This window comes from Micromonospora sp. M42, from assembly GCF_000568915.1.
GTDB classification, from domain to species: Bacteria; Actinomycetota; Actinomycetes; order Mycobacteriales; family Micromonosporaceae; genus Micromonospora; species Micromonospora chalcea.
In genome coordinates, this window is the sequence record NZ_KK037233.1 from 3,774,972 (window position 1) to 3,820,852 (window position 45,881).

Annotated in this window: 47 protein-coding genes, 1 pseudogene and 1 riboswitch; of the genes and pseudogenes, 18 read left to right on the forward strand and 30 right to left on the reverse strand. The window is 73.4% G+C overall.

What is annotated here, in order from left to right; translation table 11 throughout:
* The 4 genes from MCBG_RS17175 to MCBG_RS17190 form a co-directional block, all read right to left on the reverse strand.
* The coding region (locus MCBG_RS17175; RefSeq protein ID WP_223201252.1) for an ABC transporter ATP-binding protein at positions 1–892 on the reverse strand (892 nt) is incomplete at its 3' end.
* A complete protein-coding gene (locus tag MCBG_RS17180) occupies positions 889–1,755 on the reverse strand; it encodes an ABC transporter permease (protein ID WP_043327024.1) in 867 nt (288 codons plus the stop codon). The genes MCBG_RS17175 and MCBG_RS17180, both read right to left, overlap by 4 nt.
* Positions 1,748–2,740 carry an ABC transporter permease gene (locus MCBG_RS17185; RefSeq protein WP_043327026.1) on the reverse strand — a complete coding sequence of 331 codons (993 nt, stop codon included), beginning with the start codon at positions 2,738–2,740 and terminating at the stop codon, positions 1,748–1,750. Before MCBG_RS17185 ends, MCBG_RS17180 begins: the two co-directional genes overlap by 8 nt.
* The gene (locus MCBG_RS17190) at positions 2,737–4,335 is read right to left on the reverse strand and encodes an ABC transporter substrate-binding protein (RefSeq protein ID WP_043327028.1); all 1,599 of its coding nucleotides are present in this window, start codon (positions 4,333–4,335) and stop codon (positions 2,737–2,739) included. Before MCBG_RS17190 ends, MCBG_RS17185 begins: the two co-directional genes overlap by 4 nt.
* A gap of 205 nt (positions 4,336–4,540) precedes the next feature.
* On the opposite strand from MCBG_RS17190, the gene MCBG_RS17195 reads away from it, so the two are divergent.
* Positions 4,541–5,809, forward strand: a complete 1,269-nt coding sequence (locus MCBG_RS17195; protein WP_051611261.1) for a PP2C family protein-serine/threonine phosphatase — start codon at positions 4,541–4,543, stop codon at positions 5,807–5,809.
* Here MCBG_RS17195 and MCBG_RS17200 read toward each other — a convergent pair.
* Positions 5,789–6,130, reverse strand: coding sequence for an STAS domain-containing protein (locus MCBG_RS17200; protein WP_231915651.1), 342 nt, complete (start codon positions 6,128–6,130; stop codon positions 5,789–5,791). The two genes, MCBG_RS17195 and MCBG_RS17200, sit on opposite strands and share 21 nt — an antisense overlap.
* 104 nt (positions 6,131–6,234) lie before the next feature.
* The gene (locus tag MCBG_RS17205; protein ID WP_051611264.1) at positions 6,235–7,515 is read right to left on the reverse strand and encodes an MFS transporter; all 1,281 of its coding nucleotides are present in this window, start codon (positions 7,513–7,515) and stop codon (positions 6,235–6,237) included.
* 108 nt (positions 7,516–7,623) lie between these two features.
* Here MCBG_RS17205 and MCBG_RS17210 point away from each other — a divergent pair, with 108 nt between their 5' ends.
* The 4 genes from MCBG_RS17210 (at position 7,624) to MCBG_RS17225 (ending at position 12,104) form a co-directional block, all read left to right on the forward strand.
* Positions 7,624–9,042 carry a MocR-like pyridoxine biosynthesis transcription factor PdxR gene (locus tag MCBG_RS17210; protein WP_043327031.1) on the forward strand — a complete coding sequence of 473 codons (1,419 nt, stop codon included), beginning with the start codon at positions 7,624–7,626 and terminating at the stop codon, positions 9,040–9,042.
* 87 nt (positions 9,043–9,129) lie between these two features.
* Complete coding sequence (locus MCBG_RS17215) at positions 9,130–9,639, forward strand: SigE family RNA polymerase sigma factor (protein WP_043327033.1); 510 nt, start codon at positions 9,130–9,132, stop codon at positions 9,637–9,639.
* Complete coding sequence (locus tag MCBG_RS17220; protein ID WP_043327035.1) at positions 9,636–10,475, forward strand: hypothetical protein; 840 nt, start codon at positions 9,636–9,638, stop codon at positions 10,473–10,475. The genes MCBG_RS17215 and MCBG_RS17220 overlap by 4 nt, the downstream gene beginning before the upstream one ends.
* 36 nt (positions 10,476–10,511) lie before the next feature.
* Positions 10,512–12,104 carry a DUF4139 domain-containing protein gene (locus tag MCBG_RS17225; RefSeq protein WP_051611266.1) on the forward strand — a complete coding sequence of 531 codons (1,593 nt, stop codon included), beginning with the start codon at positions 10,512–10,514 and terminating at the stop codon, positions 12,102–12,104.
* A gap of 68 nt (positions 12,105–12,172) precedes the next feature.
* Here the strand turns inward: MCBG_RS17225 and MCBG_RS17230 are convergent, their stop codons facing one another.
* The 10 genes from MCBG_RS17230 to MCBG_RS34185 all read right to left on the reverse strand — a co-directional run bounded on the left by MCBG_RS17230 (position 12,173) and on the right by MCBG_RS34185 (position 23,505).
* Positions 12,173–12,442 carry a GlsB/YeaQ/YmgE family stress response membrane protein gene (locus MCBG_RS17230; protein WP_043327037.1) on the reverse strand — a complete coding sequence of 90 codons (270 nt, stop codon included), beginning with the start codon at positions 12,440–12,442 and terminating at the stop codon, positions 12,173–12,175.
* A 110-nt stretch (positions 12,443–12,552) separates the two neighbouring features.
* Positions 12,553–13,479: an ion transporter gene (locus MCBG_RS17235; RefSeq protein WP_043327039.1), complete on the reverse strand. Its 927-nt coding sequence runs from the start codon at positions 13,477–13,479 to the stop codon at positions 12,553–12,555.
* Positions 13,480–13,611: 132 nt separating this feature from the next.
* Positions 13,612–14,718: a magnesium and cobalt transport protein CorA gene (locus MCBG_RS17240; RefSeq protein WP_043327041.1), complete on the reverse strand. Its 1,107-nt coding sequence runs from the start codon at positions 14,716–14,718 to the stop codon at positions 13,612–13,614.
* A 58-nt stretch (positions 14,719–14,776) separates the two neighbouring features.
* Positions 14,777–15,457: a response regulator gene (locus tag MCBG_RS17245; RefSeq protein ID WP_043327043.1), complete on the reverse strand. Its 681-nt coding sequence runs from the start codon at positions 15,455–15,457 to the stop codon at positions 14,777–14,779.
* Entirely contained in the window at positions 15,454–18,000 is a 2,547-nt protein-coding gene (locus MCBG_RS17250) for a sensor histidine kinase (protein WP_043327045.1), read from the reverse strand. Before MCBG_RS17250 ends, MCBG_RS17245 begins: the two co-directional genes overlap by 4 nt.
* 80 nt (positions 18,001–18,080) lie before the next feature.
* Complete coding sequence (locus MCBG_RS17255) at positions 18,081–18,962, reverse strand: potassium-transporting ATPase subunit C (RefSeq protein WP_043327047.1); 882 nt, start codon at positions 18,960–18,962, stop codon at positions 18,081–18,083.
* A complete protein-coding gene (kdpB, locus tag MCBG_RS17260) occupies positions 18,962–21,136 on the reverse strand; it encodes a potassium-transporting ATPase subunit KdpB (RefSeq protein WP_043330699.1) in 2,175 nt (724 codons plus the stop codon). Before kdpB ends, MCBG_RS17255 begins: the two co-directional genes overlap by 1 nt.
* Before the next feature lie 20 nt (positions 21,137–21,156).
* Complete coding sequence (gene kdpA, locus MCBG_RS17265) at positions 21,157–22,812, reverse strand: potassium-transporting ATPase subunit KdpA (RefSeq protein WP_043327048.1); 1,656 nt, start codon at positions 22,810–22,812, stop codon at positions 21,157–21,159.
* Positions 22,812–22,901, reverse strand: a complete 90-nt coding sequence (gene kdpF, locus MCBG_RS17270) for a K(+)-transporting ATPase subunit F (RefSeq protein WP_036343797.1) — start codon at positions 22,899–22,901, stop codon at positions 22,812–22,814. Before kdpF ends, kdpA begins: the two co-directional genes overlap by 1 nt.
* A gap of 184 nt (positions 22,902–23,085) precedes the next feature.
* Positions 23,086–23,505 (reverse strand): hypothetical protein, encoded by a 420-nt coding sequence (locus tag MCBG_RS34185; protein WP_223201253.1) that lies wholly within the window; start codon positions 23,503–23,505, stop codon positions 23,086–23,088.
* Between the two features lie 172 nt (positions 23,506–23,677).
* Here MCBG_RS34185 and MCBG_RS17280 point away from each other — a divergent pair, with 172 nt between their 5' ends.
* Positions 23,678–23,929 carry a hypothetical protein gene (locus MCBG_RS17280; RefSeq protein WP_140946141.1) on the forward strand — a complete coding sequence of 84 codons (252 nt, stop codon included), beginning with the start codon at positions 23,678–23,680 and terminating at the stop codon, positions 23,927–23,929.
* A gap of 12 nt (positions 23,930–23,941) precedes the next feature.
* Here MCBG_RS17280 and MCBG_RS17285 read toward each other — a convergent pair whose 3' ends face one another.
* Positions 23,942–24,160, reverse strand: coding sequence for a hypothetical protein (locus tag MCBG_RS17285; RefSeq protein ID WP_030503492.1), 219 nt, complete (start codon positions 24,158–24,160; stop codon positions 23,942–23,944).
* An 84-nt stretch (positions 24,161–24,244) separates the two neighbouring features.
* Between MCBG_RS17285 and MCBG_RS17290 the strand changes: the two genes are divergently transcribed.
* Both MCBG_RS17290 and MCBG_RS17295 read left to right on the forward strand, forming a co-directional pair.
* Positions 24,245–25,000: an SAM-dependent methyltransferase gene (locus MCBG_RS17290; protein WP_043327053.1), complete on the forward strand. Its 756-nt coding sequence runs from the start codon at positions 24,245–24,247 to the stop codon at positions 24,998–25,000.
* Between the two features lie 38 nt (positions 25,001–25,038).
* On the forward strand, positions 25,039–25,464 hold the full coding sequence (locus MCBG_RS17295; RefSeq protein ID WP_043327055.1) for an ATP-binding protein: 426 nt from the start codon (positions 25,039–25,041) through the stop codon (positions 25,462–25,464).
* 15 nt (positions 25,465–25,479) lie between these two features.
* Here MCBG_RS17295 and MCBG_RS17300 read toward each other — a convergent pair whose 3' ends face one another.
* Positions 25,480–26,256, reverse strand: coding sequence for a DUF3152 domain-containing protein (locus MCBG_RS17300; RefSeq protein ID WP_223201254.1), 777 nt, complete (start codon positions 26,254–26,256; stop codon positions 25,480–25,482).
* Between the two features lie 39 nt (positions 26,257–26,295).
* On the opposite strand from MCBG_RS17300, the gene MCBG_RS17305 reads away from it, so the two are divergent.
* From MCBG_RS17305 to MCBG_RS17315, 3 genes are all read left to right on the forward strand, one after another.
* The gene (locus MCBG_RS17305; protein WP_043327057.1) at positions 26,296–26,709 is read left to right on the forward strand and encodes a hypothetical protein; all 414 of its coding nucleotides are present in this window, start codon (positions 26,296–26,298) and stop codon (positions 26,707–26,709) included.
* Between the two features lie 99 nt (positions 26,710–26,808).
* Entirely contained in the window at positions 26,809–27,171 is a 363-nt protein-coding gene (locus MCBG_RS17310; protein WP_205796229.1) for a YciI family protein, read from the forward strand.
* Positions 27,168–28,418, forward strand: a complete 1,251-nt coding sequence (locus MCBG_RS17315; RefSeq protein WP_043327061.1) for an RNA polymerase sigma factor — start codon at positions 27,168–27,170, stop codon at positions 28,416–28,418. The genes MCBG_RS17310 and MCBG_RS17315 overlap by 4 nt, the downstream gene beginning before the upstream one ends.
* A 64-nt stretch (positions 28,419–28,482) precedes the next feature.
* On the opposite strand, the gene MCBG_RS17320 is transcribed toward MCBG_RS17315, so the two are convergent.
* From MCBG_RS17320 to MCBG_RS17335, 4 genes and pseudogenes are all read right to left on the reverse strand, one after another.
* Positions 28,483–28,656: a CsbD family protein gene (locus MCBG_RS17320; protein WP_043330702.1), complete on the reverse strand. Its 174-nt coding sequence runs from the start codon at positions 28,654–28,656 to the stop codon at positions 28,483–28,485.
* Between the two features lie 67 nt (positions 28,657–28,723).
* Positions 28,724–30,975: pseudogene (locus MCBG_RS17325) on the reverse strand (heavy metal translocating P-type ATPase).
* A 17-nt stretch (positions 30,976–30,992) separates the two neighbouring features.
* A complete protein-coding gene (locus tag MCBG_RS17330; protein WP_043327063.1) occupies positions 30,993–31,949 on the reverse strand; it encodes a hypothetical protein in 957 nt (318 codons plus the stop codon).
* A 35-nt stretch (positions 31,950–31,984) separates the two neighbouring features.
* Positions 31,985–32,191 carry a heavy-metal-associated domain-containing protein gene (locus tag MCBG_RS17335; RefSeq protein WP_043330704.1) on the reverse strand — a complete coding sequence of 69 codons (207 nt, stop codon included), beginning with the start codon at positions 32,189–32,191 and terminating at the stop codon, positions 31,985–31,987.
* 80 nt (positions 32,192–32,271) lie between these two features.
* Here MCBG_RS17335 and MCBG_RS17340 point away from each other — a divergent pair, with 80 nt between their 5' ends.
* The 4 genes from MCBG_RS17340 to MCBG_RS17355 all read left to right on the forward strand — a co-directional run bounded on the left by MCBG_RS17340 (position 32,272) and on the right by MCBG_RS17355 (position 35,669).
* On the forward strand, positions 32,272–32,571 hold the full coding sequence (locus MCBG_RS17340; RefSeq protein WP_013283780.1) for a metal-sensitive transcriptional regulator: 300 nt from the start codon (positions 32,272–32,274) through the stop codon (positions 32,569–32,571).
* Positions 32,572–32,696: 125 nt separating this feature from the next.
* On the forward strand, positions 32,697–32,906 hold the full coding sequence (locus tag MCBG_RS17345) for an SHOCT domain-containing protein (RefSeq protein WP_043327065.1): 210 nt from the start codon (positions 32,697–32,699) through the stop codon (positions 32,904–32,906).
* Between the two features lie 164 nt (positions 32,907–33,070).
* On the forward strand, positions 33,071–34,354 hold the full coding sequence (locus MCBG_RS17350) for a YibE/F family protein (protein WP_043327067.1): 1,284 nt from the start codon (positions 33,071–33,073) through the stop codon (positions 34,352–34,354).
* A 154-nt stretch (positions 34,355–34,508) separates the two neighbouring features.
* A riboswitch (cyclic di-AMP (ydaO/yuaA leader) is annotated at positions 34,509–34,640 on the forward strand.
* A gap of 3 nt (positions 34,641–34,643) precedes the next feature.
* Positions 34,644–35,669 (forward strand): coiled-coil domain-containing protein, encoded by a 1,026-nt coding sequence (locus MCBG_RS17355; protein ID WP_043327069.1) that lies wholly within the window; start codon positions 34,644–34,646, stop codon positions 35,667–35,669.
* A 61-nt stretch (positions 35,670–35,730) separates the two neighbouring features.
* Here the strand turns inward: MCBG_RS17355 and MCBG_RS17360 are convergent, their stop codons facing one another.
* Positions 35,731–36,390 (reverse strand): carbonic anhydrase, encoded by a 660-nt coding sequence (locus MCBG_RS17360; RefSeq protein ID WP_043327072.1) that lies wholly within the window; start codon positions 36,388–36,390, stop codon positions 35,731–35,733.
* Between the two features lie 159 nt (positions 36,391–36,549).
* Here MCBG_RS17360 and MCBG_RS17365 point away from each other — a divergent pair, with 159 nt between their 5' ends.
* A complete protein-coding gene (locus MCBG_RS17365; RefSeq protein WP_043327074.1) occupies positions 36,550–36,891 on the forward strand; it encodes a helix-turn-helix transcriptional regulator in 342 nt (113 codons plus the stop codon).
* A 56-nt stretch (positions 36,892–36,947) separates the two neighbouring features.
* Positions 36,948–38,186, forward strand: coding sequence for a type VII secretion-associated serine protease mycosin (gene mycP / locus MCBG_RS17370; RefSeq protein ID WP_223201255.1), 1,239 nt, complete (start codon positions 36,948–36,950; stop codon positions 38,184–38,186).
* A gap of 112 nt (positions 38,187–38,298) precedes the next feature.
* Here the strand turns inward: mycP and MCBG_RS17375 are convergent, their stop codons facing one another.
* From MCBG_RS17375 to MCBG_RS17405, 7 genes are all read right to left on the reverse strand, one after another.
* A complete protein-coding gene (locus MCBG_RS17375; RefSeq protein WP_043327076.1) occupies positions 38,299–38,580 on the reverse strand; it encodes a WXG100 family type VII secretion target in 282 nt (93 codons plus the stop codon).
* A gap of 28 nt (positions 38,581–38,608) precedes the next feature.
* Positions 38,609–38,917, reverse strand: a complete 309-nt coding sequence (locus MCBG_RS17380) for a WXG100 family type VII secretion target (RefSeq protein ID WP_043327078.1) — start codon at positions 38,915–38,917, stop codon at positions 38,609–38,611.
* A gap of 212 nt (positions 38,918–39,129) precedes the next feature.
* The gene (locus MCBG_RS17385) at positions 39,130–39,399 is read right to left on the reverse strand and encodes a hypothetical protein (RefSeq protein WP_043327079.1); all 270 of its coding nucleotides are present in this window, start codon (positions 39,397–39,399) and stop codon (positions 39,130–39,132) included.
* A 12-nt stretch (positions 39,400–39,411) separates the two neighbouring features.
* Positions 39,412–40,140: a hypothetical protein gene (locus MCBG_RS17390; RefSeq protein WP_043327081.1), complete on the reverse strand. Its 729-nt coding sequence runs from the start codon at positions 40,138–40,140 to the stop codon at positions 39,412–39,414.
* Between the two features lie 31 nt (positions 40,141–40,171).
* The gene (locus tag MCBG_RS17395) at positions 40,172–40,465 is read right to left on the reverse strand and encodes a hypothetical protein (RefSeq protein WP_043327083.1); all 294 of its coding nucleotides are present in this window, start codon (positions 40,463–40,465) and stop codon (positions 40,172–40,174) included.
* Between the two features lie 16 nt (positions 40,466–40,481).
* Positions 40,482–40,892, reverse strand: a complete 411-nt coding sequence (locus MCBG_RS17400; RefSeq protein WP_043327085.1) for a YbaB/EbfC family nucleoid-associated protein — start codon at positions 40,890–40,892, stop codon at positions 40,482–40,484.
* 73 nt (positions 40,893–40,965) lie between these two features.
* Positions 40,966–44,931 carry a type VII secretion protein EccC gene (locus tag MCBG_RS17405; RefSeq protein ID WP_043327087.1) on the reverse strand — a complete coding sequence of 1,322 codons (3,966 nt, stop codon included), beginning with the start codon at positions 44,929–44,931 and terminating at the stop codon, positions 40,966–40,968.
* Between the two features lie 233 nt (positions 44,932–45,164).
* On the opposite strand from MCBG_RS17405, the gene MCBG_RS35250 reads away from it, so the two are divergent.
* On the forward strand, positions 45,165–45,701 hold the full coding sequence (locus MCBG_RS35250) for an EsaB/YukD family protein (protein ID WP_369799365.1): 537 nt from the start codon (positions 45,165–45,167) through the stop codon (positions 45,699–45,701).
* Positions 45,702–45,881 lie beyond the last annotated feature (180 nt).

Genomic DNA, 45,881 nt, shown 5'->3' on the forward strand with positions numbered 1-45,881 from the left:
CGCGCAGGTGTCGGTGGCGCGGGCGCAGCGCGGGGCGAAAGGCGCAGCCGCCGGGCAGGTCGGTGAGCGCCGGCGGGTGGCCGGGTACCGGCACGAACGCGCGATCGGGCAGCGCGTCGAGCAGCCCGGCGGTGTACGGGTGGGCCGGGGCGTCGAACAGCGCCTCGGTGGGGCGGTGCTCGACGATCCGGCTGGCGTACATCACGGCCACGGTGTCCGCGACGCGGCGCGCGTCGGCCAGGTCGTGCGTGATGAGCAGGACGGCCGCGCCGGTGTCGCAGCGGCGGCGCAGCAGGTCCAGCGTGTGGTCGACGAGCGGCCGGTCCAGGCCGGTGGTGGGTTCGTCCGCGAGCAGCACCGGCGGGTCGGGTGCGAGCGCCAGCGCGGTGGCGAGCCGCTGGGCCATGCCGCCGGACAGCTGGTGCGGGTACCGGTCCAGGTCGGCCGGGTCGAGGCCGACGTCGGCGGCGATCCGGTCGGCGGCGGCCGGCGCGTCGCGGCGGGTGTGCCCGTGCGCGCGCAGCGTCTCCTCCAGCAGCTTCCGCCCGGTACGCACCGGGGTGAGCGCGGTGGCGGGGCTCTGCGGGACCAGCCCGACGCCCCGGCCGCGTACGTGCCGGGCGAGGTGCCGCTCCCCCGCGCCGATCAGGTCGACCTCGTCGCGTCCCGGCGCGCGCAGGCGGGCGTGCCCGGTGACTGCGGCGTTGCGTGGCAGCAGGCCGAGCAGGGCGTGCGCGAGGACGGACTTGCCGCACCCGGACTCACCGACCACCGCCAGCAGCTCGCCGGGCCGCAGCGTGAGGCTGAGGTCGGTGACGGCGTGCACGAGCGCGTCACGCAGCCGGAAGCGGACGGTCAGCCCGTCGACGGTCAGCAGCGCCGGGGCGGTCACAGCTGCAGCTCCGCCCGTACGCGCGGGTCGAGGCGGTCGCGCCACCGGCCGGTGAGCACGGCGAGCGCCAGCGTGGCCGCCACGAGCAGGAGGCCGGGGACGATGCTGGCCCACCAGGCGCCGGTGAGCAGCGACCGCTGCCCGTCGTTGATCATGTTGCCGATCGAGGCGAGGTGCGGCGGCAGGCCGAGGCCGAGGAAGGACAGCGCGGTCTCGTGCCAGACGGCGTGCGGCACCATCAGCGTTGTCGCCAGCGCCAGGCGCGGCAGCACGTGCGGCAGCAGGTGCCGGGTGAGCACCCGGGCCCGGCTCGCGCCGCCGGAGATGGCGGCGTCCACGAACGGCCGGTTGCGCAGGCTGAGCAGCTCGGAGCGGACGATCCGGGCGGTGGACAGCCAGTGCGTCAGCGCGATGGACGCGATCACCGCGCCCAGGCTGGGGCGCAGCATCGCCACGATGAAGATGCCCAGCAGCAGGTGCGGCAGCGCGGCGACGGTGTCCACGACGCGCATGAGCGCCCGGTCGACCCAGCCGCCGACGCTGCCGGCGAGCGCGCCGACCAGCCCGCCGATGACTGCGGCGACGAGCGCCGCGACCGCGCCGACAAGCAGCGAGACGCGCAGGCCGTAGAGGCTGCGCAACGCCACGTCGCGGCCGAGGTCGTCGGTGCCGGCCAGGTTGTCGGCCGACGGCGCGAGCCGGGTACGGGAGAGGTCGACGGCGCTCTGGTCCAGCGGCCACAGGACCGGGGCGAGCAGCGCGGCGGCTACCACACCGGCGAGCACCACGACGGCGACAGTCGTGCCCGCGCTGCCGGGGCGGCGCAGGCGCCGGACGCGCGCGGGGAGGGCGAGGTCAGTCATCGAGGCGTACCCGGGGGTCGGCGGCGGCGTAGGCGAGGTCGGTGAGCAGGTTCGCGGTCAGCACCACGACGGCGGTGGCCAGGGTGGTGGCCGCGAGCAGCGGGAAGTCGGCGCCCAGCGCCGCCTCGACGGTGACCGCGCCGAGGCCGGGCAGCGAGAACACGGTCTCCACCAGGACCGCGCCGCCGACGAGTTCGGGCAGGTGCGTGCCGACCAGGGTGAGGAACGGCAGCAACGCGGTACGCAGCGCGTGTCCGAACAGGACGACCCGGCCGGGCAGTCCCCGGGCGCGGGCGGCCAGGACGTGGTCGTCGCGCAGGCTCTCGGCGACCGCGTCACGGACGAACAGGACGAACCACGGGGCCTGGGAGATCGCCAGCACCGTCACCGGCAGCACCAGGTGCCGGGCCACGTCGGCCGGGTCGGTGCTCGTGGCGGTGATGTCGGTGAGCCCGCCGGCGGGCAGCCAGCCGAGGCTGAGGGCGAACACGGCGATCGCCGCGAGGCCGATCCAGAACACCGGCATGGACTGCACGGCGTACGCGACGGCGCGCAGCGCCCGGTCGAACCAGCCGCCACGCCGGTACGCGGCCAGCGTGCCCAGCAGCACGCTCGCCACCAGCACCAGGGCCAGCGCGGTGCCGACGAGCAGCAGCGTCCATCCGGCCCGGGAGGCCAGCACCGAGGTGACCGGCTCGTGCCGGCTCGTCGACCAGCCCAGGTCGCCGCGCAGCAGGTTGCCGACCCAGCGGGCGTACTGCACCGGCAGCGGGTCGTCGACACCCCAGTTGGCGCGGATCTGCGCCAGGTTCTCCTCGCTGGTGGTGAACGCCGCCGCGCCCGCGTACTGCTGGGCCGGGTCGATCGGGGAGGCGGCGCCCAGGGCGAACATGCCCATGCTGGTGGCGGCCAGCACCGGCACGGCGACCAGCAGCCGCCGCCGGACCACAGTGCCCGCCCCGGCCAGCCGCCGCCGTCCGGTCACGATTCTCTCGTCCAGGTGTGCACGTTCCACCAGATGCTGTTGGCGACGTCGTGCTCGTGCGGCTCGACCCGCGGCGTCACCCCGGTCACGGCGTCCTTCAGCACGTAGGTGTGCTGGAGGTAGGTGAGGAACACCCACGGCACGTCGGCGGCGAGCTGCTTCTGGAACGTGGCGTACGCGGCCTTGCGGGCGGCCGGGTCGGCGTTGTCCCGGCCGGCCTGCAACGCGGCGTCGGTGACCGCCGAGCGGTACGAGCCGGGGTTGAAGAAGCCCTGCCCGGCGAAGGCCGAGCTGAACAGCTTGTAGGAGACGAAGTCCGGATCGTACGGCGTGCCGTAGCCCATGATCAGCGCGTCGCGCTTCATGCGCGGGGTGATCGCGTCCCAGGTCAGGCCCTCCGGGGTGACAGTGATCCCGACCTTCTTCGCGTCGGCGGTGACGGCCAGTGCGAGTTCCTTGCGCAGGCTGTCGGTGGCCGGGTACAGGATCGTGAACGCGGCCTGCCGCCCGTCCTTGACCCGGATGCCGTCCGGGCCGGGCTTCCACCCGGCGGCGTCCAGCTCCGCCGTGGCGGCGGCGACGTCGGCGGCGGGCGTGCCGGCGATCGTCGGCTCGGCGTACTCCGACGTGGGCGGCACCGGCCCGAACGCGGGCTCCCCCGCGCCGCCGAGCACGCCGGTCACCATGGCCTGCCGGTCCACCGCGACGTTCAGCGCCTTCCGGATCGCGGGGTCGCCGGTGACCGGGTTGCCCATCGGCAGCATGACGCCCCGGTAGTCGGCGGTCGGCACCTTGTGCACCTGGTAGCCGTCGCGGCTCTCGAAGCCGGAGGCGAGCTTCGGCGCCAGCTCCGCCGCGTCGAACTCGCCGGCCCGCATCCGCTGGGCGCGGACGTTGTCGTCGGCGACGAACGCCACCACCACGCCCGAGTTCGCCGGTTTGCCGTCCCAGTACGTCTCGTTCGCCGCGAGCACGAGCCGGTCACCCGGGGTCCAGGAGGTGAACCGGTACGGGCCGGTGCCGACCGGCTTGCGGTTGAAGGTCGCCTTGTTGATGTCCTGCCCGGCGAACGCCTTCGCCGGGACGATCCCCAGCGCCAGCCGCTGCAGGAACGGCGCGTACGCGTACTTCAGCGTGAACACGACCGTCGCCGGGTCGGGCGCGGTGACGGAGGCGAGCATGTCCAGATCGGACCGCAGCGTGGAGTCGACTGCCGGGTCGAGCACCGCCTGGTAGGTGAACACCACGTCCTGTGCGGTCAGCGGGCTGCCGTCGTGGAACAGCACGCCTTCGCGCAGCTTCGCGGTGACTGTCTTCCCGTCCGCCGAGACGGTGGGCAGCTCGCGGGCCAGGGCGGGCACCAGGTCGTTGCGGGCGTCCCGGGCGACCAGCCCGTCGAAGATCAGCGACGCGCCGTCGACGCCGTAGTTGAGCACCGGGTTGAGCGTGTCCGGCTCGCCCGCGGTGGCGACCACGAGCGTGCCGGAGTTGCCCGGGCCGCCGGTCGACGCCGTGGGTGACGAGCAGCCGACGACGACGAGCAGGGCGGCGGCGAGCACCGCTGCCACGCGTACGGGCTTGGGTCTGATCGCCACCGGCAACCCCTCGAACACTCGTCTACGGATGGCAGCCGGGCGGGCGCTCCGGCGAGGATCGATCATCGCGTGCCCGAGCGCCCGCTACCGCCACTCTTCTGTAGTTGCCAACTATATGCAATACCGGCCGGTCGATGGCGGTGACCCGCCGGCCCCCGGTCTCGCTCACAAGGCGGCCGTGCTGCCCGCTGAATATGCTCGAGGGGTGGAGGACAGCGAGCAGGCGGTGCTGACCGGGATGTTGCAGTCGGCGGAGGACGCCGCCCCGGTGCAGGCGGTCGAGGCCGTCACCGGCGTCATCGCCACGGCGCTGAACGCGCGCGGCGTCTCGCTGCTGATCGCCGACCTCAGCGGTCGCGCGCTGGTGCGGCTGACCCACCAGCCGGACGGCGGCGGCGCCGGGCGACGCCACGGCGAGGAGGAGGCCGAGGTCCTCCCGTTCGACGGCGGGCCCTACGAACGCGCCCTCCGTCAGCAGGCCCCCGAGGTCGTCCCCGGCGACGGCACGTGGACCGTGCTGGCGCCGGTCACCGACCGCGGTGAGGCGATCGGCCTGCTGGAGATCGACCTGCCCGACGAGCCGGACGGCGACGTGGTGAACTGGGTCGCCCGTACCGCGCACGCGCTGGCGTTCGTGGTCATCGCCAACCGCAGGCACACCGACCTGTTCGAGTGGGGACAGCGCACCACCCCCTTCACCCTCTCCGCCGAGATCCAGCGCCGCCTGCTGCCCGCCTCGTTCACCTGCGAGGCCGGCGCCTTCGCTCTCTCCGGCTGGCTGGAACCCGCCGCGAGCGTCGGCGGCGACACCTTCGACTACAGCCTGGCCCGGGACCTGCTGCACCTCAGCGTCACCGACGCGATGGGCCACGGCGTGGCGAGCGCGCTCACCGCCACCCTCGGCGTGGGCAGCCTGCGCAACACCCGCCGGCGCGGCCTCGGTCTCGTCGCGCAGGCCGAGGAGGCCAACCGGGCGGTCGCGGAGCACGCCAACGTACGCGGCGCGTACGTCACCGCCGTGCTGGGCCGTATCGACCTGACCACCGGACGCTGCGAGCTGCTGAATGCGGGGCACGTCCCGCCGCTGCTGGTCCGGGACGGCCGGGTCGTACCCGTGGAACTGCCGGGCAACTTTCCGTTCGGGATGTTCCCCGGCGAGAGCTACCGCAGCGCGGAGCTACCGCTGCTGCCCGGCGACCGGCTGGTGGTGGTCACCGACGGCATGCGCGAACGCAACGCCGCGGACCTCGACCTGGCCGCCGCCCTGCTCCGCCTCGCCCACCTGCATCCCCGCGAGGCGGTCCGGGCACTGTCCGACGCGGTGCTGGAGATCGCCGGGCCGGCTCTGGCCGACGACACCACGCTGCTCGTCGTCGACTGGTACGGCGGCCACGGGCCACGCCGCAGCACCGCCGGCGCGGACAGCGCCCGTGTCAGCCCGGACGAGGAGCGTTCAGCGCACCGCCGTCGGTGAGCCGTCCTCGGCCTCGCGGACCGTGCCGAAGAGCGGGATGACGCGGTCCACCGAGGTGATCGAGAAGACGTTGCGGATCGACTGGCGTACGACGGCCAGACCGAGCCAGCCGTCGCGCTCCCGCAGGTTCTTGTAGACGAGCACCAGCGCGCCCAAGCCGCTGGAGTCCACGAATCCGACCTGGGTCAGGTCGACGACCACCGTCCGCGCACCGGTCTCCACCACCTCGAGCAGCCGGTCACGCAGCTGAGGCGCACTGGCCATGTCCAGATCGCCGACGACCTCGATCACCGGGCCGACGCGCCCCTGCCGGGTCGTCACCGAGAACTCCACCACGCCCCCTCAACCGCGCCACCGACGGCACCACACTTCTACCCACCGTGCCAGATATCCGCCCTGATCGCCTCCCGTAGGTGCGCGACGGCTCAGCGGCCTCGCCGCAACGTGGTGGAGGACACCTCAGTGCCGGTCGAGCCCGGTACCGGAGCGGGGATCCACACCTCGGCGGCGGCCCGGCGCCGCTCGGCGAGGCGTACCGCCGGCCGCATCGCCAGGCCGGCGAGCACGAACAGCCCGCCGAGCACCAGCCAGCCCGGGGTGCCCCAGCCGAGCAGCAGCGAGGTCAGCAGCACCGGGCCGAGCATCCGGGCGAGCTGCGGCGCCATGCCGAAGAAGCCCTGGTACTGCCCCTGCCGGTCGGGTCGGGCCAGGGTGAAGCCGACCTCCCAGCCGCTGGCCGCCTGCACCATCTCGCCGAACACCTGCACCAGTGCCGCGCCCAGCAGCACCGCCGAGGCCACCCACGCGCCGCCGACCATCCCGGAGACCGCGTACGCGCCGCAAGCGACAAGCAGCACCCAACCGGCGTGCCCGCTGGCCCGCGCCGCCGTGCCCGGATCGGTCACCCGGCGGGCCACCCGGACCTGCCACAGCACCACGCACAGCATGTTCACGGTGAGCACGATCGCGCCCATCGGCGCCGGGGCGTCGGTCCGTTCCGCGATCCACAGTGGCAACGCCAGGCTGAGCAGCGGCATGTTCAGGCACATCACCGCGTTCAGCAGGGTGATCAGCGCGTACGGGCGGTCGCGCAGCACGGCCAGCCGGCCCGGCTCGGGTCCGGCCGGGACCGGCGCCGCCGCCTCGGGCAGCCGGCGCACCAGCAGGGCCGCGGCCAGGAAGCTCGCCGCGTCGAGCGCGAAGGCGGACAGGTACGCCGGGCGGCTGTCCGCCCAGAGCACGAGCGCGCCCAGCCCGGCCCCGGCGGCCAGGCCGGCGTTCGAGACCGACTGCAACCGGGCCCGTACCGCGGTGCGCCGCGCGGGCTCGATCAGCCCGACCAGCAGCGCCTGCCGGCTGGCGGTGAGCCCGGCCTGACAGGCGGCGTAGCAACATGCGAGCAGCACGAACAGCGGGAAGGAACGGATCACGAGGAAGCCGCTGAGTGCGGCGGCGGTGGCGACGGCGAAGACGACTGTCATCCGCCGCGCGCCGTAGCGGTCTGCCAGCTGGCCGGCGGGCACCCCGGCGAGGATGCCCGTCGACCAGCCCACGGTGAGGGCGATCCCGACCTGCGCCGGGGACAACCCGACCACCCGGATGAAGAACAGCGCCGAGCAGGCGTAGAACGCGCCGTCACCCACCGAGTTGGCGAGCTGGGCCAGGGCCAGCACCCGGACCCGGCGGCCGGTGTCGACATCGGTCATTGCTCGTCCCCCGTTCGCCGTGCTCCTTCCTCCATCCAAGACCTGCGGATTGGCTCACAGAAGCGCCGATTCCAGGCGATTCGATTGGGCCAATGTAGGGTCGTCGCGGTGGACGTACACGTGAGCCTGGCCGGCCCCGGCGACCGCGCCACCCGGATCCACAGGCAGTTGCTGGAGGCGATCCTGGACGGCCGGCTGCGGCCCGGCGAACGGCTGCCACCGACCCGCGAGCTGGCCCGGCGGCTCGACGTCTCCCGCAACACGGTCGCCGTCGCCTACGAGCGGCTGACCGCCGAGGGCCTGCTCACCGCCCGGGTCGGCGCGGGCACCTTCGTCGCAGGCGAGCCGGTCGCCCGCGCCCGGCCCCGTCCGGCACCGGCCGGTGGCGTACGCCCCCGCGCGTTCTGGGCGTCCGCCGCGCCGGCCCCCACCGCCGCGCCCCGACCGGGCCACGACTTCCGGGCCGGCACCCCTGACACCGGGCTGTTCCCGCTGGCCACCTGGCGGCGGCTGGTCGCCGGGGAACTGCGCACCGCGACGATCCGGGGCGGATACGCCGACCCGGCCGGGCACCAGGGCCTGCGTACCGCCGTCGCCCGTTACGTGGGACTCGCCCGCGCGGTACGGGCCGCGCCCGAGGACGTCGTCGTCACCCACGGCGCCCAGCAGGCGTTGGACCTGATCGCCCGGGTGGTGCTCGAACCGGGCGACCGGGTGGCGGTGGAGGAGCCCGGCTATCCCCCCGCCCGGCGGCTGTTCGCCGGCCACGGCGCGCGGGTCGTGCCGGTGCCCGTCGACGACCAGGGCCTCGACGTTCGCGCGCTACCAGGCGACGCGCGGCTGGTCTACGTCACCCCGTCCCACCAGTTCCCGCTGGGCGTCCGGATGTCCCCGGCCCGCCGGGCGGCGCTGCTGAACTGGGCGGCGGCCCGGGACGCGGTGGTCGTGGAGGACGACTACGACACCGAGTTCCGCTTCTCGGCCCGCCCGCTGGACCCGTTGCAGACGCTGGACCGGGCCGGGAAGGTCGTCTACGTCGGCACGTTCTCCAAGACCCTGCTGCCCATGCTGCGCCTCGGTTTCCTGGTCGCCCCGGCGTCGCTTCGCCCGGCGCTGCTGGCCGCCCGGCAGCTCACCGACTGGCACGGCGACCACACCACTCAGGCCGCGCTGGCCCGGTTCATCGACTCCGGCGAACTGGCCCGGCACATCCGCAAGGCGACCCGGGTGTACGCCGAGCGGCGCGACCTGATCGACGCCGCGTTGCGATCCGACCTCGCCGACTGGCTCGACCCGGTGCCGTCGACGGCGGGCCTGCACCTGTGCGCGCGGCTGCGCCCGGAGACCGGCGTCGACCTGCCGGAAGTCGTCGCCCGGGCGGCGGAGGCCGGCGTCACGGTACGCGAGATCGCCGGTTACCGGGCGGGCCCGCCCGGCCCGACCGGTCTGGTGCTCGGCTACGGCGCCGTCGGCACCGCCGACGTGCCCGACGGGCTCCGGTTGCTCGCGCGCAGCTTCCGCGGCTGACCGTCGGCGACGCGGATTCCTCCGGGCTTCGAGCAACCCCGGGAGCCTCACCTGGCGTGACTATCCCGAATCTGATCGGAGGTCCGGATGAGTGATCGCGACACGGCGTTCGCGGAGTACTTCTCGGCGAGGCACCGCGCCATGCGCGCCACCGCGTATCTGCTCTGCGGTGACTGGCACCGCGCGGAGGACCTGGTCCAGACCGGGTTCACCAAGCTGTACCTGGTCTGGAACCGGGTCGACCGGCACGACGCGCTCGACTCCTACGTGCGCCAGATCATCGTCCGGTCCTTCCTCGACGAACGGCGGCGGGGCTGGTGGCGGCGGGAACGGGTGGGCACGCCCGACGCCGATCCACCGGCGCCCGCGAGTCCGTCCGAGGACCGGCTCGTGGTGCTCCAGGCGCTCGCCGCCGTACCGCCCCGGCAGCGCGCCGTCCTGGTCCTCCGCTACTGGGAGGACCTGCCGGTCGACGAGGTGGCGGCGCTGCTGAACTGCTCGCCGGGAACGGTGAAGAGCCAGTCCGCCCGGGGCCTGGACACGTTGCGCGGCCTCCTGTCACCCATGCACTCATCGAGCGAGAAGGGGCAACGATGAACGGAGACCAGCTGCGCGAGGCGCTTCGCGACGAGATGCTCGGCGTCGCCGCGCCGCCGCGACCGAGCACGGACGGCATGCTGCGCTCCGCCCGCCGGGCACGCAACCGGCGCCGGGTCATCCGGGCGTGTGCCGGATCGGCGACGGCGGTAATCGCCGTCGCGGGTGTCGTGGCCCTCGCCACCCCGGACGGCGGCGACCGACGCCCGCCCGCCGCGCTGCCGCAGACCGCCCCGTCGCCGGACGACAGCGCCGAGCCGATGCCGACCGGGCCCGACGGCCTGCCCCAGGAGGACCGCACCGCGCGGGCGGGCACCCGGTACCACAAGGCCGTCCTGCTGCTCGACCAGCTCGTCACAGTGGTGCCCGCCGGCTACACCGCTGAGAAGACCGTCTCCAGCAAGACCGGGAAGGAGACGCTGGGCACGCACGAGGCCAACTTCATCGGACGGGCCGACGGCGCCGAGCTGTGGAGCTACACGGCCTCGGTCGACGTGGCGAAGGGGACGTGGAGGGGACGCCTGCTCACCGAGGTGCACACACCGGGGAACCCGCTGCCGACCGAACCGTGTGGCCTGGCGCGCGCGTTCTGGGGCATGGGGGGCATGGGGGGCGAGTGCCAGCCGATGACCGTCGGCGACGCGACTGTGGGTGTGGTGGTTCGTCCCGGCGCGGACGACCGGTTCGACCAGTGGGCGGCCTACCGGCACCCCGACGGCATGGTGGTCTTCGTGGCGCAGGGCGCGTACGACAGGCAGACATCCGCGTCCCCGCTGCCGTTCACCGCGCGCGAACTGGCGACGCTCGCCGTCGACCAGCGGCTGCACCTTGGGTAGCCCCGAGGTGGGCGCGGCTGAACTACCCTCGCGCCGGTGAACACTGTGGAGATCGATGCGCCAGTCGTCGGTGTGACCGTCTACCCGGACCGCGCGCGGGTCACCCGCCGGGGTGGCCTCCGGCTCGCCGCGGGGGAACATCGGGTACGCGTCGCGCCGCTCCCGCTGGGCCTGCGGCGGGACTCGATCCGGGTGGGCGGTCACGGCCCGGCCACCGTGCTCGGTGTCGACGTGACCGCCCACCGGCAGGCCCGCAGCACCGACGCGCAGGTCGTCGAGCTGGAACGGCGGCGGCGGGAACTCGCCGACGAGGTGGCCGAGGTCGAGGACACGGACGCGATCGAGGCCCAGCGCGGCGAGTTCCTCACCCGGCTGGCCGAGCGCGCCGGTGGCACGTACGCCCGGGCCCTGGCCGCCGGCGACGCGGCCCCCGCCGACGTCGCGGCCTTCACCGAGTCGGTGTCCGGTCAGCTCGCCGAGTCCCGGGCCCGGCGGCGCGGGCTGGCCCGGCGGCGCACCGACCTGGCGGAGGAGCTGGCCGCCGTCGACCGCGAGCTGGCGGCGGCGCGCGGCAAGCGGGCGCCGGACCGGCTGGCCGCCGAGGTGTCGGTCTCGGTGGACGCCGACGACGCCGAGGTGGAGCTGGAGCTGACCTACCTGGTGGACGGCGCCCGCTGGACCCCCTCCTACGACCTGCGGCTGGTCGGCGACACCATGACCGTCACCTGGTTCGGGCTGGTCAGCCAGGACACCGGGGAGGACTGGCCGGAGTGCGAACTCCTGCTCTCCACCGCCCGCCCGGCGGCGGCGAGCGGCGTACCCGAACTGTCCCCCTGGTATCTCGACCGGCTCCGCCCGCAGCCGCCGATGGCCGTGTCAGCCGCGTCGTTCGACGGCATGGTGCCGCCCCCGGCGCCCGGCGCGGCGCCGCCGCCGGGCCGGGCCGGCGCGGCCCGGTCGGCGGCGGTCCGGCCGGCCGTGCGGGAGAACGTGGCCGAGGTCGAGCAGGGCGTCACGGCGGCGACCTACCGGCCCGCCCGGCCGGTGGTGGTGCCGGCCGACGGCAGCGCGCACCGGGTGACGGTCGCGGCGCTGGAGCTGCCGGCCCGGCTGGACCACGTCAGCGTGCCGGTACGTGCCGCCGAGGCGCACCTGCGGGCTACGGTACGCAACACGTCCGACCACACGCTGCTGCCCGGCCCGGCGTCGGTGTTCCACGGCGCGGACTTCGTCGCGGCGACGCGGTTGACCATGTGGGCGCCGGGCGAGGAGACCGAGCTGGCGCTGGGGGTCGACGACCGGGTACGGGTGGAGCGGAAGCTGCACCGGCGTACCGAGAGCAGGGCGACGCTCGGGTCGACGCGGCGGCGGGAGGTGGAGTACCGGATCACTGTCGCGAACCACACGCCCCGCCCGGCCACCGTCGAGGTGCGCGACCAGTTGCCGGTGTCCCGGGACGAGTCGGTGGTGGTACGCGAGACGACGCTGACGCCGCCGCCCGCCGAGCGTACGGAGCTGGGCGAGCTGACCTGGCGGCTGTCGCTCGCGCCGGGCGAGAGCGGCGAGATCGCGCTGGGCTTCCGGGTGGAGCTGGCCAAGGGCGTCGAGCTGACCGGCTGGCGGGAGTAGCCGCACGCGTTAGGAAGGGCCCCTTCTTATGCAGAATGCGTTAAGAAGGGGCCCTTCCTTCGGTCCGGTCAGACGCGGCGACGACCGTACAGGCCGGCGAAGATCGCGACGCCGATGGCCGCGAAGCCGACCTGGAGCGCCAGCTCGATCCAGTCGATGCCGGGAGTGTCGGCGACGCCGAACGCGCCGGCCACCAGGGTGCCGACGAGCGCGGCGACCACACCGATGAGCAGGGTCAGCCAGATCGGGATGTTCTGCTTGCCCGGCACCACCAGGCGCCCGAGCGCACCGATGACCAGGCCGATGATGAGCGCGGTGAAGAAGCCCGTGATCTCCACGAGAGGCGTCCCTTCCCTCGGATGTGTTGGCGCCTCGCTGGTTGCCCCGATCAACCGTCCGGCCAAACGTACGGTCCGATTTCGTCACAGAACTGTCATGACCGGGCCGGTCAGTGCTCCGAGTGCTGGCGGCGGCGCGGCGCGCCGGGCGGCTCGTCCCGGTCGATGCGCAGTTCCCGCTCCAACTCGGCGATGACCATGCGCAGGTCGTCCAGGCGCTGACTGATCGCGATCCGGTCCACCTCGTCCGGTATCCCGTCGCCGTCTTCGTCGTAGTCCGGCGCCAGCCCTTCGGTCATCTCCAGCCGGCGCGCCTCCTCCATCGAGTTGACGATGACCGCGATGAGGATGTTCAGCAGCAGGTTGACCGCGATCATCACGAAGCTGACGTAGTAGAGAAGCGTCCACGGTGACACCTCAAGGCCCTGTTCCAGCAGGTCCGGCAACGTCTCCAGGGACAGCAGCACGAACAGCGTGACGAGGGAACGGCCGATGTCGCCGTACTGCTCGGGGTAACGGTCGCCGAAGATCAGCCAGCCGGCCATGCCGTACACGTAGAGCGTGACGGCGGCGAGCGCGAGGAACCCGGCGACGCCGGGCAGGCTGCGCCACAGCGCCGTGACGATGGTCCGCAGGCCGGGCGAGAAGCGGACCAGCCGCAGCACCCGGGCGACCCGGATGAACCGCAGCACGCCCGAGTCGCCGTGCAGTCCCGGGATGAAGATGGCCGCGGTGACCAGCAGGTCGAAGACGTTCCAGCCGTGCCGGAAGAAGTCCTGCGGACGGCGGCCGTACGCGAGGATCCGGATGGTGATCTCCACGACGAAGGCCGCCCGGAACATCAGCTCCGTCCACCGCAGCACCGGCCCGGCGGCGCCCAGGTTCGGGTACGTCTCGATACCCAGCACCACTCCGTTGGCCATGATGAGCACCACGATGGCCACCTCGAACGGCCGGGACGCGACGAGCCGGGCACAGTGGCCCGCCAGCCCTCGCCTCCCCGTGCTCGTCCGGCGACCGCCGCGCGGGGTCGGCACCGTGTCCCCGATCAGCGCCTACCTCCACGACACGAGGTCCGGGCAACGTACGGACGACGGGGGGTAGTCACCCGGACACTTTAGTGGATCACCGACGGCGCGCGGTCACGGCCGAGGCCCGGCCGGCCCGGCTCACAGCCAGCCGCGGCGCTTGAACAGCAGATAGAGCGCGCCGCAGACGGCGAGCATCAGGGCGAGCGCGAACAGATAGCCGTACCGCCAGCCCAGCTCCGGCATGTGCCCGAAGTTCATCCCGTACACGGTGCCGATCAGGGTCGGCGCGAACAGGATGGCGGCCCAGGCGGAGACCCGCTTGATCTCCTCGTTCTGCTCGAAGCTGGCGGCGGTCAGGCTGCGCATCTCCTCGTTCTGCGCCTGTGAGACCAGTGTGGCGTTGACGGTGAGGATGTTCTGGAGCAGGTGCCGGAACCCGTCCACCCGCTCCACCACCTGGGTGAGGTGGTCGGCCACGTCGCGCAGCCGACGGCGCAGCTCCTCGTCCGTGCCGTACTTGTCGAACCCGTGTGCCAGCTCGTCCACCACCTTCAGCAGCGGGCGGGCGGCCCGCTGGAACTGGATCACCTCGCGGCTCAGCTCGTAGATGCGGCGGCTGGCGTTCGGGTCGCCGCCGAACACCTCGGTCTCGACCTCGTCGATGTCGTTCTCCAGCCCGGCCACCACCGGCGCGTAGCCGTCCACCACCCGGTCGAGCACGGCGTAGAGCACCGCTTCCGGGCCGAGCGCGAGCACGTTCGGCTCGGCCTCCAGCCGCCGTCGTACGCCGGCCAGGTCGGGCGTGCCGCCGTGCCGCACGGTGATCACGAATCCGGGCCCGAGGAACAGGTGCAGCTCGGCGAACTCGACCGCGTCCCGCTCGTCCAGGTAGCGGGCGGCGCGCAGCACCACGAACAGGGTGTCGCCGTAGCGTTCCAGCTTGGGGCGCTGATGGGCGTTGATCGCGTCCTCGACGGCCAGGTCGGGGAGCTGGAACTCGGCGGCGAGCGAGGCGATCTGCTCGCGGCCCGGCCGGAGCAGCCCGATCCAGGCCATCGCGTCGTCGAGCTGCTGCAGGCAGCGGTACGTGTCGGCGAGGCTGACCGGCGACGCCCGCCGTACCCCGCCGACGTAGACGCCGCTGTCGACCAGCCCGTCGGGGCGCTCCGGCTCCGCCGCGCCGGCGTCGATGGCGTGTTCGTCCAGTTGCCGGCCGAACCCCTCCGAGGACCGGTTGCCCGCCATGCCCCTCCCCCGCAGCCCGACCGGCTCGCCGAGTCCCCCGCCGAGGCGGTCGCAAACGTCAGGGGCGGTAGCGGTAGCCCATCCCCGGCTCGGTGATCAGGTGCCGGGGCCGGGCCGGATCGTCCTCCAGCTTGCGCCGCAACTGGGCCATGTACTGCCGCAGGTAGTTCGTCTCCTGGTGGTACTCCGGCCCCCACACGTCGTGCAGCAGCTGACGCTGGCTGACCAGCTTGCCCGGGTTGCGCAGCAGCTTCTCCAGCATCGCCCACTGGGTGGGGGTCAGCTTGACCTCGACGCCGTCGTCCCGGGTGACGGTCCGGTCGGCCAGGTCGACGGTGTTGCGGCCGATCCGCAGCGCGGGCACGGCGGGCGTGGCCGGGGCGAGCCGCCGGGTCACCGCCCGGATGCGGGCCAGCAGCTCGTCCACCCCGAACGGCTTGGTGACGTAGTCGTCGGCGCCCGCGTCGAGCGCGGCCACCTTGTCCTCGCTGCCGGCCCGGCCGGAGAGCACGATGATCGGCACGGCGGTCCAGCCGCGCAGGCCCCGGATCACCTCGGTGCCGTCCAGATCCGGCAGGCCCAGGTCGAGCACCACCAGGTCCGGCGGGTGCCCGGCGGCGGCCTTGAGCGCGGCGGCGCCGCTGCCTGCGACCTCCACGTCGTAGCCCCGGGCGCGCAGGTTGATCCGCAGGGCGCGCAGGATCTGCGGCTCGTCGTCGACGACCAGGATCCGGGTCATTCCTGCGGCCCTTCCGCGTGCGGGGCGGCCGGCAGCCGCAACACCATGGTGAGTCCGCCGCCGGGCGTGGTCTCCGGGGTGATGCTGCCACCCATCGCCTCGGCGAGGCCCCGGGACAGCGCCAGCCCGAGGCCGACGCCGGTCTGGTTGTCCCGGTCGCCGAGGCGCTGGAACGGCAGGAAGACGTGCTCCCACTGGTCCTCCGGGATGCCCGGCCCGGTGTCGATCACCCGCAGCTCGACCTGCCCGGCGTGCGCGCTGCCGGTGATCGTCGGCGGGCGGCCGGGCGGGCTGTGCCGCAGCGCGTTCGACACCACGTTTACCAGCACGCGCTCCAGCAGGCCCGGGTCGGCCAGCGCCGCCGGCAGATCGGCCGGGATGTCCGTGGTCACCTCGGCCGCCGCCGGGCCCAGTTCGTCGAGGGCCCGGGGTACGGCGTCCTCCAGCCCGATCGCGGTGGTGGTGACGCCCAGCGCGCCGGCCTGCAGGCGGCTCATGTCGAGCAGGTTCGCCACCAGCCGGCCCAGCCGGTCCAGCGACTCGTCGGCGGTGGCCAGCAGTTCCTCCCGGTCGTCCGGGTCGAACTCGACGTCGTGGCTGCGCAGGCTGCTCACCGCGGCCTTGGCCGACGCCAGCGGCGTACGCAGGTCGTGGCTGACCGCCGCGAGCAGCGCGGTGCGCATCCGGTCGGCGGCGGCCAGCGGGCGGGCGGTGGCGGCCTCCTCGGCCAGCCGTTCCTGGCGCAGCGCGACGGCGGCCTGCGCGGCGAACGCCTCCACCACCCGGCGGTCGGCCGCCTCCAGCCGCCGGCCGGCGAGCACCACGCTGAGCCGGTCGTCGACCGGCACCACCGTCTCGCCCGCGCCCGGGCTACCGGGCGGCCGCTCGCCGACGCTCGCCACCACCCGCCAGGCGTCCGCGTCCCGGGCGCGCGCCGGGCGTCCGCCGGCCTCGTCGGTCAGCTCCAGCACGCTCACCGCGCGCAACCCGAACGTCTCCCGCAGCCGGTCCAGCAGGGCGGGCAGCGGCCGCTCGCCGCGCAGCACGCTGCCCGCGACGGTGGCCAGGGTCTGCGCGTCGGCGGAGGCCCGGGCCGCCTCCCGGGTACGCCGGGCCGCCACGTCGACCACCCAGCTCACCGCGATGGCCACACCGACGAACACGCCGAGGGCGAGCAGGTTGTCCGCCTCGGCGATGGTCAGCGTCCGGTACGGCGGGGTGAAGAACCAGTTGAGCAGCAGCGAGCCGCCGAGCGCGGCGACCAGCGCCGGCCAGAGCCCGCCGACCAGCGCCACGCCCACCACACCGGCGAGGAACAGCAGGATGTCGTTTGTGAGCGTGAGGTCGGGCAGCGTCCGCAGCAGCAGCGTGAGCAGGGGCATGCCGAGCACCGCGAGCGCGTACCCGATCAGTCGCCGGCGTCGCGACAGCGCGGCGGGCACCGACGTGCCCCGGCGCCCGCGGCCCGCCTCGGGGTGGGTGACCAGGTGCACGTCGATCGGGCCGGACAGCGCGGTGGTGGTCACCCCGACGCCCCGGGCGAACACCTGCGCGAACCGGCCCCGGCGGCTCGCGCCGAGCACGAGCTGGGTGGCGTTGACGCCCCGGGCGAAGTCCAGCAGTGACGCCGGGATGTCGGTGCCGAGCACCTGGTGGTACGTGCCGCCGAGGCTCTCCACCAGCACCCGCTGCCGGGCCAGCTGGGCCGGGTCGGCGCCGGCCAGCCCGTCGCTGCGGGCGACGTGCACGGCGAGCAGGTCGGCGCCCTTGCTGCGGGCGGCGATCCGGGCCGCCCGGCGGATCAGCGTCTCACCCTCCGGGCCGCCGGTCAGCGCGACGACCACCCGTTCCCGCGCCTCCCAGGTGTCGGAGATGCCCTGCTGGGCCCGGTACGCGTCGAGCTGCTCGTCGACCTTGCCGGCCAGCCAGAGCAGCGCCAGTTCGCGCAGCGCGGTGAGGTTGCCGACCCGGAAGTAGTTGCCGAGCGCGGCGTCGATCTTGTCGGGTCGGTAGATGTTGCCGTGCGCCATCCGGCGGCGCAGCGCCTCCGGCGTCATGTCCACCAGCTCGACCTGCTCGGCGGCGCGGACCACCTGGTCCGGCACGGTCTCGCGCTGGGTGGTGCCGGTGATCTGCGCGACCACGTCGTTGAGCGACTCCAGGTGCTGCACGTTGACCGTGGACAGCACGCTGATGCCGGCGTCGAGCAGCTCCTGCACGTCCTGCCAGCGCTTCTCGTGCCGGGAGCCGGGCACGTTGGTGTGGGCCAGCTCGTCCACCACGACGACCTCGGGCCGCCGGGCCAGCACGGCGTCCAGGTCCATCTCGGTGAACTCGACGCCCCGGTACGTCATCGGGCGGCGCGGCACCACCTCCAGGTCGCCGATCATCTCGGCGGTGTGCCGGCGCCCGTGCGTCTCGACCAGGCCGATCACCACGTCGGTGCCGCGCTCGGCCCGGCGCTGGGCCTCCTCCAGCATCGCGTACGTCTTGCCGACGCCCGGGGCGGCCCCGAGATAGATCCGCAGTTCACCCCTGCCCACGCCCCCATCCTCCCTGAGTGCAAGGAAGGGCCCCCTGTTAACGCCTCGCGAGGTGAAGGGGGCCCTTCTTAACACTTCCGTCAGCGCGCCGGGAACGCCTCGTCCAGCGCGAGGTTGAGTTCCAGCACGTTCACCCCCGGCTCGCCCATGAAGCCCAGCGCCCGGCCGGTGGTGTGCTCGGCGACCAGCCGCCGTACCGCCGCCGGGTCCGCGCCGCGCTCCCGCGCCACCCGGGCCACCTGGATCCGGGCGTACGCCGGGGAGATGTGCGGGTCGAGGCCGCTGCCGCTGGCGGTGACCGCGTCGGCCGGTACGGCGGGCCGGGCCGGGGCGTCCCCGCGGACCGGGGTGACGATGCCGCCCTCGGCCACGTAGTCGTGACCGGGCCGCGCCGCCTCCACCGGTACGCCCTGCCAGGTGGTGACGAACGGCGTCGCGGGCGCGGCCTGGTTGACGCTCACCACGCGGGTGATCCGGCCGGTGAGTCCGTCGGCGCGGAACACGGCGAGCACCGCGCCCACCCCGTCCGGCGTGCAGTACGGGCGCCGCCCGTCCACGCCGTCCAGTTCGCCGATCGCCTTGCTGCGGGCGCAGACCTGGGTGAGCAGGCTCGACGTGGAGTCGGCGGGGTCGGCGGAGAGCGTGTCCACCACGCTCTCCGGGCCGAGGTTGCTCGCCGCGGTGGCGGTCGGGTCGTAGCCGTCCCCGGCGGCCGACGGGCGGGACTGGAAGTAGCGCGGGACCGGGTTGCCGTCCGCGTCGGTGAACGACTGGCCGATCAGCGAGCTGCCGACGGTACGGCCGTCGACGGTGAGCAGTGACCCGTCGGCCCTGCCGTCGAGGCCTGGGAGCCGGCCGGCGGCGACCAGGGCGAGCGGGTAGAGCAGGCCGAGCAGCACGGTGAAGACGAGCACCGCGCGCAGGGCGGCCAGGTGCTGGGAGAGCCAACTGGGAAGGCGCATCACGAGATCCCCGGGACGAACTGGACGAGCAGGTCGATGAGCTTGATGCCGACGAACGGCACCACGATGCCGCCGAGGCCGTAGAGCCACAGGTTGCGGCGCAGCAGCGCGGAAGCGCTGGCCGGGCGGTACCGCACGCCGCGCAGGGCCAGCGGGATCAGCGCCACGATGACTATCGCGTTGAAGATGACGGCGGAGAGGATCGCCGACTCGGGGCTGGCCAGGCGCATGATGTTCAGCCGGTCCAGCGACGGGTAGATGCCGGCGAACATGGCCGGGATGATCGCGAAGTACTTCGCGATGTCGTTGGCGATGCTGAACGTCGTCAGCGCGCCCCGGGTGATCAGCAACTGCTTGCCGATCTCCACGATCTCGATCAGCTTGGTCGGGTCGGAGTCGAGGTCGACCATGTTGCCGGCCTCCTTCGCGGCCGACGTGCCGGTGTTCATGGCCACGCCGACGTCCGCCTGGGCCAGCGCGGGCGCGTCGTTCGTGCCGTCGCCGGTCATGGCGACGAGCCGGCCGCCCTCCTGCTCCTTCTTGATCAGGGCGAGCTTGTCCTCCGGCGTGGCCTCGGCGAGGAAGTCGTCCACGCCCGCCTCGTCGGCGATCGCCTTCGCGGTACGCGGGTTGTCGCCGGTGATCATCACGGTGCGGATGCCCATCCGGCGCATCTCGTCGAAGCGTTCCCGCATGCCGGCCTTCACCACGTCCTTGAGGTGGATGACGCCGAGCGCCCGGGCCGGTTCGCCCGCCACGTGCTCGGCCACCACCAGCGGCGTACCGCCGGTGCCGCTGATCGCGTCGACCAGTTCACCCACCTGTTCGGTCGGGTGACCGCCGTTGTCGCGTACCCACTTCATCACCGCGGCGGCGGCGCCCTTGCGGACGTGCCGGACGCCGCCGCCGGCGTCGAGGTCGACGCCGCTCATCCGGGTCTGCGCGGTGAACGGCACGAACGTGGCGTGCGGGATGAGGCCGGGCTCGCGCTCGCGCAGCCCGTACCCGTTCTTCGCGAGCACCACCACCGAGCGGCCCTCGGGGGTCTCGTCGGCCAGGCTGGACAGCTGCGCCGCGTCGGCGAGCGTGGCCGCGTCGACCCCGGTCACCGGCAGGAACTCGGCGGCCTGCCGGTTGCCGAGCGTGATCGTGCCGGTCTTGTCCAGCAGCAGCGTGTTGACGTCGCCCGCCGCCTCGACCGCCCGGCCGCTCATCGCCAGCACGTTGCGCTGCACGAGCCGGTCCATGCCGGCGATGCCGATAGCGGACAGCAGCGCGCCGATGGTGGTCGGGATGAGACAGACCAGCAGCGATACGAGGACGACGCCGGTGACGCCGGAGTCGGTGATCGCCGCGGTGTCCGGCGCGGCGGCCTGGTAACCCTTCGCGAAGATCGCCATGGGCTGGAGCGTGACGACGGCGAGCAGGAAGACGATCGTCAGCGCGGCCAGCAGGATGTTCAGCGCGATCTCGTTCGGCGTCTTCTGCCGGTTGGCGCCCTCGACCAGCGCGATCATCCGGTCGATGAAGCTCTCGCCGGGCTTCTGGGTGATCCGCACGACGATCCGGTCGGAGAGCACCCGGGTGCCGCCGGTGACCGCGCTGCGGTCGCCGCCGGACTCCCGGATCACCGGGGCGGACTCGCCGGTGATCGCCGACTCGTCGACGCTGGCGATGCCCTCGACCACGTCGCCGTCACCGGGAATGACCTGCCCGGCCTCGACCAGGACGACGTCACCCTGGCGCAGTTGCGGCGCGGGCACCGCCTCGTCCCGGAACGCGTTCGCGGCGGCGCCGGGAGTCCAGCCGACCAGGCGGGTGGCGACGGTGTCCTGCTTGGCCCGGCGCAGCGTGTCGGCCTGCGCCTTGCCACGCCCCTCGGCGACCGCCTCGGCCAGGTTCGCGAAGATCACCGTGAGCCAGAGCCAGACCGTGATCGCCACGGCGAACACCGACGGGTCGGTCACCGCGAGCACAGTGGTGAACAGCGCGCCGATCTCCACGATCAGCATCACCGGGTTGCGCCACAGCGTGCGCGGGTCGAGCTTGCGCAGCGCGTCCGGCAGCGACGCGATCAGCTGGCGAGGGTCGAGCAGCCCGCCGCCGACCCGGTCGTCGCGGCGCCCCGGCGTACCTGCCACCGGCGCTTCGACGGTCTGCACAGGTGCTGTCATGTCCTTGTCTCTCATGGTGGTCACAGCCCTTCGGCCAGCGGGCCGAGCGCGAGCGCGGGAAGGAAGGTGAGCGCGACGAGGACCACCGTGACGCCGACGACCATGCCGACGAACAGCGGCCGGTGGGTCGGCAGGGTGCCCTCGGAGGCGGGTGTGGGTTGCTGGCGGGCCAGCGAGCCGGCCAGCGCGAGCACGAAGATGATCGGCAGGAACCGGCCGAGCAGCATGCAGAGCCCGAGCGCGGTGTTCCACCACGGCGTGTTAACGGTGATGCCGGCGAACGCGGAGCCGTTGTTGTTGCTGGCCGAGGTGAACGCGTAGAGCACTTCGGACAGCCCGTGCGGCCCGACGTTCAGCGCTGTCGAGGCGTTGCCGGTGGCGAACGCTGCGGCGGTGCCGGTGAGCACCAGCGCCGGGGTGATCAGGAAGTACATCGAGGCGAACTTGATCTCGCGCGAGCCGATCTTCTTGCCCAGGTACTCCGGGGTGCGCCCGACCATCAGCCCGGCCACGAACACCGTGATCACCGCGAGGATCAGCAGCCCGTACAGGCCCGCGCCGACGCCGCCGGGCGCGACCTCGCCGAGCATCATGTTGCCCAGCGTCATCATGCCGCCCAGCGCGGTGTACGAGTCGTGGAACGAGTTGACGGCGCCGGTCGAGGTGAGCGTGGTGGCCGCCGCGAACGTGGCCGAATTCGACACGTCGAAGCGCACCTCCTTGCCCTCCATCGCCGCGCCGACCGCCTGCGGCACCGTGCCGTCGCCGGTCAGCTCGAAGACGTTGGTCAACGTGATGCTGGCGAGCGCCAGGATCGCCATCACGGCGACGATCGCGTAGCCCTGCCGCTTCTGCCCCACCATCCGGCCGAAGACCCGGGGCAGGCTGAACGGGATCACCAGGATCAGGAAGATCTCCAGCCAGTTCGTCCACGCGGTCGGGTTCTCGAACGGGTGGGCGCTGTTGACGTTGTAGAAGCCGCCGCCGTTGGTGCCCAGCTCCTTGATGACCTCCTGGCTCGCCACCGGTCCGCCGGTGACGGTCTGGGCGCCGCCGGTCAGCGTGGTCACGTCGGTGCCGCCGGAGAGGTTCTGCACCACGCCGCCGAGCATCAGCGCGAGCGCGCCGAGCACCGCGATCGGCAGCAGGATCCGCAGCGTGACCCGGGTCAGGTCGACCCAGAAGTTGCCCAGCTCGCCGGTGCGGCTACGGGCGAAGCCCCGGACCAGCGCCACCGCCACGGCGATGCCGACGGCGGCCGAGACGAAGTTCTGCACCGCCAGCCCGGCCATCTGGACCAGGTGGCCCATCGTCGACTCACCCGAGTACCACTGCCAGTTCGTGTTGGTCACGAACGACACAGCGGTGTTCCAGGCGCCGTGCGGCACCACCGGGTCGAAGCCCAGCGAGAGCCACAGGTGGTTCTGCAGCCGCTGGAACGCGTACAGGAACAGCAGGGAGACGGCCGAGAAGGCCAGCACCGAGCGGGCGTACACGCCCCAGGTCTGCTCGGCGGCCGGGTCGACCCCGACCAAGCGGTAGATCCCCCGCTCGACCCGGGACGACCGGGTTCCGGCCACCACGCGGTACATGTGGTCGCCGAACGGCCGGTGCACGGCGACCAGCGCCACCACCAGCGACAGGACGAAGAGCACGCCGGCTGTGGTCATGCTCATCAGAAGCGCTCCGGGAACAGCAGGGCGACGACCAGGAACACGCCCAACCCGATCGCCAGCACCAGCCCGACGGCGTTGACGGCGCTCACAGCTTCTCCACGCCCCTCACCACGAGGGCGAGAGCCGCGAACAGCCCCACCGTCAGCAACACGAACAGCACGTCAGACACGGCTGATCTCTCCTAGCGGAAGATGTCCTCGCGACCGCCTCCCGGCCGCGCCGGGCAATCACAACGCCGTATCCGCCGGACCGACAGGGGTCTTGACGCGACCATCACGCGCGACGGCGGTTTCTTGACGCGCTTTTCACGCCGCCTCCGTGGGCGGTGATCCGGGTCACCGGACGGGCCTCGGCCCCGATCGACCGGAGGTGCCGGTAGCCGGTGCCGAGCACCGCGGCGAACCCGATCGGCACGGCCTGGGACCAGGCGTCACCCGGGCCGGTCAGCTCGCCGTAGCGGTGGGCGAGGAACCCGACGAAGACCGCCGCACCCAGCGCGGCCACCGCCGCGACCGCGCGCAGATCGGCCACCACAGCGGCGTACGCCCCGACGACGCCCGCCATCACCAGGACCCGCCCGGGCCGCTCGTCGGGTGTGAACACCCCGGCCGCCACCAGCGCCGCGCCGACCACCACGACGGCGCCGGCGGCCACCCGGAATCCGGTGCACCCGTCCGCCCGTTCTCGTCCCATGTCCGCCTCCCGCGTCGGTACGTCCCTCGCGGGCCATACCAGCCGGGCCGGGTGGGCACGGTCGACGGCTTTGACGGATCCGGTACGGGCGGGCCGGGACTTTTCACGCCGCCTTCACGGACCGCCCGGCGCGGGGACCGTGACGGGCCGGTCCGCCGCCTACGCTGGCCCGGTGACCACCGAACTGACAGTGCTGTCGGACGAGCTGGGCGCCGACCTGATCGTCCGGACCGCCACCGGTTACCGGCTGGCGCTCACCGACGCGCAGGTGGACGTGAAGGCGGTGCTGCGGGTGCTCGACGGCTGCGAGCAGGGTGGTGCGAGGCGTCGCGGAGCCCGTGACGGCCGACGGGATCAGCGCGGTTTCACGACGGTTTCACGCCGCCGGGCCACCCGTCGATCGCGCGGTGCACGGGCCTCGTGACTGAGCGCGCGGTCAGCGGGGCATCGCCCGCCAGCCGGAGCCGCTCGCCCGCCACGCCCCGGCGAGGATGCTCGCCGAGCCGCGGCTCGGGCACTGCTGGATGCGGGACCGGCCGCTGGCCCCACCGATCTGCGCCTGGACCTGCCACTGGCTTCCGTCGGTGCGGATGTAGACGTCGCGCCGTCCGCGAGGGTTGCTGACGCCGTTCCACCAGTGTTCCTCGACCACCATGCCGTGACCGTACCGCAGGAGACCCGGAGCAGCACAGACGCAAATTGGTTGCCACCGCCGGCCGTACGGCGGGACGCTCCCCGGATGACAGCACCGGACCTGCCGCGCCAGTTCACCATCCGCGAGGGCGACCTGCGGATCCTCAACCCGTTCGACGACGTCAAGCTGGCCACGCTGGGCCGCGCGATCCGGCTGCGCCCCGGTGACGAGCTGCTCGATCTGTGCAGCGGGAAGGGCGAGCTGCTCTGCACCTGGGCCCGCGACCACGGGATCACCGGCACCGGCGTCGACATCAGCAGCGCCTTCACCGCCGCCGCCCGGGAACGCGCCGCCGGACTCGGCGTCACCGACCGGGTACGTTTCGTGCACGGCGACGCGGCTGCGTACTCGCCGGAGCGGCCGGTCGACGTGGCCGCCTGCGTCGGCGCCACCTGGATCGGCGACGGGGTGCCGGGCACGCTGGAGCTGCTGGGCCGGGCGCTGCGGCCGGGCGGCATGGCGCTCGTCGGGGAGCCCTACTGGCGGCGTGACCCGCCGGACGAGGAGGCCGTCACCGGGTCGCACGCCCGGTCCCGGGACGAGTTCCGCGACCTGCCCGGTCTGGTCCGGCTCTTCGGCGAGTGCGGCTGGGACCTGGTCGAGATGGTCCTCGCCGACCAGGACAGCTGGGACCGGTACGCCGCGGCGCACTGGCTGAACCTGCGTCGCTGGCTGGACGCCAATCCGGACGACGAGCTGGCCCCGGAGCTGCGCCGGGAGCTGACCGAGGACCCGCTGCGATACGTCCGTTTCCAGCGCGAGTACCTGGGGTGGGGAGTGTTCGCGCTGCTGCGCCGGTGAGCTGCTTAACGAACGGCTACGCAGGGTAAAGACAGATCATGGGACAGTTGCGCACCTCGCCTCCGCCGCCGGAGGCCACTGAGCTGGAGCAATGGGTGCTGGACAGTCCCGAGGATCTACGCGGTCTGCGCGCCTCGCTGCGGGACGCGCTGAACCGGCACGGGCTGGTGCAGGGCGAGGACCTGGACGAGGTCCCGCACCTGGTCGTGCTGGTCGCCACCGAGCTGGCCAGCAACGCGCTGCGGCACGGACGGCCGCCGACCATCGTCACGCTGCTCGCCACCGACGACCGGTTCCTGCTGGACGTCGCCGACCACGACGTCAGCTCGGTGCCGGAGCTGACCGACATCAGCCCGACCGACTCGGGCGGGCGCGGACTGTTCCTGGCCCAGTCGGTCTCGCTCGACGTCGGCTGGTACGCCACCGACGCCACCAAGAACATCTGGGCCGCGTTCTCCCGCTGACGGCCCGCCGCCGGTTCAGCGGTCGCCGGCCGGGACGGGGTCGTCGTACTGGCCGGGCGGTCCGGTGAGCGGTTCGGCGCCCACGATCGGCCACGGGTTCGGCGTGCACCCGTGCAGCCCGAGCGTCTGCTGCACCATCACCGGCGCCGGACCGCCAGCCCGGGGGCACAGCTCGTGTCCCCGGCCCAGCCGGTGGCCGACCTCGTGGTTGAGCAGGTACTCCCGGTAGCGGGAGAGGTCGGCCACGTGCGGCACCCCGTACACCCAGCGGGCCACGTTGATCACCACCCGGTCGCCGTTGCGGCAGGACGTGTAGGTGTCGCTCGGGTCGCCGCAGAGCCGCCCCCGGGTCACCGGCGTGGTGAGCAGCACCGTGAAGTCGGCGCGGTCGTCGCGGCCCACCCGTTGCAGCCGCCACCGGCCGTCGCCGGTCCAGCCCCGCCGGTCGGCGAGCGTCGCCGCCACCTCACTGGCGAAGCGTTCCACGTCCACGTTGCGGATGCCGTCCTCGACGGCGACCCGGTAGCGCAGCAGTTCGCCGGAGCGCCCGGCCACCGCGCCGACGGTGTCGGCGGTGCGGAAGGTGCCGCCGCCCCGGGTCGGGTAGACGATGCCGGGTACCACCCGCCCGGCCGCCGGGACCGGCGTCGGCACCGTCGTCGGCGCGGGACGCGCGTCCGGCGGGGTCGGTGCCGCCGCCTGCACGGTCCGCCGCACGTCCACGCGGTCCAGCAGGTCCGGGTGCCGGGCGGCGTATCCGCCGGCGGCGAGCGCGGCCCCGACCAGTACCACCGCCAGGATGCGCAGTGATCGCGGCCTCCGCCGTCGCCGGTGCAGCCCTCGGTCGTACCCGCCCACGTCGATCTCCGTCCGTCGCCCCCACGCGCTCGGGCAGGAGTACGGACGGCAGGCCCGGGCCGGCGCGAGCGCGGACAGGCAGGCGGGCGGCGCACCAAGGGCTACGACGAGTCGTTCCTCAACGCGTTCGCGCTGCGGATCGGCGACCGGCTGCGGGAGGCCAGCGCGGCGGCGGCCGGACAGAGCGACGACGACCGCCTGCTGCCGGTGCTCGCGGCCCGCTCGGACGCCGTCCGGGAGCGGGTCGACCAGCTCTTTCCCGGCACCACGCGGCACCGGCTCCAGGTGCGCGACGAACAGGGCTGGGTCTCCGGCACCAGCGCGGCCGACCGCGCCTCGCTCGATCCGGGCCGCCCGGCGCGCCGCCCGGTGCGCGGTTCTCGCTGACTTCCTGGCCGATGATGTCGGTTCGGGCGGACCGGCTCCGACCCGTCTGCGAGGCGCCACCGACGGTGGCCCGAACCCGAGGAGTGCACGGTGAAGTACATGCTGCTGATCTGGAACCGGCCCGGCTTCGTGGAGGAGCTGTCCGAGGCGGAACGCAACGCGATCTTCGGCGAGGTCGACGAGATCATGAAGGAGCTGTCCGAGTCCGGTGAGCTGGTCGGCGGTGAGGCGCTGGCGCACCCGTCGCAGGCCCGTACGGCCCGTCCGGCCGCCGGTGGCGGCACCGAGATCACCGACGGGCCGTTCGTGGAGAGCAAGGAGCAGTTCGCGGGCTACCTGACCGTCGACTGCGAGACACCGGAGCGGGCTGCCGAGATCGCCGCGCGCTGGCCGGACGTGCGGCACGGTTTCGGCGTGCTGGAGGTGCGCGCGGTGATGGAGCAGGCCGGGACGGAGATGTGACCTCACCTGCGGTCGAGGACCTGCTGCGCACGCTCGCGCCGCAGGTCCTCGGCGTGCTCGTGCGCCGGCACGGCCAGTTCTACGCCTGCGAGGACGCGGTCCAGGAGGCGCTGCTGGCTGCCGCCGTGCAGTGGCCGGAGCAGGGCCTGCCGGACCATCCCCGAGCGTGGCTGGTCACCGTCGCCACCCGCCGGCTCACCGACGAGTGGCGCGGTGAGCACGCCCGCCGGGCACGCGAGGTCGCGGTGGCGGTCCGGCAGCCCGCGTACGCGACTGTCGCGCCGCCCGCCGACGAGGAGCCGCCCGGCGGGGACGACACGCTGAGGCTGCTGTTCCTCTGCTGTCATCCGGCGCTGCCGGTCAGCGCGCAGGTGGCGCTCACGCTGCGTGCGGTGGGCGGGTTGAGCACCGCCGAGATCGCCCGCGCGTACCTGGTGCCGGAGGCGGCCATGAGCCAGCGGATCCGGCGCGCGAAGCAGCGGATCGAGGCGGCCGGCGCGCGTTTCACGCTGCCCTCGCCGGCCGACCGGGACGAGCGGCTGGGCGCGGTGCTGCGCGTGCTCTACCTGGTCTTCAACGAGGGGTACGCGGCGTCGAGCGGCGAGGCGCTGCACCGGGCGGAGCTGACCGCCGAGGCGATCCGGCTGGCCCGCGAGCTGCGCCGGCTGCTCCCGGACGACGGCGAGGTGGCCGGGCTGCTGGCGCTGATGCTGCTCACCGACGCGCACCGGGCGGCGCGTACCGGGCCGGACGGCGAGCTGGTGCCGCTGGCCGAGCAGGACCGCAGCCGATGGGACCGGGCTGCGATCGAGGAGGGGGTGGCGCTGGTGACCGAGGCGCTGACCTGGTCGTCGCCGGGCCCGTACCAGGTGCAGGCGGCCATCGCGGCGGTGCACGCGGAGGCGCCCACCGCCGGGACCACCGACTGGCCGCAGATCGTCTCGCTCTACCGGGTGCTGGCCCACCTCGCGCCGAACCCGATGGTCACGCTGAACCAGGCGGTCGCGGTGGCCATGGTGGACGGCCCGCGCGCCGGGCTCGCGCTGCTGGAGCCGCTCGACGCCGACGGCCGGACCGCCGGCCACCACCGGCTCACCGCTGTCCGCGCGCATCTGCTCGACCTGGCCGGGGACCGGGCGGACGCGCGGGCCGCGTACCTGGCCGCCGCCCGGGCCACCACGAGCCTGCCGGAACGGCGGTACCTGCAGGCCCGCGCCGCCCGCCTGGCCGGTGACGGGCCGCGCTGATCCGCGCCCGGACAGCACGCCGGGCCGGCCCGTGGGCCGACCCGGTGGGTGTGCGTCGCGTACGTCAGCTCTTGAAGGCGTCCTTGATCTTCTCGGCGGCCTGCTTGAGCTTGGCGCCGGCCTGGTCGTTGCGGCCCTCGGCCTCCAGGCGCTCGTTGTCCGTGGCGCGGCCGACGCCCTCCTTGACCTTGCCGGAGACGTCCTGCGACGTGTTGTCGATCTTGTCGTCGAGACCCATGATGACCTCCACTGATGCGATTGCCTGACGACAACTGGTTACCCCGTCGACCGCCCGCCCAATCCCCTCACCCGATCGGGCGGAAGCGCCGCAGCCGCAGGCTGTTGCCCACCACGAAGACCGACGAGAAGGCCATCGCCGCCCCGGCGAGCATCGGGTTGAGCAGCCCGGCGGCCGCCAGCGGCAGCGCCGCGACGTTGTAGGCGAACGCCCAGAACAGGTTTCCCTTGATGATCGCCAGCGTGCGCCGGGAGAGCCGGATGGCGTCCGCGGCGGCGGTCAGGTCACCCCGGACCAGCGTCAGGTCGGCGGCCTCGATGGCCGCGTCGGTGCCGGTGCCCATGGCCAGCCCGAGGTCGGCCCGGGCCAGCGCGGCGGCGTCGTTGACCCCGTCGCCGACCATCGCGACCACCCGGCCCTCGCCCTGCAGCCGCTCGACCACCGCGACCTTCTCGGCGGGCAGCACCTCCGCGATCACCTCGTCGATGCCGACCTCGGCGGCCACCGCCTTCGCCACCGTGGCGTTGTCGCCGGTGAGCAGCACCGGGGTGAGCCCCAGTTCGCGCAGCCGCGCGACGGCCGTCCGGCTGGTCGGCTTCACCGCGTCGGCCACCGCGAGCACGCCCCGGGCCCGCCCGTCCCAGCCGGCCAGGATCGCCGTCCGGCCGGCGGCCTCCGCGCCGGTCGCGGCCCGCGCGATCTCCTCGGGTACGTCGAGACCCCGCTCGCGCAGCAGCCGTGCCCGGCCGACCACCACGGTCCGGCCGTCCACGGTGCCGGTCACGCCCAGCCCTTCGGCGTTGGCGAACCCGCCGACCGGCGGCAACGGTCCGGCTTCGGCCGCGGCCTCGGCGACGGCCCGCGCGATCGGGTGCTCGGAGGCGGCCTCCAGCGCGCCGGCCACCCGGAGCAGTTCGTCGGCGTCCTCGCCGTCGGCGGGCAGCACCTCGGCCAGCGCCATCCGGCCGGTGGTGACGGTGCCGGTCTTGTCCAGCACCACGGTGTCGACCCGGCGGGTGGACTCCAGCATCTCCGGCCCCTTGATCAGCACCCCGAGCTGCGCGCCGCGTCCGGTGCCGACGAGCAGCGCGGTCGGCGTGGCCAGGCCGAGCGCGCACGGGCAGGCGATGATCAGCACGGCCACCGCGGCGGTGAACGCGGCGGTCGCACCGGAGCCGGTGCCGAGCCACCAGCCGAGCGTGCCGGCGGCCAGCGCGATCACGATCGGCACGAAGACGCCGGAGATCCGGTCGGCGAGCCGCTGCACCGCCGCCTTGCCGGTCTGCGCCTGCTCCACGAGCCGTGCCATCTGGGCGAGCTGGGGTCGCCGCCGACCCGGGTGGCCCGGACGACCAGCCGGCCACCGGCGTTCACGGTCGCGCCGGTCACGGTGTCGCCCGTCCCCACCTCGACCGGCACCGACTCGCCGGTGAGCATGCTGGCGTCGACGGCCGAGGTGCCCTCCTCGACCACGCCGTCGGTGGCGATCTTCTCGCCGGGCCGGACCACGAACCGGTCGCCGACCGCGAGCCGGTCGACCGGGACCCGGACCTCCTGGCCGCCGCGCAGCACCGCGACGTCCTTGGCCCCGAGTTCGAGCAGGGCGCGCAGCGCCGCCCCGGCGGTGCGCTTGGAGCGGGCCTCGAAGTACCGCCCGGCCAGGATGAACACCGTCACCCCGGCGGCGGCCTCCAGGTAGATGTTGCCGGCGCCGTCGCCCCGGGTGATGTCGAGGCTGAACGGGTGCTTCATCCCGGGCATGCCGGCGTCGCCGAGGAACAGCGCCCAGAGCGACCAGCCGAACGCGGCGAGCGTGCCCAGCGAGACGAGCGTGTCCATGGTCGCCGCGCCGTGCCGCAGGTTGACCAGCGCGGCGCGGTGGAACGGCAGCCCGCCCCAGACCACCACGGGGGCGGCCAGCGTGAGCGAGGCCCACTGCCAGTAGTCGAACTGCCAGGCCGGGACCATGGCGAGCACGATCACCGGCAGCGTGAGCACGGCGGAGACCCAGAGCCGGGTACGCGCGACGCGCAGCTCGTCCGCCGGCTCCCCGGCCGCTGCGGCCGCCTGCTCGGGCGGGGGCGGCACCACGGCGGTGTAACCGGTCTTCTCGACGGTGGCGATCAGGTCGGCCGGCGCGATGTCGTCGGCGTACCGGACGGTGGCCTTCTCGGTGGCGTAGTTCACTGTCGCCTCGACGCCGTCCATCCGGTTGAGCTTCTTCTCGATCCGGGCGGCACAGGACGCGCAGGTCATCCCGCCGATCGCCAGTTCGATCAGGTTCGGCGCGGTGGGCAGCGTCTTTCCCGTGGCAGTCATCGCGGCACCTCCGGCGCTCAACTGTGCCCGTGCCCCGGCGTGCCGTGTCCGGCGTCCGGGGTCGGTGCGGTGGTGGATACCGGCGCGGTCGGGTCGCCGGCCAGGACGGTGAATTCGGCGGTGTGCACCGCGTCGCCGTGCCGGAAGTCCAGGTAGAGACGGTACGCCCCGGCCGAGGGCACCTCGGCGGCGAACGTGATCGCCGGACCGGCGGGGGTGCGCCCGTCGCCGGGTGTGCCCTCCGGGTGCACGTGCAGGTACGCCAGGTCGCCCTGCCGCAGCGCCACCAGGTGCCCGTACGCGCCGAGGTAGGGCTGAAGGTCGGTGACCGGTCTCCCGTCGCGGCTGACGGAGAGCGTGAGCCGGCTGGTCCGGCCCGGCTCCGGCGTGCCGGTCAGCGTGACTGTGTAGCCGTCGACGGTGGTGCTGGTCACCGGCGCCGGCAGCGGCCGGGCGGCCAGCTCGCCGGGGACCGTGACGTCCAGGCCGAGGGTCAACGGCTCGCCGCCTTCGGGCGTGAAGTCGGCGAACGCCCGCCACACCCCGGGGCCGTCGAGCGGGGAGGCGACCCGCCAGGTGCCGTCGCCGGCCATCTCCGGGTGGACGTGCCGGAAGCCGGACAGGTCCCGGCGCGCGACGATCAGGTGCATGCGCTTGTCGTGGGCCACCTCGAAGCGGGTGACCGGCGTGCCGTCCGGGCCGGTGATCCGGAAGGCGAACTGCCCGGCCGGCGCGGTGGCGGGCTGGAGCGTGTAGCCGCCTTCGGAGACGAGCAGCCCGCCGGGCAGGTGCGCGTCGGCGCCGTTCTCGTCACCGTGACCGGTGTCGCCGGTCCCGTGGTCGCTGCCGCTGTCGTCGTGGCGGGTCTCGGCGGCCGGGGCGACGGGATCGGCCAGGTTGCCGATCCCGTACGCCGCGCCGAAGACCGCCACGAGGCCGAGCGCGAAGCCGCTGAGCTTCGTCGCCGTGTTCATGGTTTCTCCTCGGTTCTGCGGGTCCCGTGGACCCGTCACGCACCGACGAGGTCGTAGCCGGCCTCGTCGACCGCCGCGCGGACGGTGTCCGTGTCCAGCGGGTTCTGACTGGTGACGGTGACCCGGCCGGTGGCCAGGTCGACCTGGACGCCGGTGACGCCCGGAAGCGCGCTCAGCTCGGTGCTCACCGAGTTGACGCAGTGGCCGCAGGTCATACCGCTCACCTGGTAGGTGCTCTCCATGTCGCCCTCCGATCTCATACCCCCTGGGGGTACAGCCGGAACGTTAGCATACCCCCGAGGGGTACGCTATCCTCGTTCTCATGACCGCTCCGTCCAGCCCGACCCGGGGCTACACCGCCAGCAAGGACCAGCTCCTCGCCCGGCTCCGCCGGATCGAGGGTCAGGTCCGTGGCATCGAGAAGATGGTCGAGGACGACCGTTACTGCATCGACGTGCTGACCCAGATCTCGGCCATCCAGGCGGCGCTGGACAAGGTCGGCCTCGGCCTGCTCGACGGGCACGCGCGGCACTGCATGCACGAGGGCGCCGCCGAGGGCCGGGCCGACGAGATGGCGACCGAGATGATGGCCGCCGTCGGCCGCCTGATGAAGCGCGGCTGAACGGGACCTCCGCCCCTCCGAGCAGGGCACATCGACCCGCGCCGACGCGCCCGTGCGGCCGTACCGTCGAAGTGGCGGGCAGGCCGGCCCCGGCGGACCCGCGGTGACGGACGGAGGGCGGCCCGATGATGTGGCAGAGCCCGATGATGGGCTGGATGTGGATCTGGTCCCTGGCGGTGCTGGCGGTGCTGGCAGGGCTCCTCTGGCTGGCCGTGCGGTGGACCGGCCCGCAGCGGTCCGGGCCGACGGCGGCCCGGCGCATCCTCGACGAGCGGTACGCCCGCGGCGAGATCGACGAGGACGAGTACCGGCGACGCCGGGCCGGACTGGCCTGACCCGCGCGGGGCGCGCGTCACCGGTCACGGTGTCCGGGAGCACCCAGCCGGGCTGCCTACCATGTCGGGGCGACGACCCGGACGTGGTCGACACGTCCGCGCCGGCCCGGTGACCAGACCGGTCCGGCGGACCAGGCGTCGCCGCGACCGTTGGGAGAGACGCCTTGGGTGCCGACCACACCCGCCCCGCACCGCCCACGCCACCGGGCGTACGGCGGCTGCTCGTCGCCGTGGTGGTGCCGCTGTTCGCGCTCACCGTGATCGCCGCGCTGGTGCTCTGGCCCCGGCAGGACCGGGAGCCGGTCGGCGGCGCGGACGTCCCCCGCTACCACGGCACCGTGACCCGGGTGGTCACCGAACCCTGCCCGCCGACGCCGGAGGCCCCGGAGGGCGCGGGCGGCCCCTGCGGCACCGCGACCGTCGCCGCCGAGCAGGGCCCGGACGCGGGACGGCAGGTCGAGACGCCGCTCCCGGCCGGACCGGGCGCGCCCCGGGTCGAGGTCGGCGACAAGATCGTCCTGGTCGAGCTGATCGACCCGGCCGACCCTTCGATGAAGTCCTACAACATCGCCGAGCACCAGCGCGGCACACCGCTGATCTGGCTGCTTGTGCTCTTCGCCGCCGCGATCGTGGCGTTCGGCCGCTGGCGCGGGCTCGCCGCGCTCGGCGGCTTGGCGGCCAGCTTCGCCATCCTGCTCGGCTTCGTGCTGCCCGGCATCGGTGGCGGCCAGCCGCCGCTGCTGGTGGCGATCGTGGGCGCCGCGTTGATCATGTTCGTGGTGCTCTATCTGACGCACGGGATCACCGCGCAGACGTCGGTGGCGGTGCTCGGCACGCTCGGCAGCCTGGTGATCACCGGCGTGCTCGGCCTGCTCGCCACGTCCGCCACCCATCTGACCGGCTTCGGCAGCGAGGACGCCACCACGCTGTCCATGTTCCAGGGCGACGTGGACCTGCACGGGCTGCTGCTGGCGGGCATCATCATCGGCTCGCTGGGCGTGCTGGACGACGTCACCGTCACCCAGGCGGCCACCGTCACCGAACTCGCGCACGCCAACCCGGGGCTGTCCCGGCGGCAGCTCTACCGGGCGGCGACCCGCGTCGGCCGGGCCCACATCGCGTCCACCGTCAACACCATCGTGCTGGCGTACGCGGGCGCGTCGCTGCCACTGCTGCTCCTGCTGGTCGCCGACTCCCGCCCGGTGAGCCAGATCCTCACCAGCGAGTTCCTCGCCCAGGAGATCGTCCGCAGCGCGGTGGCCACGCTCGGCCTGATCGCCGCCGTACCGCTGACGACCGCACTGGCCGCGATCGTGACCACCGCCGGACGGCGCGCGCCCGGTCCGGAGCCGGCGTCGCCCGTGCCCCCGCCGCCCCGTCCGCCGACCGGACGCGACGACGCGCTGGAGGCGCTCGGCGGCGGAAAAAGTACGGAGGCGACATGGTGACACTCCGCACGGTGACCATCGATTTCAAACGCGACGCTGGTCACGGTGCGCCACGGCGAAATCTCGCTATTGGTCGGCTTCCGGACGTAGATCCGCAGGAGTGCTGTCGGGTAACCTCGCTGCCGGTCACCGCCGAAGGCGCGCACCGGCGCCAGCGGTGCCGCCGCCCAATCGCCTGCGGGCGAGCCGGGGAACCAGGTACATGGGGTGAATCCGCGCGAGCGGTAGGGGCCACTTCCGTCCCGAACCCGTCAGCTAACCCGGTCGGCGGCCGACGGAAGGGAACACTGTGACGCCACCCCTGCGCCGCTGGCTGACACCCCTGGTGGCCGTGCTGGCCTCGCTGGCAGTGCTGGCCGGGCCGAACTCGGCGACGGCGGCCCCCGCCGCGGCGGCCCCGAAGCCGTCCGGGCACGAGGAGGACGGCGAACCACCGCTCATCACCGAGGCGATCGACAGCGCCAACCGGAACTTCCTCCAGGCGAAGGCGAAGCTGGCCAAGTCGCAGGACCGCCAGCGGCGGCTGGCCGCCGAGGTACAGGCGGCACAGGCCGAACTCGAGGCGCTCAGCCCGCAGGTCAACCAGCTCGCCGCCCAGTCCTACCGGACCGGCCGGATGGGCGCGATGGCGATGCTGCTGGAGAGCAACTCGCCCGACTCGTTCGTCCGCCGCGTCAACGCCCTGGACGAGCTGAACCTCCTCAACGCGCAGCGCCTGGCCGCCATCAACGCGGTCAAGAACCGCGCCGAGACGGCCAAGATCGCGCTCGACGCCGAGGTGCGCGAGCAGGAGAAGCAGAAGAACGCGATGGAGCGCGAGAAGGTGCAGGCCGAACGCGCCCTCAAGCTCGTCGGCGGCCTCGGCTTCACCGGCGGCCTGGTCGACGCCACCTCACCGGTCGCCAAGATCGGCCCCGGCCGCACCGCCGACGGCGGCTGGAAGGCCGAGTCGTGCAGCGAGAACGACCCGACCACCTCGGGCTGCATCACGCCGCGGACGCTGCACGCCTACAAGGAGGTCCGGCGCGCCGGCTACACGCGCTTCGTGGGCTGTTACCGGCCGGGCGGGCCGTGGGAGCACCCCAAGGGCAAGGCGTGCGACTGGTCGCTGCAGAACAGCGGCTTCTCACCCTGGCACAACAACGACACCCGCAAGTACGGCAACGACGTGGCCGCCTTCCTCATCCGCAACGCCGACCGGCTGGGCATCTACTACGTGATCTGGAACCGGCAGATCTGGTTCCCGGCCACCGGCTGGAGGTCGTACAGCGGGCCGTCGAACCACACCGACCACGTCCACATGTCGATGCTCTGACCTGGACGCAGCAAGAAGGGGCCGCCCCCGTGGGCGGCCCCTTCGTCGTCCGGCGCTCCGGTCAGCCGGCCAGCGCCGCGTCCGCGTCCGCCGGCGACGAGGGAGCGGGCAGTGACGCCGGGACCTGCGCCACTGTCCGCACCTCGCCGCCGGAGAGCCGGTACGACATCCCCGCCACCGTGCACCGGCCCGCCGCGACCCGCTCGGCCAGCACGGAGGACCGGGCCAGCAGCGTCTCCACGGTCTGCGCGATGTGGACGTCGATGATGCCGTCGAGGTCGTCGATGCCCTGCCGGGCGGCGCGCAGCAGGCTGGGCGAGACCGCGTCCACCACCGCTCCCAGGTGCCCGGCCGGAGCGGCGCCGGTCCGGACCCCCTCCCGGGCGGCCTGGACCGCGCCGCAGGAGTCGTGCCCGAGCACCACCACGAGCGGCGTGCCCAGCACGGTGACCGCGTACTCGACGCTGCCGAGCACCTCGGGCCCGGCGGTGTGCCCGGCGGTACGCACCACGAAGAGGTCACCGAGACCCCGATCGAAGATGATCTCCGCGGCGAGCCGCGAGTCGGAGCAGCCGACGATCACCGCGAAGGGGTGCTGGCCGTCGGCCACCGCCGCCCGGTGCCCGGCGTCCTGATTCGGATGCTGCGGCACACCGGTGACGAACCGGTGGTTGCCGGCACGCAGCTCGGCGAGCGCCTGCTCCGGGCTTCTCGGCGTCATCTGCCTCACCTCGTCTACCTGCGGAACGACCAGGCCGGACGGCCTCGCGACTTCACGGTCACACGGCGTCAGGGGCACGTCAAGATTCGTGATACGCATTTCATACTTTCCCGTGCCGGCCCGCGTCCGATTCGGGTCGGCAGCGTCGATGGCCATAGCATGGCCACCATGGCGACGACACCAGGTGAGGACGGGAGCCGCCGCAACTGGACCTTCCTCACCAATCACGGACATGTGCTGCTGGCGATCGCGCGCAACCCCACGGCGCGGCTGCGGGACGTGGCCGACGAGGTGGGCGTCACCGAGCGGGCGGCCCAGGCCATCGTCGCCGACCTGGAAGCCGGGGGATACCTGCGGCGCACCCGCGTGGGGCGGCGCAACGAGTACACGATCAACCCGAAGGGACGCTTCCGGCACCCGGCGGAGGCCGACCAGCAGGTCGGCGCCCTGCTGGCCCTCTTCGCCGCCGAGCCGGCCGGGGACGTCACCGCCGACCGGTGACCGGTTCCCGCGACCGCGTGCGCCCGCGCGGGCCGGCGCGACGGTAATCTCACCGCGTGCGCGACAGCTTGCGGCCGGGCGCGACAAAGAGGCGCGCCCGGGCCGGACACCCGATCCGGACCGTCCTCTCGGCAGCGGCGGCAGCCGCTCTGCTCGGCGGCGCGCTGGCGGTGCCCGCGCCCGCCGTGGCCGCCCCGAAGTGCGGGCCGACCGGCGGCCCTGCGCCCACCGAAACGCCGTGGGCGCTGAGCCGCCTCGACCCGGCCTCCGCCTGGCGGGTCGGCAAGGGCGCGGGGATCACCGTCGCCGTGATCGACTCCGGGGTCTCACCGTCGCATCCCCTGCTGCGCGGGCGGGTGCTCCCCGGCGAGGACTTCAACCAGCTCGTCCGGCTTCAGGGCCAGTGTGACCTGGTCGGGCACGGCACCATGGTGGCCGGCATCATCGCCGGGCGGGAGGGCACCGGCTCGCCGTACACCGGCATCGCGCCGGAGGCCCGCATCCTGCCGCTGCGCGTACTGGCCGAGAACAAGGAGAACTTCGACCCGGACGTGCCGGGCGAGATCGGCAAGGCGATCCGCTGGGCGGTCGACAACGACGCCGACGTGATCAACCTGTCCCTGGTCACGCTCGACGACCCGCAGCTGAAATCGGCGGTGCAGTACGCGCTCGGCAAGGACGTGGTGGTCGTCGCCTCCGCCGGCAACCGGCAGGAGAACCGGGAGGACCGGCCGGCCTATCCGGCGGCGTACCCGGGGGTCATCGCCGTCGCCGGTGTGGACGAGCAGGGCGGCCACGTCGGCAGCTCGGTCAGCGGGGACTATGTGGACATCGCCGGCCCCGGGCTGAACATCCTCGGGCCCGCGCCGCAGGGGTCCGGCTACCGGGCCGAGCCGCAGGGCGGCACGAGCTTCGCCACCGCGTACGTCTCCGGTGTCGCCGCGCTGGTGCGGGCCGCGCACCCCGACATCAGCGCCGACGAGGTCGCCTACCGGCTGACCCGCACCGCCGACAACCCACCCGACGGGCACAACGCCGACGTCGGCTACGGGATGGTCAACCCCTACCGGGCGGTGACCAGCCTGCTCGGCACCCGCACGGACCCGCCGCTGGGCGCCATGCCGCCGCCGGCGCCGCCCACCGATCCGCTGGCCTGGCAGCGCACCGTCGCGATCTGGGTCGCCGTCGTCGGCGGGCTGCTCGCCGGGGTCCTGCTGACGCTGCGGCCGATCCTGGCCCGCGGCCGGCGACGCGGATGGCGCCCCGGCCGGCGGGACGTCCCGCAGGACGCCTGACCGGCCTCCTCGCGCCGCACGGCCGGGCCGGAAATACACGAGACAGGGCCGGAATACACGACGGCTCCGCCCGGCACGAGCCGGAGCGGAGCCGTCGTGGACCGGTCGGGGGTCAGCTGCCCCAGACCTTGGAGTTGCTCATCTCCGTGGTCATGTAGTTCTCCCGCGCGATGCCCACCGCGCCGCCGATCTCGTTCAGGACCTTGTTGATGTCCCGCACGGCGGCGTCCCACTGGGCCTGGTGCTGCTGGTAGGCGGCCCGGTCCTGGCCCTCCCACTCGAGCTTGGTCAGCATCGCCCGCAGCGTGTCCAGCTTCTCGTCGATGATCCGCGAGATGGCCTGCATCTGCTGGTTGCTGCTCTCCAGAACAGCGTAGTCAACCTTGATGCTCATCGATTCCTCCTCTGCCTGTCTTCGCGGATCACGGGTTGAGAGCAGCGTGGAACTTGTCCAGCATCTGCTGCTGCTCTTCGTCGTTGACCTGGTGCGTGGTGCCCGACTTGTCGAGCAGGTCCGCGATGTTGTCCATCGCGGTCAGCAGCTTGTTCGTGTCCTCGGTCCAGCGAGTCATCAGGCTCTGGAAGCCCGTGGACGCCTGGCCCTTCCAGGCCATCGCGAGGTCGTCGACCACGTTCCACAGCTTCTTGAGCTCACCGTCAACCTCGCTGCGCGTGGACCGCACGTCACTCGCGGCGGTGTGCAGAGTCGCTGCACTGACCTCGAACGCCATGCTTCACACCCTTCCGTCTTTTGTGGCGGCGGTTCCGCCGCGCCCTCCCCCGCGGCAAGGCGAACACACCCCACCGACGGACACTTCATCCGAACCGTAGCGGACGATGTCCAACCCGCGCAGCCCTGCCGGCCCATCGACGTACTCCGACAGCCCGGAATCGGCAAGGCGATCCGGCGCTGTCCGTACGAGTTGGACGGTCCGTCCCGAGGTCAGGGCCGCTCACGTGCGGCTTTGACGATCGTCGACACACCGAAGGCCAGCACCGCGACCAGCAGTACCACCACGATCCACAGCAGCGGCTTCTCGAACGCGCGCTCGAACGTCAGCACCAGCAGCGCCGCGCAGGCGCTCAGCGAGACCACCTCGGCGGCCCGCCGCAGCCGCGCCGAGCGGGTCAGCACGGCGAACAGCATCAGGAGCACGAAGACCGGAATGGTCAGCAGGACGTACAGGAACAGTACGAAGATCAGAGTGTCCATGCCCCGCTCCCGTCACCTGTAGAACGCGGAGTCCCGAACCCAGTCGATCTTGATGTCCTTGATGTCCGGGTCGGAGCCGGCGGGCGCCCAGCCGGGCCGGGAGTCCGCGGTGAACGTGAACCGGCTGTCTGTGTGGAACGCGGCCATCAGCGCGTGCAGCAACGCGCTGATCTCGCCGAAGACCAGGACCAGGATCGCGGCGGTGGCGGCCAGGCCGGCGATGCCGATGGCCTGGGCCAGCGCGGTGGTCGCGGGGAAGAACTGGAGCGCGATCGAGGCGATCACCGCGACCAGGATCGGCATGAGCGCCTGCGCCAGGCCGGACACCGCGTCGTTGTACGCGTCCCGGGCCGCGGTGAGCGTGTCGCGGTTGGCGGCGAACGCCTCGGCCAGCGAGTTGATCTCCGCGCCGAGCTTGCGCATGAACTGGTCGAACGCGTCCCGGTCGTCGAAGTCCCACTCCGACGCCTCCGGCGGGACCGCCGCCATCGCCGCGCCGAACTGGTCCGCGCCGAGCAGGCGGGCCGCCTCGTCCCACTTCTTGATGGACTCGTTCACCTGCTGGTTGTCGAAGGACTCCAGGTAGAGGATGGTGCCGATCAGCGCCGCCGAGGCGGCGATCCAGACCAGGTTGCCCCGGGCGATGGCCGCGGCCGACCGCACCGGCGCCGTGGTCTGGGCGACCGACACCGAGCCGGTCACCGTCCCCGAGGCGTTGGCGATGAGGATCTCCGGTGGCATCAGGCGTCCTTCCCCTGGCGGGCCCGGCCGGTCACTTGACCACCCAGGGCTGATCCGACTTCTCCCAGTTCTGCGCGCTCTGTTCGAGCTGCGCGGCGGCCTTGCGCAGATGCTCCGCGCCGGTGCGGACGTTGTCGAGGTGCCCGTCCACGGCCGCGTTGTGCCGCTCCACCGCCCCGGTGCCGAACCAGCTCAGTGCGCCGCCGGGCAGCTTGACCTCGGCCAGCAGCGCCTCGACGTTGCGCAGGTACTGGATCGGCCCGTCCGGGGCGTCGAGCATCCGGCTCGCCTTCCGGATCGCGTCGACGTCGACGGTGTTCGGCATCGTCGTCCCCTCTCGCTCAGCGCCGCAGATTGCGGGTCGGGTCGGACAGATCCACCCCGAACTGACGGAACCAGTCCTCCGGGGTCAGCGTGCCGTCCTGCGCCCGGCGGACCGTCTCGGAGTCGCCGAGCATCTCGCCCAGCATCTCCCGCTGCCGCTCCTCGAAGGCCACGTACGCGGCGTCGATCGCGGCCTGCATCGACTCGGCCAGGGAGAAGCTGTCCAGCCGCATGGCCCGCGCGTTCAGCTCGATGCCGCCGACCTTCATGTCGCCGTCCACGGTCACCCGCACCAGCCCGTCCGGGCTCTCCCCGGTGACCCGCAGCTCCGCACGCTGCCGCTGGAGCTCGGCCAGCCGCCGCTGCTGCTCCTGCGCCTGCCGCAACAGGCCCTCCAGGGCTCCACCGATACCCGACGGGCTGCTCAACTCCGGCTCTCCCCGTAATCGCGACGATCGATCGGGCCGACGCTACCGGAAGTGACGCCCGCCGTCCGTCCCGTCAGACCGGTTCCGTCCAGGCGGTCTGGATCAGCTGCTGGCCGTCGCGGCGGCGCACCAGCGTGCCCCGGCCCGGCGGCTGCGGGGTCGGCCGCAGGTTGCCGAAGACCGCGCCCTCCTCCCGGCTGCCGGACATGAGCAGTCCCGGCGAGTCCAGCTCACGCAGACGCTGCAGCACCGGCTCGTACAGCGCCCGGGCCACACCACCGACCCGCCGCGTGACGATCAGGTGCAGGCCGATGTCCCGCGCCTGCGGCAGCAGCTCGTGCAGCGCGCTGAGCGGATTGCTGCCGCCGGAGGCGACCAGGTCGTAGTCGTCCACCAGGATGTAGAGGTCCGGCCCCTTCCACCAGCTCCGGTCGCGCAGCTGCGCGGTGGTCACGTCCGGGCCGGGCAGCCGGTTCTGCAACGCGCTGCGGATCGAGCCGAGACCCTGGCTGAACACCTGGTTCGACGGCGCGTAGTCGAGCAGGTGGTCCCCCTCGACCGCGCCGAGCAGGCCGCGCCGGTAGTCGGCGATGACCAGCCGCGCCTGGGCCGGGGTGTACCGCTCGGCGATCCCCCGGGCGATCAGCCGCAGCAGGTTCGTCTTGCCGCACTCGGCGTCGCCGAACACGGTCAGGTGCGGCTCGCTCGCCAGGTCCAGGTAGACCGGGGCGAGCGCCGACTCGTTGACGCCGATCGGGATGCCCGGGACGGACCGGTCGACCACCTTCGCCAGCTCGGTGACCGCCAGCTTGCGCGGCAGCAGCCGGACCTTCGGCGCCGGACGGCCCGGCCAGTTCGCCGCGACGTGCCCGGCCAGCGCCACCGACGCCTCGGTCAGGTCCTCGATGTCGCGCTTGCCGTCGATCCGCGAGATCGCGGTCAGGAAGTGCAGCTTGTCCCGGGTCAGGCCGCGACCCGGCGCGCCGACCGGCACGTTCTGCGCGGCCCGCCGGTCGATCTCCGACTCCGACGGGTCACCGAGCCGCAGCTCCAGCTTGGTGCCGAGCAGGTCCCGCATGTTGATCCGGATCTCCGCCCAGCGCACCGCCGTGATCACCACGTGGACGCCGAAGCCGAGGCCCCGGTTGGCCAGGTTGGTGATGGTCTGCTCCAGCTCCTCGTACTCCTGGCGCAGCGTGTTCCAGCCGTCCACCACGAGGAAGACGTCACCGAACGGGTCGTCGGCGAACTCACCGGCCGCGCGGCGGCGCCGGTAGCTGGCCACCGAGTCGATGCCGTGCTGGGTGAACCGGTTCTCCCGCTCGTCGATCACCGCGACCACCTCGGCGACCGTCCGCCGGACCGCCTCGGTGTCCCGCCGCCCCGCCACGCCCGAGGTGTGCGGCAGCCCGTCCAGGCTGCGCAGCGCGCCACCACCGAAGTCGAGGCAGAAGAACTGCACCTCGCGCGGCGTGTGGGTGAGCGCCAGCGAGGCCAGCATCGAGCGCAACATCGTGCTCTTGCCGCTCAGCGACGCGCCGACGATCACCACGTTGCCGCCGGCCCCGGCCAGGTCGACCATCATCGGGTCGCGGCGCTGCTCGTACGGGCGGTCCACGATGCCGACCGGCACGGCGAGCCGGCCGCGGCCCGGCCAGTCGGCGGTGGTCAGGCCGTACGTCGGGTGCACGCTCAGCTTCGGCAGCAGCTCGGCCAGCCCGGACGGCTCGGCCAGCGGCGGCAGCCAGACCTGGTGTGCCGGCTTGCCGCGGCCCTTGAGCTGGTCGATCAGCACGTCCAGCATGGCCACCGCCTTGCCGTCGCCCGACTGCTCCGGCTCCGGCGTGGCCTCCGCCGGACTCGGCAGCGCCGGCGCCGGTACGTAGTCGATGCCGTACGGGACGATCCGCCGCTGCACCTGCGCCCGGGTGGAGCGCTGCGCCTGCCCCGGCGCCTGGTACGGGCCGGACACGTACGCCGCACGGAACCGCAGCATCGTGGCGGTGTCGGTCTTCAGGTAACCGTGACCCGGCGCGCTGGGCAGCTCGTACGCATCAGGCACGCCGAGCACGATCCGGCTCTCCACCGCCGAGAACGTGCGCAGACCGATCCGGTACGACAGGTGCGTGTCCAGGCCGCGCAGCTTGCCCTCCTCCAGCCGCTGCGAGGCGAGCAGCAGGTGCACGCCGAGCGACCGGCCGAGGCGGCCGATCATCACGAACAGGTCGATGAAGTCCGGCTTGGCCGCCAGCAGCTCGGAGAACTCGTCACAGATGATCAGCAGGCTCGGCATCGGCTCCAGCGGCTCACCGGCCGCCCGCGCCTTCTCGTAGTCGTAACGGGAGACGTAGTTGCCGGCCGCCCGCAGCACCTCCTGCCGGCGGTTCATCTCACCGGCCAGCGCGTCCCGCATGCGGTCCACCAGCGGCAGCTCGTCCGAGAGGTTGGTGATCACCGCGCTGGTGTGCGGCAGCGCGTCCAGCGAGGCGAACGTCGCACCGCCCTTGAAGTCGACCAGGACGAAGTTCAGCTCCTCCGAGGAGTGCGTCACGGCCAGCGCGGCGACCACCGTACGCAGCAGTTCGCTCTTGCCGGAGCCGGTCGCGCCGATCACCAGGCCGTGCGGGCCCATGCCCTCGTGCGCGGACTCCTTGAAGTCCAGCTCGACCACGTTGCCGTCCGGGCCCAGGCCGAGCGGGATGCGCAGCCGGTCGCGGTGGCTGCGCGGCCGCCAGGTCTGCCGGACGTCCACGGTGGCCGCGTCGCCGACACCGAGCAGGTCGGGCAGCTCCATGCTGCGGGCCAGCGGCTCCTCGGTGCTCGCGCCCTGCTGCTGGGAGAGCCGGAACGGGGCGATCTGCCGGGCCAGCCCCTCGGCGGCGGACAGGGACAGCCGGTCCGGGCTGCCGAGCCGGGACGTGGCGGTGCCGCGGACCAGGTCCAGGCCGGTGCCGTCGCCGGCGTCCAGGCAGAGCAGCCAGCGCCCGGCGTCGCGGGGCACCGTGCCGGACAGGTCGACCACAGTGGTGCCGAGCAGGCCCGGCCCGGTCAGCGCGCAGGTCGCCGAGACCTCGCCGCCGTCCAGCACCACCACCACGTGCGGCGCGGTGGTCAGCGGCTTCGCCTCCGGCGCGAACCGGGGCCGCCCGCCCAGCTCCTGGGCCAGCGCGGTCTCCGCCTCGTCCAGCGCGGCGAACACCATCCGGCGCGCGCCCGCCGCGTCGGTACGCCCCGGGTGCTGGGCGTGCGGCAGCCACTTCACCCAGTCCCAGACCGGTTGCCGGTCCGGCGCGGCCACGACGACGACCAGCAGGTCCTCCGGGGCGTGGAACGTGACGAGCTGCCCCAGCGCGGCCCGGGCCAGGTCGAGCACCGGCTCCCGGTCGCCGCGCAACGCGATCCGGCTGAACGCGCGCAGCGACAACGCGGTCGGCAGATCCGGCACGCTGGAGTGGGCCCGGACGAACCGGCGCAGCGCGATCGCGCTCATCGGCTCCAGGTCCTCCACCGGCTTGGTCTCCGGCGGCACGATCTCCACCGCCAGCCGCTGCGGGCCGAGCGCGATCCGCACCTCGCCGAAGTCGTCCTCGGTGATCCGCCGCTCCCACAGCCGGCGGGAGGCGGCGATCGACCAGAGCGCGTCCGGCTCCGGGTGCCGCCAGGTCATCGCGGCGCGCTGCTGCTCGGCGGCCCGGCGGGTGCGCTTGCGCATCTGCGCCAGGTAACGCATGTAGTCGCGCCGCTGCGCGTTCAGCTCGGCCTTGTCGTTGCCGCCGTTGCCGAGCGTGCCGATCGCCATGCCCAACATGGACACACCGAACAGGCCACCCGCGACGTACGTCATCATGCCGCCGCCGCGGCCGGCGTAGAGGAAGGCCATCGCGCCGACGCCGCAGAGCATCGGCAGGATCATCAGCACCTGCCCCATGCCCTTGGCCTTCGGCTCCGGCAGCTCGGGCGGGGACTCCAGCAGCACCTCGCCGCGCGGCAGCGCGGGCCCCTGTTGACGCGGAAGCCGGCGGAACACCACCGTACTCACGGCTCTCCCCTCCCCAGAAGCGGCCCTGATCGTGGTCTGCCACCGCCGGTGAGCGTCGGGTGGGCAACCTGTGCGACCGCCATCGTAGGTAATCTCCCGGAGGCGTCGTGGACCCGTGGGGGCGACGCCGTGGGCCGAGCGGATCGTTTGCGAGCAACGAGGAGGCCACTGTGGCGACGAAGACGGCGACCGGTGGGCTGAGCCGGATCACCATCGTGGCGCCACGTACCAGGATGGATCTGGCGCTGCCGTCCGACGTGCCGCTCGCCGACCTGCTGCCCACGCTGCTGCGCTACGCGGGCGAGGACCTGGCCGACGAGGGTGTGCGGCACGGCGGCTGGGCCCTGTCCCGGCTCGGCGGCCAGCCGCTCGACGGTGGCCGTACCGCCGCGCAGCTCGGGGTCCGCGACGGCGAGGTGCTCTACTTCAACCCCCGTGCCGCGACCGCCCCGGAGATCGTCTTCGACGACGTGGTGGACGCGGTCGCCACCTCCACCACCCAGCGGGGCGGGCGCCTGGCAGGTGGGCACCACGCGGGCGTTCGCGGTCCTCCTGGCCGCCTCCGCGCTTGCCGGCGGCGCGGTGGCGGCGCTGTTCACCGGCCCGCCGCACCTGCCCGGCGCGGCGGCCGCCTTCGTGGTCGCGGTGGCGCTGCTGGTCGGCGCCGCGGTGCTGTCCCGGGCGGCCGGAGACAGTCGCACCGGCGCGGTGCTGGCCCTGGTCGGGATCGGCTACGCGGGCGTCGGCGGCCTGCTGGTGCTCACCGGTGAGCGGACGCTCGGCGAACTGGCCGCCCCGCACGTCCTGCTCGCCGGCACCGCCGTGGTGGTGTTCGGCGCGATCGCCGCGCCGGCCATCAGCCGGGCCGACTGCTCGCCGTCGCGGGACAGCTCGGCGTCGATCGCGTCGGCCAGGTCGAGCGTGGCGCGGGCCTGGAGCATGAGGTTCTG

Coding starts and splice junctions, on each gene's coding strand:
- MCBG_RS17385 (WP_043327079.1), bottom strand. CDS start 39,399: ATGGACACTCTGATCTTCGTACTGTTCCTGTACGTCCTGCTGACCATT.
- MCBG_RS17220 (WP_043327035.1), top strand. CDS start 9,636: ATGAACGGAGACCAGCTGCGCGAGGCGCTTCGCGACGAGATGCTCGGC.
- MCBG_RS17340 (WP_013283780.1), top strand. CDS start 32,272: ATGACCGCTCCGTCCAGCCCGACCCGGGGCTACACCGCCAGCAAGGAC.
- MCBG_RS34185 (WP_223201253.1), bottom strand. CDS start 23,505: ATGGGACGAGAACGGGCGGACGGGTGCACCGGATTCCGGGTGGCCGCC.
- MCBG_RS17215 (WP_043327033.1), top strand. CDS start 9,130: ATGAGTGATCGCGACACGGCGTTCGCGGAGTACTTCTCGGCGAGGCAC.
- kdpA (WP_043327048.1), bottom strand. CDS start 22,812: ATGAGCATGACCACAGCCGGCGTGCTCTTCGTCCTGTCGCTGGTGGTG.
- MCBG_RS17245 (WP_043327043.1), bottom strand. CDS start 15,457: ATGACCCGGATCCTGGTCGTCGACGACGAGCCGCAGATCCTGCGCGCC.
- MCBG_RS35250 (WP_369799365.1), top strand. CDS start 45,165: ATGGATCTGGCGCTGCCGTCCGACGTGCCGCTCGCCGACCTGCTGCCC.
- MCBG_RS17310 (WP_205796229.1), top strand. CDS start 26,809: ATGCTGCTGATCTGGAACCGGCCCGGCTTCGTGGAGGAGCTGTCCGAG.
- MCBG_RS17390 (WP_043327081.1), bottom strand. CDS start 40,140: ATGCCACCGGAGATCCTCATCGCCAACGCCTCGGGGACGGTGACCGGC.
- MCBG_RS17330 (WP_043327063.1), bottom strand. CDS start 31,949: ATGAACACGGCGACGAAGCTCAGCGGCTTCGCGCTCGGCCTCGTGGCG.
- MCBG_RS17285 (WP_030503492.1), bottom strand. CDS start 24,160: ATGGTGGTCGAGGAACACTGGTGGAACGGCGTCAGCAACCCTCGCGGA.
- MCBG_RS17240 (WP_043327041.1), bottom strand. CDS start 14,718: ATGGCGGGCAACCGGTCCTCGGAGGGGTTCGGCCGGCAACTGGACGAA.
- MCBG_RS17365 (WP_043327074.1), top strand. CDS start 36,550: ATGGCCACCATGGCGACGACACCAGGTGAGGACGGGAGCCGCCGCAAC.
- MCBG_RS17295 (WP_043327055.1), top strand. CDS start 25,039: ATGGGACAGTTGCGCACCTCGCCTCCGCCGCCGGAGGCCACTGAGCTG.
- MCBG_RS17290 (WP_043327053.1), top strand. CDS start 24,245: ATGACAGCACCGGACCTGCCGCGCCAGTTCACCATCCGCGAGGGCGAC.
- MCBG_RS17395 (WP_043327083.1), bottom strand. CDS start 40,465: ATGCCGAACACCGTCGACGTCGACGCGATCCGGAAGGCGAGCCGGATG.
- MCBG_RS17180 (WP_043327024.1), bottom strand. CDS start 1,755: ATGACTGACCTCGCCCTCCCCGCGCGCGTCCGGCGCCTGCGCCGCCCC.
- MCBG_RS17360 (WP_043327072.1), bottom strand. CDS start 36,390: ATGACGCCGAGAAGCCCGGAGCAGGCGCTCGCCGAGCTGCGTGCCGGC.
- MCBG_RS17320 (WP_043330702.1), bottom strand. CDS start 28,656: ATGGGTCTCGACGACAAGATCGACAACACGTCGCAGGACGTCTCCGGC.
- MCBG_RS17380 (WP_043327078.1), bottom strand. CDS start 38,917: ATGGCGTTCGAGGTCAGTGCAGCGACTCTGCACACCGCCGCGAGTGAC.
- MCBG_RS17375 (WP_043327076.1), bottom strand. CDS start 38,580: ATGAGCATCAAGGTTGACTACGCTGTTCTGGAGAGCAGCAACCAGCAG.
- MCBG_RS17205 (WP_051611264.1), bottom strand. CDS start 7,515: ATGACCGATGTCGACACCGGCCGCCGGGTCCGGGTGCTGGCCCTGGCC.
- MCBG_RS17345 (WP_043327065.1), top strand. CDS start 32,697: ATGATGTGGCAGAGCCCGATGATGGGCTGGATGTGGATCTGGTCCCTG.
- MCBG_RS17335 (WP_043330704.1), bottom strand. CDS start 32,191: ATGGAGAGCACCTACCAGGTGAGCGGTATGACCTGCGGCCACTGCGTC.
- MCBG_RS17255 (WP_043327047.1), bottom strand. CDS start 18,962: ATGCGCCTTCCCAGTTGGCTCTCCCAGCACCTGGCCGCCCTGCGCGCG.
- kdpB (WP_043330699.1), bottom strand. CDS start 21,136: ATGACAGCACCTGTGCAGACCGTCGAAGCGCCGGTGGCAGGTACGCCG.